This is a genomic window from Pollutimonas thiosulfatoxidans (assembly GCF_004022565.1).
GTDB classification, from domain to species: Bacteria; Pseudomonadota; Gammaproteobacteria; order Burkholderiales; family Burkholderiaceae_B; genus Pusillimonas_D; species Pusillimonas_D thiosulfatoxidans.
Genome location: NZ_CP022987.1, coordinates 3,474,999 through 3,531,536, shown reverse-complemented (window position 1 = coordinate 3,531,536; position 56,538 = coordinate 3,474,999). Strand labels below are relative to the sequence as shown.

The window sequence follows — 56,538 nt, the reverse complement described above, 5'->3', positions numbered from 1 at the left end:
GATAATCAGGAACACACATCCGACCAGGGTATTGAAGCGGCTTGCGCCGACAAGGTCGACCGCAAAACTTTGGATCAGGACATAAGCCAATGCGCCAATGAAAGCGCCGCGTGGATGGCTCAGGCCGCCGATTACGGCCATGATCAGAATGCCGACCGTAGACGTCATGCCTATCGAGCCCGGGGAGATGCCGCCCTGATACCACAGGTTGAGTATGCCGCCCAGCGATGCCAGCAAGCCTGCCACCCCAAAGGCGGCCACCTGGTGCAAAGTGACCTGATACCCCAGCGAGCGCATGCGCCGTTCGTCATCGCGCGCCCCCTGAAGCGCCAGCCCAAATGGTGTGCGAACCAAGCGCACAACAAGCAGGTAAGCCATCACCCCTATCGCCAGACACAGGTAATAGAAGACCCGCGGCTCGCGAAGCGACACACCCAAGATAGTGGGCGCCATCACACCGCGTATGCCATCAAACCCATGCAACACCGTGGTGTTCTGTTGCGCCAGGTAATAGAAGATCATGGCGATGGCCAGCGTGCTCATCAGCAGGTAGATGCCACGACTACGCACGGCGATTGCACCAATGACCAGGCCCGCGACGATACCGGCCAGCATCCCGACCAACACCGAGGCTGGCCAAGGCAGGACGTATGCACCGGCGCTTGCCGAATGGCTGCCAAGCACGGCCACGGTGTACCCCGCCACCCCTGCTACCGCCATCTGCGCAAGTGAAACCATGCCGCCATAGGCGGCCAGAAAGGTCAGGCTAAGTGTGATCAGGCCCAGTACGATGGCCTGCGCGCCAACGCTGACCACCCAGAAATCGGGAACCACCAACGGATAAGCCAGTAAGGCCAAGCCGCCCAGCGCCCAAAATATCCATGTACGGCGTGTGCCATCCTTCATCACTGCATATCCTCAACACACGGTCAACCTGTAAATGGTAGGAGGCCACATCCGCAGTGTCCATGTCGTTAAGCCACCGAACCATAGCAAAAACACACATTTGATCCTGCCACGCAGCGTGCCGTCTCCGTTTGTGTATTCCTGATAGGGAGTAGTGTCTTGACGGTATGGACGGTCGACGACGAGATACTTAGCATGGCCTTGTACCGTGGAAACGGACATCAAAGTCGCGATTACGGCGACCTGGCATAAACAGGAGACAACTCATGAAGACCCAGCTATGGAAAAGTACGGCGGTGTCGGTCGCCTTGGTTGCAGGAATCGCCACCGCGCAGGCCCAGACACTTTCGGGTGATGCACTGCGTATCGGCGTATTAACCGACATCTCGGGCGTCTATGCAGACGTGTCCGGCAAGGGTGCGATCGAAGCGGTAAGGATGGCCGTAGAAGATTATGGCGGCACCATGTTCGGCAAACCTATCGAAGTGCTCTATGCCGATCACCTGAACAAGCCAGACATCGGCGCAGCCAGAGCACGCGAATGGTTCGACCGGGATGGCGTCGACATGATCACCGACTTGGCAAACTCGGGGGTCGCATTGGCTGTGGCGGGCATTGCCAAAGAGAAAAAGCGTCACATCATCGTGAACAACCCATCCAATATGGGCCTGACCAACGATATGTGCTCGCCCTACACCATCCATTACACGTATGACGCCTATTCCCTGGCCCATGGCACCGGGCGCACTGTGGCAGAACAGCCCGGCGGCGACACCTGGTTTTTCCTGACCGTGGACTTTGCTTTTGGCATCGGCCTGGAAAAGCAAGTCAGCGACGTCGTGGAAGCAGCGAATGGCAAGGTGCTGGGCGCCGCCCGCCACCCGCTCGGCACGACCGATTACTCGTCATACATCCTGCAGGCGCAAACATCCGGCGCCAAGATTATCGGCTTGGCCTCGACGGGACACGACACCGTTAACGCCATCCGGGCCGCACGCGAGTTTGGCCTGACCCCTAACCAGAAGCTGGCTGCACTGCTGCTGTGGATCAACGATATACACGCTTTGGGCCTGGACACTGCGCAAGGACTGCTGCTGACCAATGCCTGGTACTGGGACATGAACGAAGGCTCGCGTGACTTTGCCAAACGCTATTACGAGCGCATGCAAAGCATGCCTAACATGGCGCACGCGGGCGATTACTCTTCCACCATGCATTACCTGAAGGCCGTTGAGGCGGCAGGTACCGACGATCCTGATGCTGTGTCAGCCAAGATGCGCGAAACACCGATCAATGACTTTTTCGCCAAGGACGGCCGGATCCGCGAAGACGGCCGCATGGTTCACGACATGTACCTATGGGAAGTGAAGTCGCCAGACGAATCCAAGGCACCGTGGGACTATTTCAAACTGGTCAAGACCATTCCCGCAGCGCAAGCGTTTGCGCCCCTGGCAGACAGTACCTGCTATTTGGTCAAGAAGTAGCGGCGGCGGCTTTGCACAGTCTTGGAACCCATTGCTTCGGCATGACCCCGCTACGTGCGGGGTCGCGACCGGTATTCCGATGGCCGGAAGCCGGTAAGGCGCTTGAAAGTGTTGGAAAACGTGAACGGGTTCACGTAACCGACATCCCGCGCAATCGTCTCGATTTTTTTCTGCGTGGTTACGAGCTGATTCGCCGCCTGAGCGATGCGCATGGTGGTCAGTTGCTTGCCAGGGCTGCGTCCGAAGTTTTTCCAGCACAAACGGCGCAAGTGCTCGGGGCTGATGTTGGCCAGCCGAGCCAGGTCCTCCAGACTCCATGGCCGGCCTATGTCGTCCAGCACCGCGTTCCACATATCGTTCAGCCTGGGCTCCCGCTGCCACGGGTCGATCATGCGAGCCACATAGCGCTCGATAATGTCGACCCACGTAGCGCAGGTGCCCGGGTCTGCATCAGCATCCATCTCGCGGGACAGCCCCAGGATTGCATGCTCGAGCGGTCGCCCATCGAATGGGGTAAGCCCCGGCGCCATGGCGCCCGCCAACGATCGGGGCGATGTCGGCATAAAGCGCACCCAACAAAGTTGCCACCGGGTATCGGGCAGGCAATGAAAAGCGTGCAGCACATGCGCAGGAGCGAAGCTGGCAACGCCCACCGTATGCGTATGCCACTGCCCATCGAGCAGTGTTCGACCGGCACCGCCCAAGCACACTTGCATGAAGGCGCCGCTAAGGTGGGTACGGACAACGGTATAGGGTGCGGCGGCGTCGATCACGGCAACATGCGCGATATGGCGCGCCGCAAGCGCTTCGCAATGGTCGGCGCGCACTGTAATAAGCCGAGTATCGTCACCGAAGATATGTGTTTCGGTCAACAGATCTGAAGTTTCCATAAACCCAATCATCACACACAAACGTTTTATTTAGGAGTAGTTATGGCAAGGCACGATCGCCAGGCATTAATGCAGAACTTTCAGGACATGGTAGCGCGTGGCGAACCCATTATCGGTGGTGGCGCCGGCACAGGTATTTCGGCCAAGTGCGAAGAGGCTGCAGGGATCGACCTTATCGTCGTCTATAACTCGGGCCGCTACCGTATGGCCGGGCGGGCGTCGTCGGCCGGCTTGCTAGCGTATGGCAACGCCAATGAGATCGTGGTCGAAATGGCTGGCGAAATCCTTCCCGTATGCAAGCGGACGCCCGTGCTGGCCGGTGTGAACGGCACTGATCCGTTCATCATCATGCCGGAATTCCTCAAAAAGCTTAAGGCCCTGGGTTTTGCTGGCGTACAAAACTTCCCGACTGTCGGGATTATCGACGGTACATTCCGCCAAAGCCTGGAAGAGACGGGCATTAATTTCTCGACCGAAGTCGATATGATCCGCCAGGCGCACGAACTGGATCTTCTGACCACGCCCTACGTGTTCAGCGCCGACGAGGCCACGGAAATGGCCAAGGCCGGGGCCGACTTCATCGTTCCTCACATGGGTGTAACGGTCGGAGGCAGCATAGGCGCGAACTCGGCAAAATCCCTGGAAGAATCCGTACGCCTGATCGACGAATGGGGCGAGGCAGCGCGCAAGGTCCGCAAAGACATTATTGTGATCGCGCACGGCGGCCCCATCTCTATGCCTGACGACGTGCAGTATGTTCTGAACAACAGCGAGCACTGCAACGGCTTCTACGGCGCAAGCAGCATGGAACGACTTCCTGTCGAGGTTGCCATCGAAAAGCACGTGCGTTTGTATAAAGCGCTACGGCGATAATACGGAGGATATCAATGGCCCGAGTTTATGTAAGCGCCGTCATGCACGCTACGCTCGAACAAGCGTGGGAAATGCTGCGCGACTTCGGAGATCTGGGCAACTACCATCCCTTCTTCGAGAAGTCCTACATCGAAGATGGCTTGGCCCCCGACCAGGTAGGCTGTGTGCGTCACTTCACCGTTCGCGACGGTGGCGGCACCCTGCGCGAGCGACTGCTGGAGCTATCCGACCTGGATCACCGATGCACCTACGAAATACTGCACATCGACGCAGACTGGCGTAACTATGTCGCACAGATGCACTTGCTGCCCATCACCGAAACAGGGCAATGCTTCGGCGAGTGGTGGGCAACCTTCGATGTGCCGGCAGACCAGGAGGCCGAAGCAATCAAACGGGTCGAGGACACCTTCCGCATCTTCTTTCAGTGCGTGAATGAACGCTTTGGAAAAGAGAAATGATCACTGGAGCGCCGTGCGTCTGGGTGGTGGGCACCTTCGATACCAAAGCTGAAGAGCTCCGCTATCTGGCCACACTGATCAAGCAGGCAGGCGTGCCCGTGATCACCGTAGACATCAGCACCCGCGGCGCTTCTGACCAAGCCGATATATCAGCGACCGAGGTTGCCTCGCAACATGAGGCAGGTGCGGATCATGTGCTTGGCGGCAGCGACCGCGGTGCGGCTGTCATCGCCATGAGCGAAGCGCTGCGGGGGCTGGTTAAGGCTCAGCTACAAGCGGGTGCGATTACAGGCATCATAGGCATAGGCGGATCCGGCGGAACGTCGATGATAGCGCCTGCGTTGCATGTGCTGCCTTACGGTATGCCCAAGTTGCTGGTCACGACGCTCGCCTCGGGGACCGTCACGCCGTTTGTCGACATCTACGATGTCATGGTGCTTAACCCGGTCACTGATCTTGCCGGGCTGAATCGCCTGTCCCGCATGATTCTCGCCAACGCCGCACATGCCATCGTAGGCATGGTGTCGCACGCAACAGCCCAGCCGCAGGACGACGCCCGCCCTGCGCTTGGCCTGAGCATGTTTGGCGTTACCACCGATTGCGTGCAGACCGTAACCCGCCAACTGGAAGAGGAATACGACTGCCAGGTGTTCCATGCCAACGGCATGGGCGGGCGGACAATGGAAGCCCTTGCGCAGGCGGGGATGTTGCGGGCTATCGTTGATGTGACGACTACCGAGGTGGGGCAGAACCTGGTTGGCGGCGTTTGCGACGCTGGCCCGGACCGGCTTGCGGCGGCGGCCAAGTTGGGGCTGCCCTGGATAGGCTCGCTCGGAGCGCTGGACATGATTAACTGGGGGCCGCGCGATACTGTGCCCTCCAAGTTCGATCATCGGCTATTCCATGTGCACAACGCGCAAGTCACGCTGATGCGCAGCACCGCCCAGGAACTGGCTCGTGCGGGTGAGCACATTGCCAAGCGGCTGAATCAGTCGTCGGGCATTGTGCGTTTGCTGCTGCCCATGAACGGGCTGTCGGCCATCGACGCCCCCGGCCAACCGTTTTACGACCCCGATGCCGACGAGGCGCTGTTTTCAGCTATCGAGCGCCATTTTGTGCAAACGCCCCAGCATCACCTTGAGAAGCTGCCGCTACACATTAACGAGCCTGACTTTGCCCATGCCATCGCAGCAGCAGTTCGGCAGGTGCTGGCAGACGGCTAAGGCACTGACCGCAATCATCGACAGCAGTCATACTGCATTTGCTCCTGGGCCTCGGCGCGCCCGCCCGGCGTCAGGTCGAACAGCGTCCATAGCGGCTCCACCGTTCCCAAATTTCGGGAATGCTGCCCCGGGTCGGCCGGATGGAACAGAAGTTCGGATGCCCAATGCAGCTTGATCGCTCCGTCCGGCCATCGTTCTGCGCAAGGCCATCTCTGCTTCCAGCAGGCGATTTCGTGCGTCTCGGTACTCCACGGCTTCGTTCGGAAAAGTCACCGCCATAATTTTCTCCTTCACTGAACGGCAGCAAAGCGCTGTCCTCGTTTCGGAGAAATTTGCCAATGGTACTTGCTGACGACAATGACAAAAAAGGCCCAATTTCTGCCATCAGGGCTTGTGCTCACATGACAAGGCTTACGGCCGCAGGGGTCGTCTCCCTTCAGGCTACGTCAGCACGATTGCCAGCTTGGCCCAACCGCCTACCGGAGACACCGCACGCTGGGCCAAATGCTGTGGACCGAGCGCTACGGACAAGGTTGCCGCAAGAAGCTCCTGCAGAGCGATGCGCATTTCCAGTGTTGCCAGGTGGCGCCCCGGGCACACATGCTTGCCGATGCCGTAGACCAAGTTGTGCTCGGCGTTGCGATCTGGCTCCATAGCGTCGGGGTCACCGAAGACGGCTTCATCCCGATTCGCGGATGTCCAGTTCAGCTTGACGCGCGCGCCTTGCGGCAAGTCCACGCCGCCGATCGTCACAGGGCAGGTCGTCACACGCCGATTGGAAATGAAGGGGTCGTCGACTCTAAGGATCTCATCAATGATGGCATCGAATTCAGCGGCAGGAACCCCGTTGCGGAGATGATCCTGCAGGAATGGCCGGGTTGCCAGGCAATGAAGCAGCACGCCAATACATTGTGCGATGGAACCCAGGTCCCCGCCTGTCCAGTTTCGGAGAATCGACACGATTTCCGCGTCCGACAACGGACGGCCATTCACTTCAGTTCGCATTAATCGCGCGGTAACGTCGTTAAGGTCATGTTTACTTTCAACGCCACGGCGCGGCAGCATGACGGACCGGACCAGGTCATCAAACGCCTGCGCCACCTGCCGCATCCTGGACCTGTCGCCAGAGCGGGTCGCAGCATGGTTCTGAGCAACCCAATCCACAAGACGATCTTCGAGCTCAGTCGGCCAACTGAGCCACGCGCTTTGCGCCCGGACCGCAAAGCGAACGCCAAACTCGGACACCGCATCGACCGGCACATTTCTGGGCAAGGACGCAACCAAGTCGGACGCCACCTGTCGGAATGCCTTCACAAAGGGTGCCAACGCCGCCGGGCTTAGAAAATCATCCAGGGCCTCCCGGTATGCCGTGTGCTCGGCCGCGTCGATCCCGTTGGGAACCTGGAGGTGGCTGGAGACCGCGTTGGAAAATCGATCATGGTCTTGCGCGGCCTGCACCACGAGATCATGTCGCAACAGCACCCACTCGCCCTGGATGTTGCGCACCACGCCGTGCCGTGGGCGCAGCTCGTCGGTATAGGCTCGTAGGTCTCTGTCGATGGCAGACAGGTCGTCAGGCATGTGATCGGTCATTGTTCGACTCTAACGCATCTTGTGCATCTTGAGTAAGTCTCGCGCCAACACCTACCCCGACGCGGCATGTCGGGGCATTACCTATGCTGCCATCGATGCCATGGCTTTCATGCGTGGATCGGACCTCATTTTCTCGTTCGCCGAGTCGCGCACTTCCTTGGAGGGGTACTCCAACCAGCTAAAGACGACGACTTCATCATCTTTGGCCTTTACCGCTCCGCGAAAATCCGTAACCTTGCCGTCGGGCACATCATCGCCCCAGCATTCAACAAAGCGGGTGGCACCGAACTCCTTGAACAACTCAGATGCCTCTTGGGCCTGCTGTCTGTAGGTTTCCTTGTTGGCAGCCGGCACAGCCACCACAAATCCTTCCACGTAGTTCATCTCTGTTCTCCTTGATTGGGAGCTACACATCTAAGGCACTTTTGCTGCCTCTTCCAGGGTGGCGATAGCCAGCTCCGGCGCTCAACGATATCGTCGAAACAGGAAATATAAAGCCGAAACTCCGCATGCATTCTTTCCACTTGTTTCAAGCAAACTTGCGCTCCAGGACACAAGGCGTAACATGTTATTCAACGCCACGGCATGGTCATACGGGAGCAACATGCAAAAGCCAGTGTTCTTCAATATCTTCCAGATCCAGATGCCGGTGGGTGCCATCACCTCCATTGCTCACCGAATTAGCGGAATACTGCTGGCGGTCGGCATCCCCTTCAGTATCTACTTGCTTTATGTCTCGCTGGACGGGCCTGATGGATACGAACAGGCCAACGCCATACTGGCCAGCTTGCCATTCCGGCTCGTGGCCGTGCTGTTTGCGTGGGCCTTGGCTCATCATTTATTGGCCGGTATACGTCACTTGCTTAGCGACATCGATATCGGTTCGGGCTTGCCCCATGCTCGTCGCAGTGCCTGGACAGTAAATTGCCTCAGCCCTCTGTTTGCGGTGCTCGCTGCCGTCGCATTCCTATGAGAAAGACGCCTCTTAGCGGCCTGGGAGCCTGGACGATTCAGCGACTCACCGCCGTCTATCTGCTGATCTTCTTTCTTTTTCTGCTCGGCTATTTCGTGTTTTGGCCGCCCGGATCGTATGAGATCTGGCGCGACTGGATTTCCAGTACCCCGCTTGTCATCGCCACCAGCCTGTTCTTTATTGCCTTGCTGGTTCATGCCTGGGTGGGGCTGCGCGATGTTGTCCTCGATTACGTCAAGCCGCTGCCGCTTCGGCTTGGCGTACTTGCAGTGCTTGCGTTTGGCCTGATTGGTTTGGCGGTATGGGCCATCAAGGTGCTGCTCACCGCAGCAGCATGAACACTATGGGGCGGCGGCACTTTACAGGGAATACTTATGCGATTTTCCATATACAGGTTCGATCCGGATGCCAATGAAAAACCCAGGATGCAAGACTACGACGTCGCAATTGGCCCTAATGATCATATGCTGCTCGATGTCATTTTGCGCATCAAGGCCGAGCAGGACGATACGCTGACCCTACGCAAGTCTTGCCGTGAAGGAATCTGCGGCTCGGACGCAATAAATATTGATGGGCGTAACGGACTGGCCTGCCTGACCCCGATCAAGACCCTGAAAGAGAAAGTCGTTTTGCGCCCCCTGCCCACTTTCCCCGTCATCCGCGACCTGGTAGTCGACATGACGCAGTTCTATAAGCAATACTGGTCCATCAAACCCTACCTGATCAATCACAATCCTCCGCCCGAGAAGGAACGCTTGCAGTCGCCCGAAAGCCGGGAGTCGCTTAATGGACTTTACGAATGCATCTTGTGTGCGTGCTGCTCCAGCCAATGCCCATCATTTTGGTGGAACCCGGATAAATTCGTGGGGCCAGCCGGCCTGCTGAACGCCTATCGTTTCATTGTTGATAGCCGCGATGACGCCACGCAAGAGCGCCTTGATGATTTGAACGACGTGTATCGCTTGTTTCGATGCCGTACCATTATGAATTGCACCGAGGTGTGCCCCAAAGGCCTTGAACCGTCCCGCGCTATCGAGAAAATACGCCTTGCTATGGTGCATCAATCGCTATAACGGCATGCAGAAGGAAGAGCCATGACACTGATTCAATCAATACTACCCGCTGCCGGTAAACGCCTGGTTACGATGCAACATGCGTCACCCTTGGTGGAAGCGGCCCGGCTGTTAAGCGAGATGAACACCAATCTGGTCGTCGTGTGCAACCCAGAGGGCCGCATGTTTGGTGTCGTGACGAAAAGCGATGTCGTAAAGCAGATCAGCCATTGCCAAGGATGTAGCTGCACCACGATGGTTTCCGACGTCATGACCAAAGACGTCATTGCCTGCCAGCCGGAGCAAAGCCTGTATGACGTGTGGCTGGTAATGAAGGACAAAGGCCTGAAGCAGATACCCGTTGCCAACCATGCCTCCGAGCCCCTGGGGCTGCTATATGCCAGCGAAGCGTTGGAGGTGCTGATGAAAGAGGCCGAGTACCAGGAACTGCTGCTGCGCGACTATGTCATGGGCATTGGTTACCGCTAACGGGCGCCCCTCTTTGCTGGATCACATACTGCGCAGCGTCCCGCGCCGTTATCGCTTGCCGCCACTACCCGATGCGGCATCCCCAGAGTCCATCGCAAATACTGCGACAGCGCTGGCAATTGCCATTGAACAAGCCCGTATCGCACTCGCGGGCGGCAAGAAGCCCGATCCACTAGTCAAGCGCCATTTTGTCGATGCCCTGGCACGGTTGATCGATGCAGCGATGCGCACCGATTCAGGAGACCCTGCCTTCCAGGCCATGGTGCTCCGGCACCAGGCGGCAACGGTGCGCGAGTATGCGTCACTGTCCGCCCACGCCGATAGCGATCGCCGTCAGCTCCATGCTGCTGTTAACGCCATCGCGCATCCGGCCAAGCTACAACAGCTCGCGCCTGGGCCACAACGCGACGCTCTGGCTCAAGTGCACAATCTTGCTACCACCGCAGCCTGGTCAGCGCTGTCAGAAGCCGTACAAGGCCATGCCCTTATGCCAGAAACGGAGCACGATTCGCAACTCCAGCAAGGCTTGCAACGACTGCTGGGCAGTCCTGCACTGGAACGCTTGCAGCGCCTGCAAGCTCTGTCCTGCGACCAGCTCGTGCTTCAGTACCAATCGCTCTGGGACAGCAATGGCCCCCGCCCCGGAAGCGCCGCCGCAGCCGCTCAGGGTTCCGCTTCGCAAAAACGCGGCGCTACCGGCGAAGCGCTGGCGACACAGGCGATTGAAGCACTGGCCCGGCGGCTTAACGAGGCCGAGAGTGATCATGCGTCGTACCGCGTCGTAACTTCGCTGCTTGTGCCGCCATCCATACCTGCGAGCGCCGAGCGGGCCAAGAGTGAGTGGGATGTTGTTCTGCTTAGACAGCCAGCGGCCGCTGATGCACAGGATGGCTGGGATGCTTGCCTGCTTGTGGAAGCCAAGGCATCGGTGGATGCTGCAAGCACCGATCTTCCACGGCTGCTGCGCGGTGTGCGCCTGCTGGCACATGCACAGCAAGATGAATCGTACGCGTTCGAGTCACGGCAAGGAACCGTACATCTGTGCGGTGGCGCGTTAAAGATACTAAGCACGGACGAGGCGGAGCTGGCGAGAACAGTTCTGTATTGTTGTGCTGCCGATGCCGAGGCCAGTACCCGGCTGCTGGGCGCTGCCAGCCGGATGCAGCTTCTGTCGGCCGCGGCTAGCCTGGATTACGCGAGCGCCTTGAAGTCTGGACGCGCGGCAAATGCAGCAGGCTTGGCGACTGTTTGGGATGAGTTACTGGAATCGCCCCAATGGCGCCCTGTGCTTAACCAGTACCCGATGCTGCGCCAGGCCAGAGAACTGATGGTGAATCCCGCCGACCTGTTGGCCACCATCGAGCGCAGCTTCGATCCAACCGACGCCTAAAATCAACCTACCCAGCACGGCTCGAAATAACGCCGTATCGAGACGACGAGACTGCGGGAGACGATCCATGATGTTTTTGGATTGTCAGGCGAAGGCTTATTTGCAATGGTCAGTTCAAAGCTGCCCGCCGGACCATCCACCTTGATGGTGTGCAGGTTGCCAGGCGCATTGGGGTCGACGATAACGCGCACTTTCGTGTTGCGCATGCCTACGCCAGCAAGCGCCAATGTGGCCGCAACATTCAAGTTCTTGGGATAGCGTGTGGCGGCTTCGTCTGCCATGCCGGCAAAAAGCTCCAGCGGCTCTGTCACATGGGTAGGCTCTATGCCCAGGGCGGCAAGTTCCGGTACCCAAGCGGACGGCGGTTTGCGCGATTCGTAGGTAACCTGGGCGCCATCGAACATGGCGGCGCTGCGTACATAGTCCAGTCCGCCTATGGCTCCTGACGGTATCAATAGCCGCGTGTTGCCGTCTTGCGCTGCCTGACACAAGGCCTTGTACAAGTTTTCATCCGCCAAAGCGCCCACCGACGAGACTAAAAATGGAATACCTTGCCGGAGACAAGTGGCGGCATATTGGCTTACTGCAGCTTGTCCGGCCGCTTCCGCAATCAGGTCCGGCTTCCACGCCAGCAAGTCGTCAATGTCGGCGAACACGGTTCCGATGCCGGGGCCGGCAGTAAATGCAGCGCTTGGCCTTTTTAGTACGGCAATCGAAAACTGATCGCCCTGTGCAATGACCTCGACCATTTGCCGGCAGATGTTGCCGACGCCGATGATGGCTAGTTTGCGCAAGTTGTTCCTCCTTTCTTGGTAACGGTACTGCCTATAACTTCCGTAAGCCAGGCCGCGGGCGCCACACCTTCTGGCACCTGCAACAAACCGTCCAACAACAACAAGGCCAGACCATGCACCAGCGCCCAGCACCCGCGCGCCTTCGCAGCGCGCTCGTTCGACGTAGCAGTGCCAGGAATCTGGCGCAGTAAAACGTCGAAAGCGCCAGTCCGGGCGGCGTCCAACTCCGCATACTGGCCCTGGGGCCGCGTGGCGCCAAACATCAGCCGAAAGATCGCCGGGCAGTCCAACGCGAACTGCACATAGGCGATGCCTTCAGCCAGTAGGGGGGAGCTTGCTGTTGACGATGACTGTTCCGCAGCTTCTAGCCGTGTCTTTAGCTGCTGGAAACCGTCAGCCGCAATCGCTGCAAGAAGCGACTCCTTGTTTGGATAATGGCGATACGGTGCCATGGCGGACACGCCGAGGCGCTCCGCGAGCTTGCGCAGCGTAAGACCTTCGGGGCCGCTGTCCTGGATGAGGGCAATTCCCTCTTTCAGCAATGCGACCCGTAAGTCTCCATGATGATATTTTGACGATAATGTTGACACTGTAAACACCGACCTTTAGAATTTGAGCCTCATGTTTACATTGTAAATGTTTCGAAGGAGACAGACCATGCCTATCCAACAGCTTCTGCGCACCCAATGGGCTGACTATCCTCGCGTACATGCCAGTGGCGCAAATTTCGTGGTGCACCTGCTGACCGCGCCGGTTTTCATGGCAGGTACGGTAGCGTTCTTCTGGGGCTTTTGTGCGCTTTCGGCCACGTTGTCGCTGGCGGGCATCGCGGCCATGATGGCAGCCGTCGCCGCACAGGGCTGGGGCCACAAGAAGGAAACCAACCCGCCTGCGCCCTTCACCAGCCGGTCGAACGCATTGGCGCGAATTTTTTTCGAACAATGGGTGACGTTTCCGCGGTATGTGGCGTATCGGGCCTGGTGGGGCCGGCGCACCTAATCGCCAGAGCCTAGACGAGCAGCAGCGCGTCCAGATCCAGAATGGCGATCTTGCGGGGCCCCATCTGCCGGATGATGCCAGCCTGCTCAAAGTCGCCGAACTTGCGGCTGATGGTTTCTGGCGTCGTTCCTAGAAACGACGCCAGGTCCTTGCGTGCCATGGGCAGGCTGAACGTACAGGTATCCCCTTGGTCTGCGAGGTCTGCCAGGTACAGGGCGATACGGGTCGTGACAGGCTCGGTAGCGATGACCGCTGTTTGCTTCTCGCTGACGCCCAGGCGCCTGGATAACTCTGCCAGCACATGCAGACTGATGTCGGGGTAGCTAAGCAAGAGATCACGGATATCGGCCCGCTGTATGGTGCAGATCATTGAAGGCTGCATGGTTTCGGCATAGGAGTCGTGATCGGTGGCCGAGAACAGCGCCAGTTCGCCAATGAAATTGCCGGGTAGCAAGATGCGGACAAGCTGTTCTTTCCCGCCTTCCGACAGCCGATACACCTTCACCTTTCCTTGATGGACGATGAACAGCTGCTCGGAAGGATCCCCGCTGCGATGAATGACTTCACCACTGCCGTAGCTGCGCATGGTTGCTTTGCCGGCTATGACAGCAAGCGCTTCGTGAGGCAGATGGTTGAAGATAGGTACGCGCGATACACATAGCGCATGTGTGCGCTCGTCGTGCGTCGCGGCGTTGTTGGGGCCTGGAGTGCAGATCATGCGGCTTGCTCCTTAAGAACTGGCAAGGGCTTCCTTGACCGGGCGCGATAGCGTATCAGTCTAACCGCATTCAGCGTCACGATCAGCACGCTCAGCTCGTGGACTAGCATGCCTGAAGCCAGGAACACCTTGCCCAGCAGCACCCCCGCCAACAGCACGACCACGGTTCCAACGGCCAAAGTGGTGTTCTGCTTCATGTTGCGAACGGTGGCCTTGGCAAGGTCGTAGGCATGCGCAAATTGGTCCAGCCTGTCCGACATCAGCACGATATCGGCGGCCTCCATCGAGATGTCCGCCCCGCCCACGCCCATGGCCAGACCCACGTCGGCCGAGGCCAGCGCCGGCGCGTCGTTGATGCCATCGCCCACCATGGCCACACGATAGCCTTGCTGCTTCAATTCATTTACCCAGCGCACCTTGTCTTCAGGCAGAAGCTCGGCATGGACAGCATCCAGGCCTAACTCGTCGCCCACCAACTGAGCGGTATGGCGGTTATCCCCAGTTAGCATCAACATCCTTTCGATTCCATGATCGCGAAGCTGTCTGATTGCGTCCTTGGCTTCCGGCTTGATTTGGTCAGCTACGGAGATCACGCCAGCCAGGCGCATGTCGACAGCGACCAGGATGGCGGTGTTGCCGGCCTTCTCTCGCCCAGTTGCATACGACTCGGATGCCTCGTCGATTGCCACCCCATGGTCGGCCATCAGTTTGCGAGTGCCAATAAGCAGCTTGTGGCCTTCCACGGTGGCCACCATGCCACCCCCCTTGACGATACGGGCATCTTGCGGCTGATGACTCAAGGGAAGCGCGCGCTTCTTTGCCGCTGCAACAATGGTTTGCCCCAGGTGGTGTTCCGACACCGTTTCGGCCTCAGCCACTAAACGCAAGAGTTCGTTCTCGGCAAGCCCCCAGGCCTTCACTTCGGTGACCTCGGGTTTGCCCTTGGTTAAGGTGCCGGTCTTGTCGAAGATCACCAAGTTGATCTTGGATAACTTCTCCATGATCTCGCCTCCCTTGACCAGGACGCCGTTACGCGCGCCGTTACCAATACCGGCCACCATGGATACCGGCGCCGAAATAACCAGCGCACCGGGGCAAGCAATGACAAGAAAAGTCAAAGCCAGTTCGACATTGCTGGAGAAGACGTAGACCAGGATCGCAAGAATCACGATGGTGGGCGTGTAGATGTTGGCGAACCGATCCAGAAATTTCTGTGTCGTGGTTTTTGATTCCTGCGCTTCTTCCACCATTTCGATAATTTGCGAGAAGGTCGTGTCGTCGCCCACCCTTTCGGCCAGGATCTCGATGTGGCCGTTATCCAGTATGGTGCCGCTGAACACGCGGTCGCCGACCGACTTGCTTGCCGGCACTGATTCTCCGGTAATCGCAGCCTCTACGATAAGCGCCTGGCCTGAAACGATAGGGCCGTCCACGGCAATCTTCTCTCCGGCACGAACAAGAATCCGATCATTTTTCTGCAGATCATCAACCGGAACTTTGATATGGCCTTCCGGCCGAATAACGGTGGCTTCGGTGGGCGTCATGTCGATCAGTTCGCGCAAAGACGATCGTGTCTTCTCCAGCGTCCGTGTCTCAAGATAGGCGCCGAATATGAAGAGAAAGGTGACGACCGCCGATTCAACATACTCGCCGATGATCAGGGCGCCTATGACGGCTATCGTTACGAGCAGCTCGATACTGAAGGCTTTCATGCGCAGGGCCTTGAAGGCCTTGATGGCAATGAAGTAGCCGGCCACGACCGTGGACGCGATCAATACGTAGTCCTTAGCTGTGCTCAGGTCAACCGCATGCAGTATCAGTGCGGTGAGCAACATCAGCCCTGTCACGCCGGCGATGTAAGCATTTTTGATTTGATTCATGTCCGACTCCTAAGTGCGCTTAGAGCTTAAGAAACTTTCTTTGAAAGTACCGGATAGCCCAAGCGGGCAATGGTGTCTTCGAGAGCGTCGGCGCTGGTTTTGCTCCCATCAAAGTCCACCCGAACCCGTCCGGAGTTGAACAATACTTTGGCGTCGTTCACACCATCCATTTTTTCCAAGGTGCTCTCGATTTTCTTGATGCAAGATGGACAGGTGAAGGGCTCCATGTTGAAAACGGCCTTGTTCATTTCTGTACTCCTGTAAAGGTTAGATGACGATTTCATGGTAGGAGATACAGCTGGTACAGGCCTTGACCGCCAACAAGTTTGGGCGGGACTTTGTAGAACCATCAAGTAAGCCGAATACCTATGATTCCTATCAGCACAAGCGCAAGAAATACCAAGCGCGCGATGCTCAAATGCTCGTGGAACAACACGACACCGACCAGAACCGAGCCGATAATCCCGATAGCGGTCCAGACGGCATAGGCCGCGCTTAGGGGCAGCAGGGTCAGTGCCTTGCTCAGCAAGTAGACAAAGGCAGCCAGCAAAAGAAGTGAAATCAAATTCCAACCCAAATGCTGAAAGCCAATCGTTTTCTTGATGGAGTACGCCCAGGCCACGTCCAGGAGCCCGGACACAATCAAGTAAAGCCAAGCCAACGATACTGTGGACATGACTTCTTCCTAGAATGTGCCAGCGGCGGCACGTAGCTTTGCATGCGCGCGCTGCTCAGCTGCCTCAATTAGCGCAGGCTCCCCGGCCGTCGGCCCAACAGCGACGCATTGACTGCTGGCAAGGCCTATAAACCGCAACGCCTGTTTTAAGTAGGTGCTCGCCAGGTCTGGGCGCCCCCAATCTGTGCCCAATGAAAAGTCACCTGCGCTTGCCACAATTACCATCACGGGCCGATCCCGAAGCAAGGGCGTATAGCCTAGACCCGGCTCAAATCGGAAACTCAAGCCCGGCTGTGTGATTAGGTCAATGTAGTGCTTCAGCGGATACGGCACGGAAAGATTCCACATCGGTGTAGAGAGCACGATTTTCGCGCTGTCATCCAGGCGCATTATTAGCCGTCGGATGCAGTTCCACGCCCGTGCCTCATTGGATCGATGCTCGCGCTTGCCAAGTACGGCGTACTTGGCAGCCAAGGCGTCTGCAGAAAAGTCGGGCAAAGTTTCATTCCACAGCGACAGCCTATCGACCACCAAGTCGGGTTGGCGGTGTTGAAGATCTCGTAAGAACACGTCGGCTGCCCGGCGTGAAAAGGACTCCCCGCCACGAGGGGACGCATCAATATGTAGAACCACGGATTTGTCTTTCAAAGAGGCACTCATCAACATCTCCCATTTAATTGCAATTGCAATGATTGCGTTTGCAATTATATTAATCCGCGGTTAAATTGCAAGCGCGAACAATCACTAGGGAGCTATCGCAAATGTCAAAAAACGCGCCGGACGTTTGGTTCAAATTTATCCAGTCGCATCGATGGATGATTAGGGAGATCGACCGGCGACTACATGCCGAGAATCTTCCGAACTATGCGTGGTACGACGTGCTATGGGGTCTGGAAAGCGGCACGGACCATAGACGCCGCATGCACGAGCTGGCAGACACCCTGGCGATCGAGCGCTATAACCTGACGCGGGTAGTGGCGCGCCTGGAAGCGGAGGGCCTGGTCAGCCGCTCACGATCGGAGGAGGATGGCAGGGCGACCTATGTGTCCATTACCCGGGAGGGCCAATCCTTGCGTAGAAAAATGTGGAAGGTATACCAGGGCGCTGTCGCTGATCTCTTCCTGTCTCAGTTTGAGCAGGACCAGCGGTCTACCGTCGCTGACTCGTTGGACAAAGTAATCCAGGCCGCCCGAGACTCCTATATGGACGGCGGTCATTGAGGAACAAACGTAAATTGGATGCTCCCACAGTGAGAGTCTTGCATAAGCTACCATCTCCAATTTCCGATCTTGAGCACACAGCATGACCACTAAGCCGCGCGTCTATGTCGCCTGCAATTTTCCGCAAGAGGTCCTGGACTTATTCATCAACCGCTTCAATGCGAGCTACAACGACACCGGTCGGGTGCTAACCACCGACGAGCTGATAGCGCATGCACTAGGCATGGACGCCATCGTGCTGACGGCACCAGACCGCCTGGACGCAGCTGCTGTCCAGCGTCTACCTGCGTCGGTGAAAGTGGTGTGCACGTATTCCGTCGGCACCGACCATATCGATCTGGATGCGCTGCAAGCACGCGGCATTACGGTGTTCAGCACGCCTGACGTCCTGGACGAGTCTTGCGCCGATGCTGCCTGGCTGCTTATGCTGGGCGCAGCCAGACGAGTTATCGAAGGCATCGATCTTGTACGCAATGGCACATGGCAGGGCTGGAGCCCCCGCCAATTGATCGGGCGCGAAGTATGGGGCAGCCGGCTGGGCATCCTGGGAATGGGCCGCATAGGACGCGCCATCGCGAAACGGGCGCGCGGCTTCGACATGGCGGTTCATTACCATAATCGCAACCGCCTGGGCCCCGAGCTAGAGGCCGGTGCGCAATATCATTCCAGCTTGAAAAGCCTGGCAGAACACAGCGACTTCCTGTGCATAGCCTGCCCTGCCAGCCCCTCTACGCGCGGCCTGGTCAACAAGGAGATTCTGGAATGCCTGCCTGCTGACGCCGTGGTGTGTAATATTTCGCGTGGCGACATCGTTCGTGATGAAGATCTGATACTGGCGCTGAAGACGGGCACCGTCGCAGCAGCGGGATTGGACGTGTTTGCAGGCGAGCCCGACATCCACCCGGAGTACCGCCAGTTGCCCAACGTGTTCGGCTTACCGCATATTGGCAGCAGCACCATGCGGACACGCCTGGCGATGGGCGAACTGCTGTGCTCGGGCCTGGACTCGTATTTCTCGGGTAGCTAGCCTCATTCGGCGACTTACCGTCAATCCAGCTGCACCTTCTCCACAAGAAAGTCCAGTAGCGCGCGAACGCGCAGCGGCAGGTAGCCGCCCTGTCCCAAAAATACTGCATGGACTTCTTCTGTATCGCCGGGGTTGCGATCCTCCAGAACCGGCAATAGACGCCCGGCGTCGATATCCTCCTTGACCTGGAATGCAGCAAGCCGGGCCAGCCCCAACCCGGCCACGGCCAGCCGTCGCAAGGCCTCGCCGTTGCTGACCTGCGCGTTGCCCGCTATGGCAACGTTGACTACTTTGCCTCCATCCAATAACGGCCACCCCTCCAGCGCTCTTGCGTAATTGAAACCCAAGCGGTTGTGCTCCTCCAGGTCGGCCGGCTTGGTTGGGATGCCGTGGCGTTCCAGGTACCTTGGCGCAGCGACGATAAGTTTGCGAGTTTGGCCGAGCTTCCTTGCAAGCAAATTGGAGCTTTTCAGCGGGCCGGCTCGCACTGCGACGTCGGCGCGTTGTTCCAGGATGTCGATGACTTCATCCGTCAGAACAATGTCCAGAGTGATGTCCGGATATCGCGCCAAAAACTCGGGCACCAGTGGCAGCAGCAAATGTTCGCCGAACGGAACGTTGGCATTGATGCATAGCCGGCCGCGTGGCACCTGACTGGTGGACACCCCGCGCTCGGCCTGGTCCATGTCGGCCAACACCCGCATGCTGCGCTCGTAGAACACACAGCCTTCTGGAGTGAGCTGAACCTGCCGTGTGGAGCGATTGAGCAAGCGCGCGCCCAGCCGGCTTTCCAGCCTGGTGACCAGCTTGCTGACGGCCGATGGCGTCATGCGGAACGACCGCGCAGCAGCAGAGAATCCGCCCAATTCCACCACCCGCACAAACACCTCCATCTCTGCCGCTCTATTGACGTCCAGACGAGTCATTTGAATCCAGTTCACAAGTGTTTTGCCGGTACACAGTCTATCGCACACTGAGCTTTGAATTCACAATTGCTCCTCCAATCATCAAGATATTCACAGGTTCTCCATGCCTATTGCCTTATATGCCCTGACTGCTGGTGCCTTCGGTATCGGCGTCACCGAATTTGTCATCATGGGCCTGCTGCTGGAAGTAGGCGCAGAGTTCGGTGTTTCCATTCCGACGGCAGGCTGGCTGATTTCCGGTTATGCCTTGGGTGTCGTTATCGGTGCCCCATTGCTGACGGCCATCACCGCCCCATGGCCACGGAAGAAAGTGCTGCTCGGCCTGATGATCATTTTCACGGTTGGCAACCTTGCCTGTGCATTTGCACCCACTTACGGACTCTTGATGGCAGCAAGAGTGCTTACTGCCTTCGCCCACGGCAGCTTCTTCGGCGTGGGCGCCGTGGTCGCCACCGGTCTGGTGGCGCCAGACAAGCGCGCTTCAGCGATCGCTTTCATGTTTACCGGCTTGACGGTGGCCAACATCCTCGGTGTGCCATTTGGTACCTGGCTGGGTATGGCTTTCGGCTGGCGCGCCACATTCTGGGCGGTTACCGGCGTCGGTCTGCTTGCCTTGGTGGTGATTGCGCGCTTCGTGCCGCAGGACAAGGGGCGCCCGGACGCTGGCGACTGGCGTGCCGACATGCGTGCGATGGCGCGCCGGCCAGTTCTGCTAGGCTTGCTGACGACCGTGCTGGGCTATGCCGGCGTGTTCATGGTCTTTACCTACATCGCCCCGCTGTTGACGCAAGTCGTGGGCTTTAAAGACACCGCGGTGTCACCGATATTGCTGATCTTCGGCCTGGGGCTGGTCGCCGGCAACTTGCTGGGCGGCCGTTTGGCAGACCGCTATCTGGTGGCCACCGTGCTGGGTAGCCTGACGATGCTGGCCGTCGTTCTAGGGTTGATGACGTTTGCGCTGCATAGCCGGGTGTGGGCCGTGGTCTTTGTCGGCCTGCTGGGCGCGTCGGCGTTCGCCACGGTGTCGCCGTTGCAGATGTGGGTGCTGAACAAGGCGCAGGGCGCGGGGCAAAGCCTGGCGTCGAGCTTCAATATCGCAGCCTTCAACCTGGGCAATGCGCTCGGTGCATGGTTGGGCGGCGTCGCTATTGCGCAAGGGCCCGGCTTGGCTGCCATTACATGGGTGGCGGCGTTGATGCCTCTCGTGGCGGTGTGCGTCGCCATGGCGGCCATCCGGCTGGAACGAAGCAATGGCATGCCATCCATCAGTCTTTCCGCCACTCAATAAGACGGCCCAGGAGCGATCATGATCTTGCATCACGTAACCCGCCACCATGCGCGACCTTGCCGCGCATGGGCTCGCAGACTCACATTGGCCCTGCTCATGACACTGACAGCGGCTGTAAGCGCGGCCCCGTCTTCCGTCTGGATAAGCAGTTGGATGGCGAGCCCACAGCCCGTCTGGCAGGAAGATTTCGCGTTTCCCACCAAGATTCCGGCCGTGCTGCATGAGCAAACCATTCGACAGGTGGTCCAACTGAGCCTGGGCGGCGCACGCATCCGCATCGTGCTTTCGAACGAGTACGGCAACAAGCCTGTGCGTATTGGTGGCGCACATATCGCGCTATCTGCCGGCCAATCCGCCATTGTGGGGGGCACGGGCCGCACGGTGACCTTCAACGGCAAAGACTCTGCCCTTATCCCGCCCGGTGCGCCATTGATCAGCGACCCCATCGATCTACCGGTCGATTCGCTGTCCAGCGTGGCGGTCAGCGTGTTTCTGCCGGACGAAACGCCAGCCAACACGTTTCATTGGGATGGTCGGCAAACGGCCTATCTGGTTCCGGGCGACCAGATTGCGGCCCCGCGCCTCCAGGGCGGCACTACCACGGACGCCCGCATTTTCCTTAGCAGTATTCAAGTGCAAGCCCACAGCGGGGCGAAAGCTATCGTCGTAATCGGCGATTCGATCACTGACGGCAACGGAGCCACCGTCGACGCCAATACGCGCTGGCCGGACTTTCTGGCCAAGCGCCTGGCGCCAAGAAACGTGGCCGTACTTAATGCCGGGATTTCTGGCGCACGGCTGCTGGGCGATCGCATGGGTGTCAACGCTCTGGCACGCCTTGACCGCGATGTATTGAGTCAACCGCAGGCAGAAACGATGATCGTGCTGCTGGGCATCAACGACATCAGTTGGCCTGGAACCGCATTTGATCCTCAAGGCGTCATACCTTCCGCTGATGCGCTGATTGCTGCCTATGGCCAGTTGATTATGCGGGCTCATGCCAAGGGCATCCGCGTGGTCGGCGCAACCCTTACGCCATTCGAAGGAGCGCTATCGGGGACGCCGCTGAGCAATTATTATCAGCCTGAGAAGGAAGCCTTGCGTCAACACATCAATGCATGGATACGCAGCAGCGGTGCATTCGACGCCGTGCTGGACTTCGATAGCTTGCTTGCTGATCCCTTGCATCCAAAACGCCTGAAGCAGGAGTTCGATTCGGGCGATCATCTGCATCCGGGAGATCGCGGCAACCAGGCCATGGCCGAAGCCATAGACCTGGACCTGCTCTTGTAAAACCTTAAGCGGCGGGCTTGGTTGCCTTCACCATGGTCATGGCGGCGGCAATCATGCTGCCCATGTCGCCCATGTTGGCAGGCAGTATCAAGGTGTTGTTCTTCTGGGCGACCTCCTTGAAGGCGTCCACATAGCGCTCTGCCACGCTAAGGTTGACGGCGTCCATGCCGCCCGGTGCCTGAGTGGCTTGGGCGACGCGCTCCAGCGACTCGGCTGTCGCTTGAGCAATCGTCAACAGCGCCTGGGCTTCGCCCTGCGCGTAGTTGATCATGGATTGCTGCTCGCCTTCGGACTTGAGGATGGCAGCTTGCCGGTTGCCCTGGGCAATATTGATGTCTTCCTGCTTCTTGCCTTCGGACTCGGTTACCAGCGCCCGCTTGGTGCGTTCGGCAGTGATCTGCAACTGCATGGCACGCAGGATCTCGTCGGGTGGCGTCAAGTCACTGATTTCGTAACGCAGCACTTTGACGCCCCAGTTGGTGGCGGCTTCGTCCAGCGCCTGCACGACGGCCATATTGATCAGGTCGCGCTTTTCGAAGGTTTCGTCCATTTCAAGCTTGCCGATTACCGAGCGCAGTGATGTCTGGGCCAGATTGCTGATCGCCAGCACAAAGTTGGTCGAACCATAGGAAGCCTGGCGTGGGTCAGTGACCTGGTAGTAAAGCACCCCGTCTACCCGCAATTGGGTATTGTCTTTGGTGATGCACACCTGGCTGGCTACATCCAGTACCATTTCTTTCAGCGAATGTCGGTAAGCCACTTTTTCGAGGAAAGGAACGGTAAAGCCCAGCCCAGGCGACAACGTGCGATCGAACTTGCCCAGGCGTTCTACCACGGCGGCATGCTGCTGCGGCACGATCTGGATGGTGGATTTGATAACGACAAGCACGACGATCGCCGCAATTATCCAAAAAGACAGCGTCATGACATAAGCATCCATAGGGGATCCAATAAGAAAAAGGTGAAGACCGTTGGGGATCCAAGAGCCTAATGTTGAGCATCCGTTCCGGGATACCGGCCTGGCCGCAAAACCAGCGTCAGACCTTGAACTGAGTGTATGTAGTGCTCACCGGGCTGCGCAGCTTGGCCTGCGTCCAGGCGTGCAGTCCAGTTGGCGCCGCGATAAAAAACGTTGATCTGGCGGGACTCGTCCCATGCATCCACCATGACGTGCTGACCAACATCTTGCACGACATTGGCGTTGGACTGCGTGGGCACATAGCCTTTAGAGCGGCGGAAGCCATGCAGCACCACCAGCCCCACCAGCGACACGAACAAGCCACTGGCAATTTGCCAGATCAGAGAAAGACCGGCATACGCCGCTGTGCCGGAAGCCACCATACCCAGAGACACGAGCAGCAGATAAAAAGTGCCTGTGCCCAATTCCAGCAACAAAAAGAGCGCCGCGGCGCCAAACCAAAACCACATATCAGTTCCTTATAAGCGTTCCATTTTGGCACGTTAAGGAGTTTGTAAGGGAATTGTTATCGATTAAGCGTTTGCGCCGTCGTCTATTCGCCAACACGGCGCCCGTAACATACCTGGCTTCCCGGCTAAGAATGGTATAAATCGAAGCACCTTCTACATGCCTGGATCAACACATGACAGAAATCGCTCACCGCGTACAAACCGCCCAAGATCAAGCAAGCACTATCGAGCCCATCACGCAGTCCAACCCAGGCTTCAGCTTGACAGACGGCTACCGTGTGGCAGCCAGTATCCAGACCGCCCGTATCCAGGCCGGCGCGCAGTTCGTAGGCCGCAAGATCGGGTTCACCAACAAGGAACTATGGAAGCAATTTGGTGTGGACGCCCCGATCTGGGGCGCCATGTACGACCATAGTGTGGTCGCAGCAACGAATGGCAAGACTACGTTCAGCCTGGCAGCTTTCAGTGAGCCACGCATCGAACCGGAAATCGCGCTTCACTTTCATAAAGCGCCGCCCGCGAACGCTACGGCGGCAGAACTGGTCGAATGCATAGATTGGGTGGCTCACGGCTTCGAGATAGTGCAATCCCATTTCCCGGGGTGGCGCTTCACCGCAGCGGACGCCGTCGCTGACGGATCGCTGCATGGCGCACTGCTGCTGGGCACGCCGTGTCCCATCCAGGCATTCGGAAACGACGTCGCAGCACAATTGGAACAAGCGACGGTCACTTTGTCATGCGATGGAGGAATACGGCAGGTCGGCACCGGCGCCAATGTCATGGGAAACCCCTTGAACGCAGTGGCATACCTCAGTGCTGAACTGGCTCGTGCAGGCATGGCTCCGATCGCCGCAGGGGAATTGATTACGACCGGCTCCATGACGGCCGCCTATGCCGTCAGTCCCGGAGAACAATGGAGCAGCACGTTTGAACATGGGCCCTTAAGCGGGCTGGCTGTCGTGTTCCAGTAGCAGAACGCGATTAAAACGGCATGCGACGCATGATGACGTTGCCGCCTGGATAATGGCTTCCAGGAGTTAAGCATGACGAGTAACTATAGGTTCATCAAGGCAGCACAACTAATCAGCCATGCCGACGGCTTGATCATTGCCGCCGGGGCAGGAATGGGCGTGGACTCAGGCTTGCCAGACTTCCGCGGCAATGCGGGGTTCTGGCGTCACTATCCCGCCCTGAAAAAAACCGGCATCGGCTTTCAGGACATCGCCTCTCCCGAGCATTTCTGGGACGCGCCACACCTGGCATGGGGCTTCTATGGCCATAGGCTGAATCTGTATCGCCAAACGCCGCCGCACAGGGGCTTTCAGCTCCTACACGAAATCGCGGCCAAGCTGCCACACAACGCCTTCGTCTATACCAGCAATGTGGACGGCCACTTCCAGCGAGCCGGGTTCGACGAGAATCAAGTCCACGAGTGCCATGGTTCCATCAATCACCTGCAGTGTATCGACGCCTGCGAGCAGCAGATCTGGTCGGCGCAGCTGTTTACGCCCATCGTCGACGAAGAAAGTTGCCTGTTGACCAACCGCCCTCCGGCTTGCCCCGTTTGCGGGCGGGTGGCGCGGCCAAATGTGCTGATGTTCAACGACGTAGGCTGGGTCTCGGGCCGTTCGGATCGACAACGCGAACAACTTGATGCATGGCTGCAGAAGGTATCCAGGCCCGTTGTTATCGAACTGGGCGCGGGCACAGCCATCCCGACAGTTCGTATTTTTGCCGAGCGGCAACACCGTCCGCTAATTCGCATCAATACTCGCGACGCCCATCTAACACCCTCCACCCACCATGTCTCACTGCAAATGAGCGCCCGGGAAGCCCTAAACGCGATTCATCTTGCCTTGGTCGAACAGGATTTTTTTTAACGGCTACCATGTAACCTAAATTGACCCAAGAAACAAGAAACAACAAAAACCTATGGCATCGCGCCCCTCCAACCTTGAAACGGTGAAGCTGACGCTGGAGATCCTGAAGCGGATTCCACGGAACAGGTCCATTTCCGCACCCGAACTGCACACACAGCTGCTTGCCGCCGGCATGGACCGCAGCCGGCGGACCATCGAGCGGCAACTGGAGTCTTTGCTCACTCAGTTTGATATCGATTGCGACATCAGCAGCAAGCCTTATGGCTATCGGTGGAAAACCCAGTCAAAAGGGCTGTCGCTACCCGCGCTGACGGCGCAAGAGTCCCTGTTGCTGACCTTGGCCCACCACTATCTGCGAAATCTACTGCCTGCAACGTTAATGACGTCCCTGGACGGGTTCTTCCAGCAGGCACGCTGCAATCTGGCCCCCTATCCGGACAGCAAGCCAGAAACGGAATGGCCGTCCAAGGTGCGTGTGGTCGGAGAAAGCCAGCCGCTGTTGCCGCCCGTGATCGCGCCTGAGGTCTTCGAGGCGGTCAGCACGGCCCTGTATCTGAACCGTTGGCTCACGCTCGACTATAAAAACGCAGCCGGCAAGCAGGCAGAGCGCCACGTCATGCCGCTGGGCTTGGCCCAGCAAGGTTCACGACTGTATTTGGTTTGCCGCTACGACGGATACGATAACGAGCGCAGCCTGGCCATCCACCGCATCTTGCGAGCCGAAGTCTCGGGTCTTGGCTTTACGCGCCCACCGGAATTCAGCCTGCAAAAATATGACGACGATGGACGCTTCAGGTTCGGAGAAGGACAGCACATCAGCTTGTCCTTCTCGATTACCCGGTCTGTTGGCCAGCACCTATTGGAAAGCCTGTTGGCGAAAGACCAGGAAGTCGAAGATCACGGCAACTATTACGCCATCCGGGCAACGGTCATAGACTGCGCCCGACTGGACTGGTGGCTGAATGGTTTCGGTGAACACGTGTGGGACATCAAGAAGGAAGCCCGACGTCATGCCCCCCAAGACCCTTCGCCAGCGTAGCTCGGATGCCGTGCAAGGCCTTGGGTAATTTGCCTTCCATCCGCGCAAACAATTCGTCGTGCAAGTCCAGCTCTTTGCGCCAGGTTTCGGCGTCGCAGCTCATGAGCTGCTGGAACTGCTGGCTGTTCAACTGCGTTCCGGCCAGGTCCAGGTCCTCGAACTGAGGCGAAATGCCGAAGAAACCGTCCTGGCCGTTGGCGTTGCCTTCCAGTCGCCCGATAATCCACTTCAAGATCCGCACGTTATCGGCAAACCCCGGCCAGATGAATTTCCCGTCCGCGTCTTTACGGAACCAGTTCACGCAATAAATGCGCGGCAGCGTGGCGCCGGAACGCTCGAGCCTGGCACCCATACTGAGCCAATGCTGGAAGTAATCGCCCATGTTGTAGCCGCAGAAAGGCAGCATGGCAAAGGGGTCGCGCCGCACTATGCCTTGCTTTCCGGCAGCGGCGGCGGTGGTCTCCGAGCCCATGGTGGCGGCCATGTAGACCCCTTCTGCCCAGCTACGGGCTTCGGTGATCAGCGGCACGGTGTCGGAACGACGCCCCCCGAACAGGAAGGCGTCCATCACGACCCCTTCGGGGTTCTCCCATTCGGGGTCTACGGAGGGGCATTGCGACGCAGGGGCTGTAAAGCGTGCATTGGGATGCGCCGCCTTGCGGCCGGTTTCTCTTGCGATATCGGGAGTCCAGTCCTGGCCCTGCCAATCCGTAAGGTGTGCGGGTGGCGTGGACGTCATGCCTTCCCACCATACGTCGCCATCGTCAGTCAGGGCGACGTTGGTGAAGATGACGTTGGCCCTTAAGGTTGCCATGGCGTTGTAGTTGGTCTTTTCGCTGGTGCCGGGCGCCACGCCGAAATAGCCGGCCTCGGGGTTGATGGCGCGCAGGCGTCCGTCGGCGTCGGGTTTGATCCAGGCAATGTCATCGCCCACGGTTGTAACCTTCCAGCCTTTCAGGCCGGCAGGCGGAATCACCATGGCGAAGTTGGTCTTGCCGCAGGCCGAAGGGAAAGCGGCACCTATATGGTATTTGCGTCCTTCGGGCGACTGCACGCCCAAGATCAGCATGTGTTCGGCCAGCCAGCCTTCGTCGCGCCCCATGGTGGAAGCGATACGCAAGGCAAAGCATTTCTTGCCCAGCAGCGCATTGCCCCCGTAACCCGAACCAAAGCTCCAGATTTCGCGGCTTTCAGGGAAATGCACGATGTACTTGGTGTCGTTGCAAGGCCAGGGCACGTCGGCTTCGCCCGCCTCAAGGGGCTTGCCGACCGAATGCACACAGGGTACGAAGCTGCCGTTTTCGCCCAGTACGTCGTAAACCTTGCTGCCCATGCGTGTCATGATGCGCATGTTGGCGACCACATAGGGGCTGTCAGTGAGCTCGATCCCGATATGCGAAATGGGTGAGCCCAACGGCCCCATGGAAAACGGCACAACATAAAGCGTGCGTCCCCGCATGGCGCCGGCGAACAAGCCTTCCAGGGTCTGGCGCATTTTTTCTGGCGCCATCCAGTTATTGGTGGGCCCGGCGTCATGCTCGAATTCGGAGCAAATAAAGGTGCGATCCTCGACACGCGCCACATCCGACGGGTCGGACCAGGCCAGGTAGGAATTGGGCCGCTTCTGCGGATTCAGCGGGCGCATCGTGCCATTGGTGACCAATTGCGCGCACATGTCGTCATATTCTTGTTGCGAGCCATCGCACCAGACGACGCGATCAGGCTGGACCAGGCTGGCTATCTGGTTTACCCATTTGATCAGCCCTTTATGCTTGACATAGGCAGGCGGACCGTCCACTTGCGAGGCGGAAGCCACACGGCCGGTGGTCGGTTCAGCGTCGTCACTATATCTTTTATCCATCTTTGTCTCCGGTGAGCTTTGAATTCTTGGCGTGCAGGCGGCGTGCCCGGCGGATGGCCCGTAGGCTCTATTTTGGCCACATCATACCTTGCAGCGACTCGAAGATTGCACCACGAAGCTTCAAGACGTATCTATCCCCCGGGCGGCTTAACCTGCCTTCCAGGACTGGTGACTACAAGGTGATCACCGCGCTATGACGCAGTCCATCCAGCGGCAGAACGACCTTTCCGTCTGCACACGTAACTGCGGCGCCATCCAGGGTGGCGCTCGTCACGCCTGTACCGCGCCCACTGGTGTTCTCTACACGAATATCGTAATGGCCGCCGTCTATGGCCAGCGCCGCTTCAAAACCCGGCCAGGCCGTCGGAATGCAGGGGTTGACGTTAATAAAGGCGCCGGCCCGCCGTATGCCCAGGATGCCTTCGATACCGGCCTGGTACATCCACCCGGCCGAGCCGGTGTACCAGGTCCACCCACCACGCCCCACATGCGGCGCCATCGAATAGACATCAGCGGCCACCACGTAGGGCTCCACTTTGTAGCGTTGTACGGCCTCTGGGCTGTCCGCGTGATGCACCGGGTTAAGCAAGGAAAACAGCGCTGCGGCCTTGTTGCCGTCACCCAGCTTCGCGTAGGCCAGGACGGCCCACAGAGCGGCGTGTGTGTATTGACCGCCGTTCTCACGCAGACCGGGCGGATACCCCTTGATGTAGCCGGGATCGCGATCGATACGATTGAAGGGCGGGGTGAACAAGCGGGCGACGCCATCTTCTTCAGAGACCAACAGTTTGTTCAGGCTGAGCATGGCGGTGGCTGCGCGTTCCGGCCGCGCGGCGCCGGACAGCACCGCCCACGATTGGGCGATGGAATCGATCTTGCACTCTTCGCTGGAAAACGAACCCAGCCAAGAGCCGTCATCGAAAGTCGCGCGCCGGTACCAATCGCCGTCCCAGGCATGGGTCTCGATCGCTGCACACAAACTGTCGGCATGCAGGCGCCACCGCGCGGCGCGTCCCGGGTCGCGTAAGCGGGCCAGCGGCTCAAACATCTCAATAGTCCGCCAGAGCAACCAACCGAGCCAGACGCTTTCACCCCGACCAGCCTCGCCCACACGGCTCATGCCATCGTTCCAGTCGCCCGTACCGATTAGCGGCAAGCCGTGCTCGCCGGTTAATGCCATGCAGTGATCCAGACCGCGCGCGCAGTGCTCAAACAAGGTGGCGGTCTCGTCCGCTTGCGTCGGCTGGAAGAAGGCGTCGTGCTCCACCTCGTTTAACGCCGGACCTTCCAGGAAGCTGACGGGTTCATCAAGCACTGCCTCGTCGCCACAGCGCTCAACATAGTGCGCCGCGGCATAAGCCAGCCACACCTTGTCATCCGAAATGCGTGTCCGCACGCCTCGCCCTGACGGCGGCAGCCACCAGTGCTGCACGTCGCCTTCGACAAATTGACGGGACGCGGCGCGCAGCAATTGCTCGCGCGCGACGCCCGGCATGACGAAAGTCAAGGCCATGCTGTCCTGCAATTGGTCCCGGAAGCCATACGCGCCGCTGGCCTGGTAAAACGCCGAGCGAGCCCATAGCCGGCAGGCAATGGTCTGGTACAGCAGCCAGCCGTTCAACATGAGGTCCATGGCTCGGTCCGGCGTCTTGACCTGTATGGTGCCCAACAGGGTGTGCCAATGGGCCTTGACTTGTTCCAGCACTTGGTCCAGATCCATCTGCCGATAACGCTGCAGCAAAGCGCTGGCGTCTGCGGCAGAGATGCATTGGCCCAGAAAGGTAACGATTTCCACGGACTCGCCCGGTGCGAGCTCGACCACGCCGCGCAAGGCCGCACAGGGGTCCAGTGCTGCGCCGCAGCGCCCGGACAGCGCCTCGGTCGAAACCAGAGCAGCCGGCATTGCCAATTGTCCGTTATCACCCAGAAATTCCCGACGATCCGCAGTCCAGGATGTCTGGCAGCCCGCCAGATCCATGAAGGCCATCCGTTGGCCGAACTCCAGGCTCCAGGGGTTGCTGGCAAGCATCGCCCCCGTTGCTTCGTCCATGCGTGTCAACAGATAAGGGGCCGACGTGCTACGGGATGATCCCAACACCCACTCTGCATAGGCAGTCACCGAGAGCTTGCGTCGGCGTCCAGAATTGTTGGTAAGCTTCAGCCGCGATATTTTGATGGGATCGTCCAGCGGCACATACTGCAACAGCTCGCTGGCAACGTCGCCATGCAGGTGTTCAAACCGGCTGTAGCCGAATCCGTGGCGGGCAAGGTAGGGCGCGTTACCGCGAATAGGCAGTGGCGTAGGACTCCAGAAATCGCCACTGGATTCATCGCGAATATAAAACGCCTCGCCGGGCGTATCCAGGACAGGATCATTGGACCACGGCGTCAGTTGGTTTTCCTTGCTGTTCCCCGCCCAGGTGTAGGCGCCACCCTCCGCTGAAACCTGAAAGCCGAAGTGCGGATTGGCAATTACGTTGATCCAGGGTGCCGGAGTGTTCATACTTCCTTGCAGCTTGATGACGTACTCCTTGCCTTCCAGGTCGAAACCGCCCAGTCCATTGAAGAACTCGAGCTCCGGCTGGGCCATCGCCTGAGGCAAGGTCGCCTTCGGCAGCGCCGGCCCGGCCGGCAGGGGCACATTGATTCGCGGCGACGCTTCTGCAATCCGGGCAAGCTGGTCGGGAACCGGCCCATGGCGTGCAAGCAAGACAATATGAGCTACATACTGGATCAACTCCCTGTCCCGCACGGTCATGAGGTCCGCGCGCAAGGTGTACACCGCGCCTTTGGCCAACGCTTTGCCCGAACTGGAACGTGCCTGGCTGCTGCGTACGGCGGTGTCGATGGCGTTCTGCAAGCTCTGGATATAGGAGGAGGCACGTTCGTTGATGATCACCAGGTCGACCCCCAACTGCTTCATGCGCCAATACTCGTGGGCGCGCAGCAATTGCCTGACCAAAGGCATATCTGCCTCATCGTCGATGCGTAGTAGTGCAATGGGCAGGTCGCCCGATATGCCATGAGACCACAGGCCCGCCTGGCTGCCGGCACCCCGAAGGATCGCCGCCGACGGTGCCCTGAAGCGTGAATCCGGGTACAGCAAGGGGGCGGCCAGCTTCTGGAAGGCTGCTGCCTCTTCAGCCCGCATCCCAAGGTGCAGCAACTGAACCTGCGCCTGTGTCCAGGCCAAGGTCTTGGCCCGCTCGAACGCACTGGGATCATGATGCGTGTCCACAAGGCCAAGCAGAGCTTCGCGAGTATTCGCTACCAATGTCCAGAACGAAATCCGCGCCGACTTGCCTGGTGCAATCCGCAGCGTATGCCTAAGTGAAAATACCGGGTCCAGCACCGTTCCGACGGTATTGGTCAGCAGCCGCCCTTCTGTCACGACGGGGGGCATCCTGCCTACAGCGCCGCGATCCAGGAACCGCGCCCGATCCGTCTCGTACTGCAGCGGCGCAGTCTCATCGCCCTCGATCACGGCGAAGTGGGCAGCCCACACGCGGGTCTCTTCCGGTGACCGGGGACGGCGGGTGGCAATCAAGGCCCCGAACTCCGGCAAAAACTCAGTGACCACGAACATCTTGGAAAATGCCGGGTGGGCCCGGTCTGCCGCAGCCGGCGCCAGGACAAGTTCAGCGTAGCTGGTCACTTCGATCTCGCGCGCCTTCCGGCCACTGTTCACCAACGACACGCGTCGCACCTCGCCATCGTCCTCGCCGGACACAAGCACCTGTGTTGTCGTGATCAGCCCGGCATCGCGACGGACGTAATCGACCCTGTCTTCCGAGAAATCAACCTGGACAGGCAGTCGTTCACTGCGGGCCGGCTGCGGGGTGGCGCACCAGGCGTCGCCGCGCTGCAGGTCACGCAGAAACAAATACGAGCCACTATCGTCCCGCGTAGCGTCTCCCAGCCAGCGCGTAACGGCAATGTCACGCCACCGGCTGTAGCCCCCGCCCGCGACCGTCAACATGACCGCATAGCGCCCGTTGGACAGCAAATGCGTGTGGGGAGGGCCAGCGGGCACGGCCTCGAAGCGACGGGTTGTGACGGCGGTAACGTGGGCGGGTATGGCGGAGGCGTTGACCTCTTCGGCACGGGGATGGGCCACCGCCACATCGCGGGGCACACGCTCCTGGAGCAGCAAATCGCAGGCGCGTATCATTGGTTCGCGATGAAAGCGCGCACGTACCTGCCCGTCGAACAGCGCATTGGCAATGGCCACGATAGTCATGCCTTGGTGATGCGCCATGTAGCTGCGCACGATAGCTACCGGCCTGTCCTCGCGCAGCCTTGAAGGGGTGAAATCCAGGGCCTCATGATAGCCATAGCGCCCGGAGGCTCCCAGCTGCGCCAGGCGTCGGAAGTTATCCCGCGCGGCCGCCGGATCCACCATCGCCGCCAGACCTGTTGCGTAGGGCGCCACGACACGATCTTCCGACAAGCCCCGCTTGAGGCCCAACCCCGGAACCCCGAAGTTGTAGTACTGGTAGGTAAACGCAATGTCGCGGGCGTTGTAGGAAGACTCGGAGAATCCCCAAGGAATGCCCAGTCCGGCCGCGTACTGGCGCTGGCGCTGCACGACGAGACGATTGGTCTGCTCCAGCAAGCTGCCTACCGGCGCCCGCATGATCAGGGACGGCATCAAGTACTCGAACATCGAGCCCGACCACGAGATCAATGCAGAGCCCCGGCCCACCGGCGTCGATGTGCGCCCCAGGCGCATCCAGTGCAGCGTGGGCACGTCGCCTTTGGCAATCGCAAAAAGACTGGCCAGACGCGATTCCGAAGCAAGCAGGTCATAGCAACTGGCATCCAGGCGGTTGTCAGTCAGCGAATAGCCTATGGAAAGCAACTTGCGCTCAGGATCGAGCAAGAAGGCAAAGTCCATGGCCATGGCCATCCTGCGCGCCGTGTCTGCCACCGCTTGCAGGCGGTTATTGAGTGCTTGTGCATCCTGCGCCGCAGCGGTGACATCGTCGCAATGCGATTGCGCCGCAACAGCCAGGGCACGCGTCCAGAACGCCAGATCGTAACGGTAGCTGTCGCCCTCGGCAGGCACCAAGGCTTGCGCCGCATTGGCTGTCTTTTCCGCAAGCCGTATAAGCGTCGGAAGCACCAGGGTCAGATCCTGTGGGCCGTTCAGCAATGCGTCCAGCTCGGTCAATTTGGCAGCCAGTTGCTGCAGCCGCTCGTCGCCCGGCACCGCCATGGCGATCAGATCATCACGCGCCAAGGCAAGGTTGTCCAGTAGGCCCGAGCGCACAGTGGGACTGGAGAAATCGTTGATCCATTCCTCGCAAGCATTGGCCACGGTAATCAAGTGCCCTGCCAAATTGCCACTGTCGACCGACGAGACATAAGCGGGCTCAAGCACACGCAAGTCGTCCGTGGCATACCAGTTGAAGAAATGTCCGTTGTACTTGTCCAGCGACTGCATCGTGGCCAGTGTTTCCTCCAACCGCTTGATGCAGTGTTCAGTACCCAGCCAGCCGAAGTCGCGTGCCGAGACAGTCGAAAGCAAATAGAGGCCCATGTTGGTGGGAGAGGTCCGCCGCGCCACGACAGGCTGTGGCGTTTCCTGGAAGTTGTCCGGCGGCAGCATGTGATCGTGGTCAGTGACGAAGGTTTCGAAGTAGCGCCACGTTCGCCGGGCGGTGAGCCTTAAAGAGACGTCTGTCTCGGCAGACACCTGCAGGGCCGGAGCCAACGCCCGCGGGCGGCTGACCCACCACGCGCCGGCCGGCGCGGCCAACCAGAGCAATGCAAACGGCAGCACCAAGGGCCAAGTGGCGGGTTGGACCAGCAACACACTGGCCGCCATGATCAGCACCAGGCAGACGCTTTGCCACATCATGCGATAAAAGCCTGCGATATCCAGGCGCGCGCCACCTGCTGACTGCGCGGCCGTCGTCCACTCCAAAAGATGGCGACGGGAGACAACAAGCCGAAACAACGTTCGCGCGATGGCGTCGGTCATCTTCCATGCGCTATCGGCCAGGAAGATCAAGGAAGCCAATACCTGGCCGCCCGCCAGTTGAAGATCCTGGCCGAAAAGCCGCAGGCGGTTGCGCAGCGAAACCGCCCCGCGCCGCGCCATGACAAAACTGATAGGAGACAGTGAAGCGGGAATGACGACGCATGCCAGGACGAACAGCGTTGCCAGCAGCGCTGCGGGCATGGGCAGCATCCAGCCGGCGCACAGCGCCAGGAAAGTCGTAGGCCCCAGCAGCGATCGCCGCAGGTTATCCAGCATCTTGCTGCGCCCGATCGGTGGGACGGCACGGTTGCCTGCGGGGCGCCCAAACAGCCAGGGCAGCAGTTGCCAGTCGCCCCGCGTCCAGCGATGCATGCGCTTGGCCGCTACGTCATAGCGAGCAGGAAATTCTTCGATGACTTCGATGTCCGAAGCCAGCCCGGCCCGCGCAAAGACGCCTTCGAACAGGTCGTGACTTAGCATGGCATTGTCCGGAACGCGGCCGGCCAAGGCTGCTTCAAAGGCGTCGATGTCGTATATGCCCTTGCCCGTATACGAGCCCTCGCCGAACAAGTCCTGATAAATGTCGGAAGCGGCCGAAGCATACGGATCCAGGCCTCCCGGACTGGAAAACAAGCGCTGGTACACAGAGCCTTCGCGATGCAAGGGAAGCGAAGGCGTGACCCTGGGCTGCAGAATGGCATGCCCTGCAACTATCCGTTGCCGCGCCTCATCGAACTGAGGCCGATTAAGCGGATGTGCCATCTTTCCTATGAGTCTTTGAGCCGCATTCCTGGGCAGGCGGGTATCGGCATCCAAGGTAAGCACATAACGCGTCCCGTCCGGCAGTTGCTGGACCAACCCCGGGATCGGCACATAGCTGGTGTCTCTTGCACCGCGCAGCAGTCGGTTCAACTCATGCAGCTTGCCGCGCTTGCGCTCCCAGCCCATCCACTTGCCTTCCGTCTCGTTAAAGAGCCGGCGGCGATTCAGCAACAAGAAACGGCTGCCACCTGGCGCAGGACCATACTTCTGATTGAGCCTTGCGATGGCTGCGGCTCCTGCCGCGAGCAAGGCGGCATCAGCGGGAGTGGTTTCCGTGTCGGCATCCAGGCCGTCGGTCAGCAGCGCGTAGACCAGGTCGCCGCCCGATCCGGATAAGAAATGCACGTCGAGTTGCTCGACATGGCCCAGCAGCTCTTCTTCGCTGGTCAGCAAGGTCGGCACGGCAACCACGGTCCTGTGTTTTTCCGTGACCTTGCGCGTCAAGTCCAGGCCTGGCAGTATGGACGCCCCAAAATTCCATGTGACGACACGGTTGAGTAGTGCGGTGACCAAGTCAGTTAGTGGAAACAGGATCAAAAACAGGAACAACCCCAGCCAGCCTGCGGCGATGCCCGGGCTCCACAGCGCCCACCATGCCAGCCAAGTCAGTGCAGCAGTTACGACCAGGATGGCGCCGACGTAGCCCGAAATGCCGCTGTTTACAACGGCCCTGTTAAGGCGCAGTCTCCATGGCTGCCTATAGCCCAGTGCGGCCTCGAGTGCGGGCCGACCCTGTGCAACAAGATGGTAGCCAGGATCGCTGACGCGCTCCCTCGCTTCTTCCGGCGCATCACTGGCCGCGGCGCGGGCAGCGTCCAGGGCTGCCTGCGCCACCAGCACTTCGGTTAAGCGCGTACCGCGCGCCAGATGCTCCACTTCCTTGCGATACAGGTCTCGCGTTGCGAAATCCATGTCGCCAAAGGCGCTGTGCGCCCGCAAGCGCTCGTCGACCAGGCTGACGCTTTCGAACCAATCCGCCCAATCCATATCGGAGATCAGGCGCATGCTGGTGACGACATTGCGTACTGTGACATTGGATGCCCCTTGCCGCTGTTGCGCCTGATGCACCACGTCGTCCAAAGCCCCGCCCTGCTGTCCAAGCCGTTCCCGCAGCCAAGCCAGGCCAGGCGTCTCAAGTGGATCCTGGTCTCGCAGTCGTTTGCTCAACTGCGCGGTAAACATCTCCGACAACGGACCGTGGGGCCGGGTCCTGGCGTCCAGATCCAGCGCGGTGCGCGTCGCGCCCGACTGCAGCAAGCTGTCGGCCAGATTGTCGGCATCGCTGCGCGCCTTGCGACCAACACTGATCTCGTCAGCCAGGCGTCGCAAATTTTCGACGAGCACAATTCGTAGAGTAATGGCGACGGCCCACAATTCGCCGATGGTAAGTACCTGCACCGACTGGTAGGCAGCAATAAACCGGCGCAATGCCTCTGGCTCAAAATTGCTGTCGGTATGGGCAACAAATGCCCATGCCACGCCGAGAACCCGGGGATACCCGGCAAGCGGGCCGGCGGCAAGCTTGGGCAACTGCCGATAAAAGCCAGGAGGCAGGTCGTCGCGAATCTGCCGCACCTGTTCTTCGACGACATGATAGTTATCCAGCAACCACTCTGCAGCGGGCTCCACGCCCCGACCGGCTTCGAGCTCCGCCGCATTTGCACGGTAAGCGTCCAGCAGGATGGCAGCGTTGCGGTCCAGGCGTTTACGCAAGACCTCAACGCGTTGAGGACGGGAGGTGATCCCTTGCGCGGCGGCCAGGCTTCGGGCGTGTTGCCCCAGGCGCTCTACACCGAAAAGCTCTTCTCTGATGGGAGCCTTGTCGTTCCAGGGGAGGACCGCCTGCGGCTGGCTTTATGTGCGAATAATTGGCTCATTGCACAGCATACAGCGTTGCTGGCCGTACGTTTCCTTACATCGCCTGAAGCAGTAACCATCGAGGCAATGCTATGATTATTAAAGAAAATAGCGGCGCCCCATGCGCCAGGACCAATGACCATCCCCGCAAACGCCAACACCAACCCCGAAAAACCCACCCCCCACCTGCTGTGCCATCACCTATACAGGACCGCCGTCCCGCTATTGTTGATGTGCTGCATGGTAGCCCCGGCCGGCGCATCGGCCCTTGGCCTGAGCGCCCCCCAAGAGGTCGCGATTTCCACCGAACTGGTATTTCGCGAGTGGACGGGTGACACGACCGCGCCAGAACCCCGGGTGGAGCGACTGGGCGAGCATCATATGCAGGCGGTGGCAGAGGAAGCTGGCAAACAAGCGCAGACCCGCTACCTGGCAAAGAAGTTCAAGCAAGCCCCAACCGCCATACGCAAATATGTGGACCTGGCCTGGGCCGAGGCGGAAAAGCGCGATGGCATCGAACCGGAGCTGCTGATTGCCATCATGCAGAAAGAAAGCTCGCTACGCCCCAAAGTGCAAAGCCGCTATGGTGCCCAAGGCTTGATGCAAGTGGTTCGCCGTTGGCATCGTGAAAAGCTGGATCGCTCTGAGTCGCTGTTTGATCCGGAAGTGAACATCCGGGTAGGCGCGGACATTCTGGAAGAGTATCTGGAACTGGCGGGCGGCAGCCTGACCAAGGCACTGCACAAATACTCCGGCAACGCGCGCGGCTACCCCAATAAGATTCTTAACGAGTCTCGCAAGCTTGCTCAGGTGGCCGACCAAGCGGCGGTGAACGGCTAAACGTTCACGTAGCGGTGCCGTCTGCAGCTGATCTGCGCAGCGACTTATCCAGCCAACGCAGCATGCCCACCATACCGGCCATCAGCCAACCCAGCGGCGCAAGCATCAGCCGCAACAGCAACATGATGGGCAGCAACACCAGCGTCCATCCCACAAACTGAACCAGGGGTACCGGCAGGCCGAGGTTTTCCGCTGCCTGCCCCAGCAGGGAGTTAATGACGCTGGGATGCCTGATGGCTATATAGATCAGCACCACGGGCGCGCCGTACTTCACCAAGCGCGAGCCGATCACGCTGCCGCGCCACAATCCGGCGCCCAGCACCGCCGTACGCTGCGGAAAGCTTAACGCGCGGCTGCCTGCAGCGCCCGCCCGGCCCATGCGCAACACCTTGAGCGCTCCGACGCCCACGGCGACATCGACCGCCGCCCATCCGACGTCACCAGCTGCCAGGGTCTCATCCTGTCTAAGCTTGATCTCCAGACCTTTTATCCCGCTGGCAAAAAAGCCGGCGATGCCCTCCAGTACCCGCTCTGTCTGGATCCAGCTGACTTCGCCCTTCGGCGTCAAGATGAACTGGCCGAGGAAGTCGTAGCCTTCGGCCTTGAGGAACTGAACAGCATAGGCAGCTCGTTCGTCGGCCGACAGCGCCACATTGCCCGCAGCTTCGCCGGCCTGGTCGCCCTCTTGCTGCCACAGTCGACCCATGGCGTTGAGCGCTGACTGTGATGCATCCCTGATGCGGCGCAGCCACTCGATGGTGGCGACTTCATTGGTCAGGAAGTAGTGTATGGGCAAGGTGACGTCTTCGCCGTAGGCACGAAGCACCTGTTGGAAGTCCTTGCTTGCGCCGAAGTTCAACAAGATAGGCCTGGCCATATCGGGGTAACGCAGCAGCGCTAGTCTGGCCTTTGCCAGCAACACCGGGTCGTCCGAATAAACAAGAAAAAGCGCTTGGAGCTCGGCCGGCTCGCCGCGCAGTTCCGTCGCCATCTGCGGCATGGACTGCTCTACCTGCAAGTTCAGCAACTTCGCTTCCAGAGCTTGCGGCTTGGACAGACTGGTAATAAGCAGCGCGGCCAAGATGGCAAAGACCAGGGCCAACAGAAAGGATCTCATGCGGCAAGCTCGGTAAGTTTGGCCAGTTGCTCGCTGGCTATTGCGACACCCTGCGCCATCGACTGCGCGCGCTGCAGATGGCGCCTGTCTCCGGGCAAGCGTTGTTGGCCGGCGCCGTGCAGGGCGGCGACCAACTGCTCTGCGCGTTCGGCGAAATTGCGTCCCGCCCCCTTGGCCGGATCAATCGCAATCAATAACTGCCCGGTCCAGGGCGTTTGGGCACCGGGATGTCTGGACCAATCGAAATCGAAAGAAAAATTCCCACCCGTCAGGGCACCGGCCAGTAGCTCCACCATCATCGACAGAGCCGAACCCTTGTGGCCACCAAACGGCAGCAAGGCGCCACCGTCCAAAATCGCCTGCGGATCGCAGGTGGCCTGTCCCGCGCTGTCCAGGCCGTAGCCGGGTGGCAGCTCGCGGCCTTCACGGGCAGCGAGCTGCACGTCGCCATGGGCGATGGCGCTGGTAGCCAGGTCGAACACCAGCGGCTGGCCCTCGGCCCGTGGCGCCGCAAAGGCAATGGGGTTGGTGCCGAACACTGGCCGCTGGCCGCCATGCGGCACCACGCAGGTCATGCTGTTGACGAAGCTCAAGGCCACCAGGCCTTCTTCGGCTAACGGTTCCACGTCGGGCCACAAGGCGGCAAAGTGATGAGAATTATGGATGGCCAGCAAGGCGATGCCGTTGCGGCGCGCCTTGTCGACCAGTTGCCCACGCGCTGCCGCTAAAGCCGGTTGTGCAAAGCCGTTACGGGCATCCACGCTGATGAAACCGGGCGCGGCGTCGGTCACTTCAGGCACCGCCGTGCCGTCCACCCAGCCGCTGGCCAGCGTCGACAAATAGCCGGGTATGCGGAAGATGCCGTGACTGTCGGCGCCGTCGCGCTGGGCGCTGGCGCAGTTTTCGGCCAGAATGATGGCGACGGCGGGCGACACGCCATGGCGCTCGAAGATACGGATCAACAGCAAGACAAGCTCGCTGTATGGCACCCGGGTCTGGCCCGGGTTCGTTTGAGCAGCGTTCATGGCTGCACCTTAACCGATAGACATCAAGCTGGCATTACCCCCTGCCGCAGCGGTGTTGACACTGACGGCTCTTTCCAGCAGCAAGCGCTCCAGCGGTATGGATGTATCGCCCTGCGCCAGCCCGATCACACCCACGATGGGTCCACTGCGCTGGGCGACCTGCTTGCTGACCTCGCGCAGTTGGTCGGAATCGCCGTGATGCAGCACGATGTCGAAATCCAGCTCTTCCGCCGTCCAGTCGGACGCGAGCTGTATGCGGGCACGTACCTGCTCCGGCAGGCGATCTCGTAGCGCGCGGGTGTCTTCGGTTTCGTTCCATAGCGCCTGGCACCCAACCGCCAGCAGGGCCGCCAGTTGGCATAACCGGTCGCTTTCGGATGTGGCCAGGCTGAGAGCGCGCTCGCGAGGCAGCAGCCGATAGGTATTGCTTTCGCCGGTAGGCCCTGTCAGTGGCCGGATGAAGCCGCTTTGCGACTGCGCCGCGTAGGTGTCGCATTGCTCGGCGAGGTCGGCAAGGCCCTGCTGCTGGGCCCATGCCTTCAAGGCTTCGTGCGCGCCGGCGTCCCGCTTCATCTGGGCGGTTTGCAGCCGTGTGTCGGGGGCGCCACCGATATTGTCCATGCGCGCGAATGTACCGCTTACCCCATCGGCTGGTCGGCTGGACAACAAGCGGTACATATAGAGCGGACCGCCGGCCTTGGGGCCCGTACCCGAGAGCCCCTCGCCGCCGAAAGGCTGCACCCCCACGACCGCCCCGACTATATTGCGATTGACATAAATATTGCCCACATGCGCGCTATCGGCGATTCGTTCTATGGTTTCATCGATGCGCGTGTGCACGCCCAGGGTCAGGCCATAGCCGGTCGCGTTGATGTCGTCCATCAGGCGATCCAGGTTTTCTCGACGGTATCGCAGCACATGCACGACAGGCCCAAAGACCTCGCGCTCCAGCTCGTCCAGACTTTCGATTTCAATCAGAGTTGGCGTCACGAAAGTGCCATGCGACAAGGCCTCGGCATCAGCCCTGGCCAGGCGATGCACCTTGCGACCTTTATCCTGCATGGCCTGCACATGCTTTTCGATGACAGCTTGCGCCTCCGCATCGATGACCGGTCCGACGTCGACATGCAGGTTGTCGGGGTTGCCCATCTGGTACTCGATCATTGCCCCCTTCAGCATGGTGATGATGCGATCAGCCACATCTTCTTGCAGGCACAACACACGCAGCGCTGAACAACGCTGGCCCGCACTGTCGAAGGCCGAGGTCATGACATCGAGCACCACCTGCTCGGCCAGCGCTGAGGAATCAACGATGATGGCATTTTGCCCGCCCGTCTCGGCTATCAGAGGCACGGGCCGCCCGTGGGCATCCAGTCGGCCTGCCAGGTTGCCGGCCAGAATGCGGGCCACCTCGGTAGACCCGGTAAACATCACGCCCTTGACGCGCTCGTCGGCCACCAGGGCCGCCCCAATGGCACCGTCGCCCGGTAGCAGCTGAATCACGCCTTCCGGCACACCGGCTTGCAACAACAGACGTACGGCCTGCGCGGCAATCAAGGGAGTTTGTTCGGCCGGTTTGGCCAGCACGGTATTGCCCGCAGCCAGCGCGGCGGCGATCTGTCCGGTAAAGATGGCCAGCGGGAAGTTCCAGGGGCTGATGCAAACCACCGGGCCCAGCGGACGATGACTGTCGTTGGAGAAATCTTCGCGCGCCTGCATCGCGTAGTAGCGCAGAAAGTCGACCGCCTCGCGCACCTCGGCAATACCATTGATCAGGGTTTTGCCGCCCTCGCGCGCCATCAGGCCGATCAGTGGCTGGATCTCGGCTTCCATCAGGTCGGCGCAACGCTCCAGGGCCGCCGCACGTTCCGCCACGGGCGTAGCCTGCCAGATAGAGCCGGCGGCCAATGAGGCGTCGACAGCCATCTTGACGTCTTCAGCCGTGGCAAGCTGCACATGGCCGACGATGTCGCGATGGTCGGCGGGATTCAGCACGGGCTCCCAGGCCCTTTTCGGCACCGGCCCGCCCAGCATCGGCTGCGACTGCCAAGTGGCATGCGTGCTGGCCAGCAACGCACTGGCCAAGGAACCCAGACGATGCTCGTTGGATAAGTCTATGCCGCGCGAGTTTCTGCGCACCGCTCCGTAAAGTGCATTTGGCAAGGGAATGCGCGGATGGGGCAGGCCCACGCTGCCTTCCTGCTCGGCCATGGCAGCAATGGTGACGGCAGGGTCTTCCACCAGGGTTTCCAGCGGGATGGAAGTATCGGCGATGCGGTTCACAAAAGAAGTGTTGGCACCGTTTTCAAGCAGGCGGCGCACCAAGTAGGCCAACAAGGTTTCGTGCGTGCCCACGGGCGCGTATATTCGGCAGGGACGATTCAGCTTGCCATCGGCGGTCTTGCCGACGACTTGCTCGTACAAGGGCTCGCCCATGCCGTGCAGGCACTGGAACTCATACTGCCCCGGGTAGTAGTTTTGACCCGCAAGGTAATACACGGCAGCCAGGGTGTGCGCGTTATGCGTGGCGAACTGGGGGTAGATCGCGTCGGGTACAGCCAATAGCTTGCGGGCGCAGGCCAGGAAGGAAACGTCGGTGTAAACCTTGCGGGTAAACACCGGGTAGTCTTCCAGACCGTCGATTTGCGCGCGCTTGATTTCGCTGTCCCAATACGCGCCTTTAACGAGGCGCACCATCAGCCTATGCTGGCTGCGGCGCGCAAGATCGATCAAATAATCAATAACATAGGGGCATCGCTTCTGGTAGGCCTGGATCACAAAACCGATACCATTCCAGCCCTTTAATGAGGGCTCGAAACAAAGACGCTCCAGCAGGTCCAGCGAGATCTCCAGCCTGTCAGCCTCTTCCGCATCGATGTTGATTCCCACGTCGTAGCTTCGTGCCAGTTCCACCAGACCCAGCAGGCGCGGGTACAACTCTGCCATCATGCGCTCGTACTGCGGGCGGCTATAGCGCGGATGCAAGGCGGAAAGCTTGATGGAGATGCCGGGCCCCTCGTAGATGCCGCGGCCATTGGATGCCTTGCCTATGGCATGGATGGCTTGTTGGTAGGACGCGAGATAGACGCGGGCGTCCTCGTCCGTCATGGCGGCTTCACCCAGCATGTCGTACGAATATCGGAAGCCACGCGCTTCGAGCGAGCTGGCGTTGGCCAACGCCTGACCTATGGTTTCGCCAGTGACGAACTGCTCGCCCATCAGGCGCATGGCCATGTCGACGCCCTTGCGAATCAAGGGCTCGCCGCGCTTGCCCACAATGCGGCTTAGGGAACTGGACAGGCCGGTTTCGTTATGGGTAGACACCAGCTTGCCGGTGATCAACAAACCCCAGGAGGCGGCATTAACAAACAGCGAGGGGCTCTGCCCCAAGTGGTCCTGCCAATTGCCGTCGCTGATCTTGTCGCGGATGATGGCATCGCGGGTGCCTTTGTCGGGAATACGCAGCAGCGCCTCGGCCAGGCACATCAAGGCCACGCCTTCTTGTGACGACAAGGAGAATTCCTGCAACAAGCCTTGCACCAGGCCGGCGCGCCCCGTGGCGTTCTTCTTGTTGCGCAGGTTCTCGGCCAACTTGTAAGCCAGCTGACTGGCGGATGCCGCGACATCCGCTGGCAGCCTTGCCTGCTCGAGCAATACCGGGACGGTTTCGGGTTCGGGGCGCCGGTAGGCGGACGTAACGGCAGCCCGCAAAACGGATTGCGGCAAGATGCTTTCGGCAAAGGCCAGGAAGGGCTGATGCGTCGTGGCCGGCAGCGTCTCCAGCACATCGATATCACCACTGGCCAAACGCGCTGCGGCGTTTTGGAGATCCTGGATGGGGACTCCGCTTTCGAGCGATTCGAGATAGGTATAAATGGATTGTTTGATCAGCCAGTGAGGCGTACGATCGATCTTGCGTGCCGCTTCTTTCAGGCGGTTGCGGGTTGCTTCGTCGAGCTTGACGCCCAGGGTGGTTGTTGTCGTGGTAGCCATGAGGTATCGCAAGAAGTATGTGTGAGGGGCTAAGGTGCAACTATGTGCAACCCAATTGAGTCATCATAATGCTGCCCTGCCCGGTTCGCAAGCACTGAACGGCTTCAGCACTTTCCATACCGTCATTACTGGAATAACAATTGCTGTCCACCGGCGGCCTACCGCCTTTCTTCAGGAGAGTTCCATGACGTACTTCCGTCCCACCATCCTGCTGTTTTCAATTATGACCCTGTTTACGGCTGCTGCCTACGCACAGGCCCCGCTACAAACCAAAGATGGCATCCTCGTTGATCAAGCAGGGATGACCGTATATACCTTCGACAAAGACCAGGCCAATAGCGGTAAAAGCGTTTGCAACGACCAGTGCGCAAAAGCCTGGCCACCCGTAGTGGCCGATGCCAATGCCAATCCGGAAGGTGACTACAGCATCGTCGAGCGCGATGACGGCACGAAACAATGGGCTTATAAAGGACAGCCTTTATATACCTTCGCCAAAGACACCAAGGCAGGTGATAAAACCGGCGACAAGGTACGCGAGGTCTGGCACGTCGTGAAGCCTTGATCAGACCCAGACGGCTACGCGCCCTTGCCGGCAAACCGCTCGGCCAGGAAGTCGACAAGGGCGCGTACTTTATGCGAGACATGCTTGCGGGTCGGGTAGACCGCATAGATGCCCAAGGTAATGGACTTGTATTCTGGCATCAGCTCTACCAATTTGCCGCGCGCCAAATCGGCCTCCACCAGAAAGCTGGGCTGCAGGATGACACCCTGGTGGGCCAAAGCTGCAGCCAGGCAGGTTTCGCCGTTGTTGGAGTAAATGCGCGGCCGGGTGCGCACACTTACCGGGCCACTCGGGCCGTCAAAACGCCACTCGTCGCGGGTTGACCAGTAACTATAGCCAATCACCTCATGGTCCGAGAGCTCTTCGGGATGGACGGGCGTGCCGCGTTGCTGCAAGTATTGCGGCGACGCGCACAGCACCATGCGGGTGGTCGCCAGGCGACGGCTGACCAGTGTTGAGGTTTCGAGGGTAGCGATGCGGATCGCGACATCGAAGCCCTCTTCCACGAGATCGATAACCCGGTCTGCCAAAGTGATCTCCAGCGTCACGCGGGGATGCAGGGCGCGAAACTCGCCCCACAAAGGCGCCAGATGCAAAATACCGAAAGTAAAAGGCGCGTTGATGCGTAGCACGCCGCGCGCCGTATCAGTGTGCGCAGTGACCTCGGCCTCGGCGTCGTCAAGTTCTTCCAGCAGCTCTTTGCTGCGTGCGTAAAAAACCTTGCCTTCTTCCGTTAGCGACAGCCGCCGCGTGGTCCGGTGGAGCAGGCGCACACCCAAGCGGGTTTCCAGTTCAACGATATGCCGTGAGGCCGCTGCCTTGGAGACGTTCAACGCTTCCGCTGCCGCCACAAAGCTGCCGGCCTCGACCACCGCGTTAAATGTTTGCATCTCTAGAAATCGATCCATAGTCTCGCTAATCGCAACAATGTTTCTCGGCAGGGGCTGTTTATCTCACCGTCCGAAGACAATAAAGTAGAGCCCATGCATCGAAGGATACGACACCGCGCGTTCCAACGATACCAACACAACCTTTATTAAATTTTTACGGAGCCCAGCCCCATGTCCTCGAACTCGCAAAATTCCTTATCCCTCATCGGCCGCCTTATGCTGGTCGCCTTCTTCCTGCCCGCAGGAATCAGCAAACTGACCGGTTTTGAAGGCACGGTCGGCTATATCTCCTCGGTAGGCTTGCCACTGGCTACGCTGGGCGCGGTTCTGGCCATTGTGGTGGAGATCGGCGGCAGCGCCGCCTTGCTGCTGGGCTACCGTACGCGCGCCGCTGCGCTGGTCCTGGCACTGTTTACCCTGGTGGCCGGCATCTTCTTCCACGCTTATTGGGCGGCTCCTGCCGACCAGGCCTTCGTCGCCGAACTGCTATTCTTCAAGAATATTGCCATCGTTGGCGGCTTGCTTGCCTTTGCCGCACATGGCGCCGGCGCATGGAGCCTGGACGCACGCAACAAGGTGTAGTTCAAGCCTGGCCGCCTAATCACTATGGGATTTACGGGCATGGCCGAACGAAACAGGAAAAGCCGCGGACCGCGGCTTTCCATCTTATTGAGCATTACCCTGGCGGCGTGCGCCGCCGTCCTGACAACTTACGCGTTGCTGGACGCCACGCCTCCCAGGCTGGTCCATACCGAGCCATCCGAGTTTGCACCAGTACTGGTCATTGAAGAGAACGGGCAGCGCTGCCTGAACTTCAGCCAGATCATCGACAACGGGCGTCAAACCTGTCTGGACCTTGATGATCCGGACCGTATGGTGTTCGAGTACACCCGCATGATGACCAGCGCGCTGTTCCTGAATCCGGCACCGAAGAAGGTATTGATTATTGGCTTGGGCGGCGCAACCATTCCCACGGCCTTCCACAAGATATTGCCCGATGCCGCCATTGACAGCGTAGAAATCGACCCAGCCGTCGTTCGCGTGGCCGAACGCTACTTCGGCTACAAGCAAGGCCCAAGACAGCGCCTGTTCGTGGAAGATGGTCGCGCGTTTGTGGAACGGGCACACCGGGCGGGACAACAATACGACATGGTGATGCTGGACGCTTTCGATGTCGACTACATTCCGGCCCACCTGCTTACCGTAGAGTTTTTGCAGCATGTCCGCGCGCTGCTTGCGCCCGATGGCGTGCTGGTCGCCAACACCTTCACGCTTAGCGACATGTACGACAAGGAATCGGCCACCTACGCGGCCGTGTTTGGCGACTTCTTCAATTTGCGCGACGGCAACCGCGTGATTATTGCCAGCCGCGGGCCGCTCCCCGACGACGAGACGCTGGCCCGAAACGCTGCCGCCCTCGCGACGACGCTGGCACCCTTCGGCATAGACGTCGACCGGGAACTGCAGCGCTTTTCGCGCCAGAGCGACTGGAACACGCAGGCCGAGGTATTGACGGACTAGACGCTAGACGGCCGGCCGGTACGACGCCGCCACGCCCCTCTGGAGCGGCATGCGCTCTTCCAGCCATGAAGACAGAGCAAGCAGGCGCCCTTCTTCGAGCGCCGGGGCAACCAACTGGACACCAATGGGAAGTTCGCACTCCGACGGCCACACCGGATAGCTAAGTACCGGATTTTGCGCAAGATTGAACGCAGGCGTAAACGGATTCCAGGACAGCCAATCATTGCCGGGCCATCCGGGCGGCACATTGATCCCGGCCCGAAATGGCAAGACGGGCACAGTAGGCAGCACCAGGACATCGACCTGCGTGAAGACCTCGGCAAGCTTGCTGGCAAAAGCATCGCGGATTGCCAATGCCCCCAGGTAATCTTCCAAGGACAATTCACCCGCGTATTGGAGATACTCGAGCAATCCCGGATCCATGCGGTCGTATTGCGCGCTGTCTATGTTGCTTAAGGACCGTGCACAACCCAACCGGTAAAGCATGGCGCCGGCCTCGGAAGCACCCTGCACGTCCAACCGGATCGGTTGGCAAGCCAAGCCGCCACGGTTCACGCCGTCCAGAAACTCTTGCAAGCCTCGCTGTACGGCTGCGTCCATTGGACCCAGGTCGGCGGACTGCAACACGCCGATCCGAAGCGCGGAAACGTCGGTCGCCGACGGGTTGATACATTGCGCATTGCCCATCGACGACGACCAGTCGCCGGGGTGTGCGCCGGCTACGGTTTCCATTACCTCTGCAATGTCCCGGGCGCTGGCGCCGATAGGGCCGAAATGGGCCAGACCCGAGAAATGGCTGGCGAACGGCACCACGGGTATCCGTCCGAAAGTGGGCTTGAGACCAATCGTGCCCGTGAAAGCGGCCGGTATGCGCACGGAGCCGGCCGCATCACTGCCAATGGAAACGCGAACCACGCCGGCAGCCACTGCGGCCGCACAGCCGCCACTGCTGCCACCCGGAGTTAAATCAGGGTTCCATGGATTGCGCGTAATACCGTAGCCAGGGCTGTCAGTCACACCCTTCCAGTTGAACTCTGGCGCGCGGGTCTTGCCCAGCAACACGGCGCCGGCTGCCCGGAGGCGCGAGACGAAAACGCTATTCTGAACGGCGGGCGCAGGGTCAGTCAGCACCGACCCCCTGCGCGTGGGCCAACCCGTGACCGATGCAAACTCCTTTACTGTGATGGGCATCCCATCGATCAGGCTTAGCGGTTCGCCCGCGTCCCAACGACTGGCAGAAGCTTGTGCCGCCTCAAGAGCCCTGGGCTCGTCCAGCAAGGCAAAGGCATTGGTCTGCTTATTCACTACCTGAGCATGCGCGAGCGCCGAGCGGGTCACTTCAACTGGCGTGCAAGCCTTGCGGGCATAAGCCTCGCGGAGCGTTGAATAGGCGGATCGATGCGGCATGGGAAATACGTTATTGAAGCAACTTCCTGGGATCCAGGATGTGCAATTGTTTATTGTGGGTCGTCAGTACGCCTTCTTTCTTCAGGCGCGCCAGTGTCCGTGTGACGGTCACGCGCGACGCCCCCGTCATGGCGGAGATCGTCTCGTGCGTAAGGGTGATGCCGATGAGGATCCCGCCATCCTTCTCGGTGCCGTAAAGTTCGGCCAATCGACTTAGCAATTCGAAAATGCGCTTCTCGGGCTTGGGAGAGGCCAGGTATTGAAGCCGCCCGCCCAGAACACGCTGTTTCATGGCCGAAATGCGCAGCAGCGCGACGGCCAGTTCCGGGTGCAAGGCAAAAGCTTGCTCCATATTCTTGGCGTCGAAAACAATAACTTCAACGTCCTCGACCGCCATGGCAGCCGAGAAGCTCGGCAAATTGTCGAATGCGGCGGCCTCGCCACATAAGGCCCATCGCCCCATGACTTCAAGTACAAACTCAGATCCATCTTCACGGAAAATGGAGACCTGGACACGGCCACGCAACACGAAGTAGAAAAGCGAGCTGACCTGCGCCTGCAGATAGAGAAACTCGCCTTTTTTGTAGGTACGGCGTTGCCCCAGGTGCGCCGATCGGATCCACGGCCCCGCAACGGCGTCGTCCAGATACCAGGTTTCGGTGATACGGGGCTTCGGTTTGGTGGCCATGGACTCCGCCGCTAGGAATTTATTTCTCAACAGCCGCTATGGCCTTGATTTCTATAAGAAGTGTATCGCGGGCCAGCGACTCTACTCCCAGGATAGTCCAGGCGGGGAAGTCGCTTTTGATGAACTCGTCCTTCACTTCGCGGAATGTCGTCAGTTGCTCGTCGATGCGCACGTGGTAGGACACCAACTCGACCAGGTTCTCGAAGCCCAGGCCCTCGTGCTTCAAAATGGCTTGCAGGCGATTGAAGGCAACACGGATCTGCTCTTCAGCGGTCTCGGGTATGGTCCCATCGGGACGAATGCCGACCTGCCCAGCGATAAAGACCAGGCCGTTGGCCCGTACTGCCGGCGAATACTTGAATAGATCGAAAACCTTGTTGCTGCCAAATGTAGGGTCGTCTTCAGGCAGACGCAGGCGTTGGATATTGCTCATGGAATGATTCCTTTACTTAGGTTGAACTTCAGTTGTCATACTCGCGCATTGGCGGGCAGTTCCAGGCCCAGCAATGTGCGGCCAAATACCTCTGCGGCAGGATTGGTCTGCAGCAAGAAATGCGAAGCCATACTGTGAAAATCGCGGAAGCAGCGCTCAATGGGCCCGTTGGGCAAAAGGCTGCCGCCAAGATTGCGCACCATAGCATTAACAGCCTGCATGGCGAGATCGGAGATCGTGGCCGCGTTGACCCGATACTTTGCTCGTTCCTCGACAGTAAAGACATGGCCCTGTGCCGCCAAGTCATAAAGCTCGTCGACATCATGCATCAACTGATTGAAGGCCATATCGAGATGGCTGGCCGCCTTGCCCAGCTCGGCCAGCGAGAATCGGTCTTCAGTCTGGGGGGCATTCAGTCCTGCGGGACGGCGGCTTTTCAGGACGTCGCGGTAAAGATCCAGCATGCCATACGACACCGCCGATACAGCCGCCGCGACCGACATCGCAAACAGACTGGTATGCGGAATTGCATACATCGGATCTTTATTACGTACGCGGCCCGGGTAGTTGACCCGCTGCAAGTCCTTCCAGCGCACGCTGCGATACGCCGGCACCTTCTCGCCTTTAAGGTAGACGTCTTTGCTGCCAGTGCCCCGCATGCCCATGACGTTCCAGCTGCTGTCATCGATCTCGAAGCTGGCCTTGGGCACCAGCAGCAGGCGCTGCTCGTTGCCGTCCTTCATGGGCGCATCCACCAGCACGCAAGCCCAGTCGGCCACATCTATGCCTGATGCATAAGTCCATTTCCCGGTCAGCGTGAAGTGCTCGCCATCGTAAGCGACGTCCACGCCACGGCCTACGTTGCCGGTCAGCGCAATAACCACCGCGTCGGCGCCATCGGCAAAGACGTCATCCTGGGCTGCGGGCGAGAACATGCCGGCCATCCATGGGTGCAGGCCGGCCAGGCTCAGTATCCATGCAGTCGCACTATCGCCCCGGGCGATCTCGCGGGTAACACGCCACAACACCGACGGTCGCATGCCGTAACCGCCGTTCTCCCGGGACTGGCAGATGCGGAAGAAACCGTTGTCGCGCAGCAGGCTGGCCGCCTCGTCGGAAATGCGCTTGTCCAGATCGTGCTGTGGCCCTTTCTCTCTCAATAGCGGGATAAGACCATTGGCGGCTTGGACAAGTGCTTGCGCGCTGGGCACGGTTGTCGAAGTCACTTGATTCATTATTCTTTCCTTTGTCTGAATGGTGTTCAAGAGGCCGCCAGTGCCAGGTCGCGATAGCGCCCCCCGGCATAGACCAAGGCGGGAGCCGGCTGCTCGGCAGCCTGCATGTCTTCGACCGCGCCGAAGATCACGGTATGGTCGCCAGCGAGACAATGCGAATCGACGCGGCACACAAACGAAGCATTCGCCCCTTCCAATATCGGCGTACCCGATTCGTCGCGCAGCCATACGGCGGGCGTTTCTTCCAGGCGCTGTCCCCCGTAATGCCTCGAGATGTCGCCCTGCCCGGCGCTGAGCACATTGACCGAGAAACGGCCCCGGGCCAGCACGGCGTGCAACATCCGGCTTTCATTGCGAATGCAGCAAAGCAATAGCAAGGGATTCAGACTGACGGCGCTTACCGCATTTGCCGTCATGGCGGAAATGGGTTCGTCGTCGGATTGAACGGCAATGACGGTAATGCCCGTCACGAAACGCCCCATCAACTGCCGAAACCGCGTTTGTATAGAAGCCATGATTCGCTCCTGGATCGTTGAGATGGAGAAATTCTATGTCTCGACCACCGACCCGGTCTGTATACCGATATACCGTTGCGGCCCCAATTTCGATAACCATGAATCCACGCGGCCGCCCTTACCGGCAATTGGCTACACTGCCCGCCCACACAGGTATTAACCCTAGGTGGCGTGGGCCCGAAAAGGTATATGGAGATACAGACTCGAGGACTAGCTGACAAATATAGTTGTCGCGTGCCGATACCTATTCCTATTCGCAAGCACACTACTACCCCGGAGAGAACAATGAAACGACTTACCAAACTGCTGTCGAGCTGCTTGCTCGGCGTCGGTATCGTCAGCGCCGCGTTAGCGACGGAAACCAAAGCGCCAATCAAAGTGGGCAGCATTCTTTCAGTGACTGGCGCCGCGGCGTATCTGGGCACACCGGAACTCAAGACACTGCAGATGTATGTTGAAGAACTCAACAAAAGCGGCGGCGTATTAGGGCGGCAACTGCAACTGGTCCACTACGACGACGGCAGCGATGCATCCAAAGCCAACGCCTTTGCCAAGCGCCTGATCGAAGACGATAAAGTGGACTTCATTGTGGGCGGCACGACCACCGGATCGACGATGTCCATGGTGCCTTTGGTACAAAAAGCCGAAATCCCGTTCATGTCCCTGGCCGGCGCAGTCGTTGTCGTAGAACCAGTAAAGAAATGGGTGTTCAAGGCATCGACGACAGACCGGATAGCCGCAGAGCGGGTCTTTCTGGATATGCAGAAACGCGGCATTAGCAAGATCGCATTGCTTTCCGAGACCAGCGGTTTCGGACAGTCGGGCAAGAAGCAATCCGAGGAAGTTGCCGAGAAGTACGGCATAACGTTCGTCATCAAGGAAACCTACGGCCCCAAGGACACTGACATCAGCCCGCAACTGACGAAGATCAAGAACAACGCCGACGTACAAGCAGTGTTCGTTTTTGGTTTCGGCCAAGGGCCGGCGATCGTGACCAAGAACTATCGTCAATTGGGGCTGGATCTGCCGCTATACCATGCGCATGGTGTCGGTTCTGACGAATTCATCGCCCTGGCCGGCGCGGCAGCAGAAGGCGCCTACGCACTGGCGCCGCCTTTGATGATCGCAGCAACGCTTGCCGACAACGATCCTCAAAAGCCTGTCGTCACTGACTATGTCGCGGCATACCGCGAGCGCTTCAAGGAAGACGTGTCGATGTTTGGCGGTCAAGCCCACGACAACTTCTTTATCGTCATTGAAGCCATCAAGCGTGTCGGCACGACTGACAAGGCCAAGGTGCGCGATGCCATCGAGTCCACCAAGGGTTATATCGGGACCGGCGGCGAAGTCAATATGTCGCCCACCGACCACATGGGCTTGTCCGTCGAGTCGCTGCGCATGCTTGTCGTGAAAGATGGCAAGTGGGTTGAAGCTCAATAATCGTAACCGCGCCACTTCATAGGGCAGCTTTAGCTGTGACGATAATGCCAATCATGGGTTTCTTTCGATGCTAGCAACGTTTCTGCAATTTGCGTTCTCAGGTCTCACGGTTGGCGCCATCTACGCGCTGGTGGCTCTCGGTTTCGCACTGATCTACAACGCCAGCGGCGTGATCAACTTTGCCCAAGGCGAATTTGTCATGCTGGGCGGCATGTTGGCGGTCTATTTCACATACCAGGGCTTCCCGATGCCAGCCGCGGTCGTCCTGGCCGTCCTCCTGCCGGCCGCCATCGGGGTGCTGGTGGAAAAACTCACCATCGAGCCCGTAAAGGGCGCGGAAACGATCACTCTGATCATCATCACGCTGGGCGTGTCCTTGATCATCCGGGGGCTGGTGCAGGTAACCCTGGGCAAGGGCACGCATACGTTGCCTGCATTTTCGGGCGACGCGCCTATCGATATTCTGGGCGCGACGCTGACGCCGCAAAGCTTATGGGTGCTGGGCGGAACGGCGATTGCCGTATTGCTGCTGTGGTATTTTTTCACTCGCACCATGGCCGGCAAAGCCATGCTGGCCACCTCGTACAACCGCGTGGCCGCTGAGCTAGTGGGTATCAACACCAACTGGGTGCTGTTCATGAGTTTCGCGCTGGCATCAGCCTTGGGCGCGATAGGCGGCATCCTCGTGACCCCCATCACATTGACCAGCTTTGACGTCGGCATCATGTTGGGCCTGAAAGGCTTCGTGGCAGCCGTCCTTGGCGGATTGGGAAGCTTTCCGGGCGCCGTCATCGGGGGCTTTTGGTCGGTCTCATCGAGGCGACTGCCGCCGGCTATCTTTCGTCGGCCTACAAGGACGCCATTCCGTTCGTCCTGATTCTTTTTATTCTTTTCTTCATGCCCCGCGGCCTGTTGGGTAGCAAGGTAACGGACAGGGTATAAACGTGCGAAACAAAAATTATATAGGGCTCTATTTAGTAGCCGCAGCATTGATATTGCTGCCACTCGTACTGCCCAACAGCTACTACACAGACTTGATCATACGCATGGCCATCAACGCAACCATCGTCATAGGACTGAACCTGCTGATCGGCTTTGCCGGGCAGATCAGTCTGGGGCATGCCGGCTTCGTCGGGATGGGGGCCTTCGCCTCGGCCATCCTGCCCTACCATTTTGGATGGTCGCCGTTTGCCGCCATGATCGCGGGCGCACTGGCTACGGGGCTATTGGCCGGGCTGGTTGCCCGTCCCATTTTCAAGCTAAAGGGCCACTATCTGGCCATGGCGACGCTGGGCCTGGGCATCATCATCAACATCGTCTTGCGCAACGAATCGCAATATACCGGCGGGCCGGACGGCATGCCGGTGATGCCAATGGAGATCTTCAACTTCGAGATCTCTGGCGATCAACACTGGTATTGGATAGTCGCCATGCTGCTGTGCATCAGCATCTGGGCGTCGCTAAACCTGATCAACTCGCCCTTCGGGCGGGCGCTGCGTGCCTTGCACGGATCAGAGGTCGCTGCCAGTGTGGCCGGTGTCAATGTAGAACGCTACAAGATCGTTATCTTTATCGTGTCGGCGCTCTTCGCCAGCATCATGGGCAGTATCACGGCGCATTACATCGGTTTCATCACGCCCAACGTAGCCGACTTCCCGCACTCTATCGAGCTGCTCACCATGGTGGTCGTTGGCGGGGTGGCGTCGATCTATGGCTCGGTCATCGGTGCAGTATTGCTTACCGCATTGCCGCAGGCACTGGCCAGTTTCGAAGGATGGGAAACCGTTGTCTACGGCGTGATCCTTGTGGGCTGCATGATCTTTGTGCCAAGAGGTTTGGTGCCTACGCTGGCCGCTCGCTTCAGGAAGGAAGGCTGAACATGCCCTTGCTGCAGATATCCAATTTGAGTAAATCGTTCGGCGGTGTGCATGCCGTGCAAGACGTGCAGTTCAGCGTCCCGGCCGGCGTCATATTTTCGGTAATCGGCCCCAACGGTGCCGGCAAGACGACTCTGTTCAATCTCATCACGGGTATCTACACACCCGATACAGGCAGCATACGCCTGGATGGCGCAGAGATCGTGGGCACCCCAACATCGGCATTGGCCGCGCTCGGCATAGCGCGGACATTCCAGAACTTGCAGATATGCATGAACATGTCGGCGCTGGAAAACGTAATGGTGGGCGCCCATCTGCGGCTGGACCGCAATCCCTTGAAGGCGGCACTCAGACTGCCGTCGCTGGTTAGTCGGGACCGCGAACTGGCCGACGAAGCGGCCGAGCTGATGGCTTTCGTGGGCCTGAAGGATCAGGTCAAGGCCCAGTCCGACAGCCTGGCCTACGGGATGTTGAAACGCCTTGAAATCGCAAGAGCCCTTGCCCTGAAGCCCAAGTTGATCTTTCTTGACGAGCCTGCGGCCGGCTTGAACCCGCGCGAAACCGACGATGTAGCAGACCTGATCCGTCATATATCGGAGTCCGGCATTACCGTCGTGCTGGTCGAGCACGACATGAAGATGGTCATGAAGTTATCGGATCGCATCCTGGTGATGGACTATGGCAAGACGCTCATAGAAGGTACGCCGGAGGAAGTCCGCGCCAACCCGGAAGTCATCGCCGCATACCTCGGAGCCGACGCATGAGCGCAACACTCGACACAACGCCGGCAGGCGGCATCAGCGCCCAGCCTGCACAAGACATTTTGCTGAAAGTCAGCGGCATGGAGAGCGCATACGGCCGCATCAAGGCCCTGAAGGGCATCAGCCTGGAAATCGCACGCGGCGAAACCGTGGCACTGATAGGCGCTAACGGCGCCGGCAAGACCACCTTCTTGCGCACGCTGTCCGGCGTCCAGCCCATGAGCGCAGGCAAGATAGAGTTCGACGGCAAAGACATCAGCCGGCTTCGGGCAGATCAACGCGTCGCGCGCGGCATATGTCAGAGCCCGGAAGGCCGGATGGTATTTGGCCCGCTTTCGATTGAAGACAACTTACGGCTGGGTGCCTACACACGCAAGGACCAGGAGATCGCCGCTGACATTGATGATATCTACGGGATGTTTCCCATCCTCCATACCAAGCGGCACCTTCCAGCTGGTTCGCTATCGGGCGGCCAGCAGCAAATGCTGGCTATCGGCCGCGCCTTGATGGGCAGGCCCAAGTTGCTGTTGCTGGATGAGCCCTCCATGGGCCTGGCGCCTTTGCTGGTCGAGGAAATCTTCAACGTCATCCGCATGCTCAAATCCAAAGGCATGACCATACTGCTGGTAGAACAGAACGCATTCGGCGCTTTGGGAATTTCCGATCGCGCCTACGTGCTCGAGATCGGCCAGATCACTCTGACCGGCACGGGCCAGGATCTGAAAGAGAATGAAAGCGTGCGCGCGGCTTATCTGGGCATGTAGGGGCCGACGTTTTTTTACGAAGCGCTACATGCTGGGTTAGGTATTGACGTAGACTGATGGGCGAGCAATCCGCTCTATTGCTTACCCTGAACCCATGAACATCAATGATAGCGAACAGGATTATCGCGATCTTGAAATGGCGGTTGCGCTGCTCGAAGCCCCTTCCATTACCGCGAAACTGTCCAACCTGATTGGCTCGCCCATAGAAAGCCTGGTTGCCAAGCTGCCAGGCGCGGTATCGCGCAAGCTGCATGGCGCCGTCGAAGTTGCTCTGCACAAGTCCGCCAATGCCGCCTTGTGGAGCCTGCAGAACAAGCCCAGCCAGCATGCGTCCACCAAGCTGCATAAGCTTTACGCCGCGGGCTCGGGCGCAGTCGGCGGTGTCTTCGGCTTCTCAGCGCTGTTTATCGAATTACCCATATCGACGACCATCATGATGCGCGCA

52 protein-coding genes (2 of these 52 running past the window's edge) are annotated in these 56,538 nt (G+C 59.3%); 27 read left to right on the top strand and 25 right to left on the bottom strand.

The window, feature by feature from the left end; translation table 11 throughout:
* On the bottom strand, positions 1 to 906 hold the 5' portion of the coding sequence (locus CKA81_RS16930) for a branched-chain amino acid ABC transporter permease (RefSeq protein ID WP_128356369.1). 96 nt of this gene lie to the left of the window's left edge; 906 of the gene's 1,002 nt are visible here — the first part of the coding sequence; its start codon is at positions 904 to 906; its stop codon lies off the left edge, out of view.
* Positions 907 to 1,172: 266 nt separating this feature from the next.
* Between CKA81_RS16930 and CKA81_RS16925 the strand changes: the two genes are divergently transcribed.
* Positions 1,173 to 2,390 (top strand): ABC transporter substrate-binding protein, encoded by a 1,218-nt coding sequence (locus CKA81_RS16925; protein WP_128356367.1) that lies wholly within the window; start codon positions 1,173 to 1,175, stop codon positions 2,388 to 2,390.
* A gap of 50 nt (positions 2,391 to 2,440) precedes the next feature.
* On the opposite strand, the gene CKA81_RS16920 is transcribed toward CKA81_RS16925, so the two are convergent.
* Positions 2,441 to 3,280 carry a helix-turn-helix transcriptional regulator gene (locus CKA81_RS16920; RefSeq protein ID WP_128356364.1) on the bottom strand — a complete coding sequence of 280 codons (840 nt, stop codon included), beginning with the start codon at positions 3,278 to 3,280 and terminating at the stop codon, positions 2,441 to 2,443.
* Between the two features lie 42 nt (positions 3,281 to 3,322).
* Between CKA81_RS16920 and CKA81_RS16915 the strand changes: the two genes are divergently transcribed.
* The 3 genes from CKA81_RS16915 to CKA81_RS16905 are packed head-to-tail and all read left to right on the top strand — an operon-like array spanning position 3,323 to position 5,834.
* On the top strand, positions 3,323 to 4,153 hold the full coding sequence (locus CKA81_RS16915) for a phosphoenolpyruvate hydrolase family protein (protein ID WP_128356362.1): 831 nt from the start codon (positions 3,323 to 3,325) through the stop codon (positions 4,151 to 4,153).
* 14 nt (positions 4,154 to 4,167) lie between these two features.
* Positions 4,168 to 4,611 (top strand): SRPBCC family protein, encoded by a 444-nt coding sequence (locus tag CKA81_RS16910; RefSeq protein WP_128356359.1) that lies wholly within the window; start codon positions 4,168 to 4,170, stop codon positions 4,609 to 4,611.
* Positions 4,608 to 5,834: a Tm-1-like ATP-binding domain-containing protein gene (locus tag CKA81_RS16905; RefSeq protein WP_128356357.1), complete on the top strand. Its 1,227-nt coding sequence runs from the start codon at positions 4,608 to 4,610 to the stop codon at positions 5,832 to 5,834. The genes CKA81_RS16910 and CKA81_RS16905 overlap by 4 nt, the downstream gene beginning before the upstream one ends.
* Positions 5,835 to 6,275: 441 nt before the next feature.
* On the opposite strand, the gene CKA81_RS16900 is transcribed toward CKA81_RS16905, so the two are convergent.
* Entirely contained in the window at positions 6,276 to 7,427 is a 1,152-nt protein-coding gene (locus CKA81_RS16900) for a cytochrome P450 (protein WP_128356354.1), read from the bottom strand.
* An 81-nt stretch (positions 7,428 to 7,508) separates the two neighbouring features.
* A complete protein-coding gene (locus tag CKA81_RS16895; protein ID WP_128356352.1) occupies positions 7,509 to 7,811 on the bottom strand; it encodes a DUF1428 domain-containing protein in 303 nt (100 codons plus the stop codon).
* 220 nt (positions 7,812 to 8,031) lie between these two features.
* On the opposite strand from CKA81_RS16895, the gene sdhC reads away from it, so the two are divergent.
* From sdhC to CKA81_RS16870, 5 genes are read left to right on the top strand one after another with little or no spacing between them, the layout of a single operon-like run.
* Positions 8,032 to 8,400 carry a succinate dehydrogenase, cytochrome b556 subunit gene (gene sdhC / locus CKA81_RS16890; RefSeq protein ID WP_164878438.1) on the top strand — a complete coding sequence of 123 codons (369 nt, stop codon included), beginning with the start codon at positions 8,032 to 8,034 and terminating at the stop codon, positions 8,398 to 8,400.
* Complete coding sequence (gene sdhD, locus CKA81_RS16885) at positions 8,397 to 8,738, top strand: succinate dehydrogenase, hydrophobic membrane anchor protein (protein WP_128356349.1); 342 nt, start codon at positions 8,397 to 8,399, stop codon at positions 8,736 to 8,738. Before sdhC ends, sdhD begins: the two co-directional genes overlap by 4 nt.
* A gap of 36 nt (positions 8,739 to 8,774) precedes the next feature.
* A complete protein-coding gene (locus tag CKA81_RS16880) occupies positions 8,775 to 9,473 on the top strand; it encodes a succinate dehydrogenase iron-sulfur subunit (protein ID WP_128356348.1) in 699 nt (232 codons plus the stop codon).
* Positions 9,474 to 9,494: 21 nt separating this feature from the next.
* On the top strand, positions 9,495 to 9,941 hold the full coding sequence (locus CKA81_RS16875; RefSeq protein WP_128356347.1) for a CBS domain-containing protein: 447 nt from the start codon (positions 9,495 to 9,497) through the stop codon (positions 9,939 to 9,941).
* On the top strand, positions 9,916 to 11,331 hold the full coding sequence (locus CKA81_RS16870; RefSeq protein WP_128356346.1) for a 3-deoxy-D-arabino-heptulosonate 7-phosphate synthase: 1,416 nt from the start codon (positions 9,916 to 9,918) through the stop codon (positions 11,329 to 11,331). The genes CKA81_RS16875 and CKA81_RS16870 overlap by 26 nt, the downstream gene beginning before the upstream one ends.
* Positions 11,332 to 11,333: 2 nt before the next feature.
* On the opposite strand, the gene CKA81_RS16865 is transcribed toward CKA81_RS16870, so the two are convergent.
* Both CKA81_RS16865 and CKA81_RS16860 read right to left on the bottom strand, forming a co-directional pair.
* Positions 11,334 to 12,125, bottom strand: a complete 792-nt coding sequence (locus CKA81_RS16865) for an aspartate dehydrogenase (RefSeq protein WP_128356345.1) — start codon at positions 12,123 to 12,125, stop codon at positions 11,334 to 11,336.
* The gene (locus tag CKA81_RS16860) at positions 12,113 to 12,667 is read right to left on the bottom strand and encodes a TetR/AcrR family transcriptional regulator (RefSeq protein WP_164878437.1); all 555 of its coding nucleotides are present in this window, start codon (positions 12,665 to 12,667) and stop codon (positions 12,113 to 12,115) included. Before CKA81_RS16860 ends, CKA81_RS16865 begins: the two co-directional genes overlap by 13 nt.
* 115 nt (positions 12,668 to 12,782) lie before the next feature.
* On the opposite strand from CKA81_RS16860, the gene CKA81_RS16855 reads away from it, so the two are divergent.
* On the top strand, positions 12,783 to 13,124 hold the full coding sequence (locus tag CKA81_RS16855) for a terminase (protein WP_128356343.1): 342 nt from the start codon (positions 12,783 to 12,785) through the stop codon (positions 13,122 to 13,124).
* A gap of 10 nt (positions 13,125 to 13,134) precedes the next feature.
* Here the strand turns inward: CKA81_RS16855 and CKA81_RS16850 are convergent, their stop codons facing one another.
* The 5 genes from CKA81_RS16850 to CKA81_RS16830 all read right to left on the bottom strand — a co-directional run bounded on the left by CKA81_RS16850 (position 13,135) and on the right by CKA81_RS16830 (position 17,058).
* A complete protein-coding gene (locus CKA81_RS16850; protein ID WP_128356342.1) occupies positions 13,135 to 13,842 on the bottom strand; it encodes a Crp/Fnr family transcriptional regulator in 708 nt (235 codons plus the stop codon).
* Positions 13,839 to 15,722 (bottom strand): heavy metal translocating P-type ATPase, encoded by a 1,884-nt coding sequence (locus CKA81_RS16845; protein WP_128356341.1) that lies wholly within the window; start codon positions 15,720 to 15,722, stop codon positions 13,839 to 13,841. Before CKA81_RS16845 ends, CKA81_RS16850 begins: the two co-directional genes overlap by 4 nt.
* A gap of 26 nt (positions 15,723 to 15,748) precedes the next feature.
* The gene (locus CKA81_RS16840) at positions 15,749 to 15,970 is read right to left on the bottom strand and encodes a heavy-metal-associated domain-containing protein (RefSeq protein ID WP_128356340.1); all 222 of its coding nucleotides are present in this window, start codon (positions 15,968 to 15,970) and stop codon (positions 15,749 to 15,751) included.
* 101 nt (positions 15,971 to 16,071) lie between these two features.
* The gene (locus CKA81_RS16835; RefSeq protein WP_128356339.1) at positions 16,072 to 16,398 is read right to left on the bottom strand and encodes a DMT family transporter; all 327 of its coding nucleotides are present in this window, start codon (positions 16,396 to 16,398) and stop codon (positions 16,072 to 16,074) included.
* Positions 16,399 to 16,407: 9 nt separating this feature from the next.
* On the bottom strand, positions 16,408 to 17,058 hold the full coding sequence (locus CKA81_RS16830) for an FMN-dependent NADH-azoreductase (protein WP_164878436.1): 651 nt from the start codon (positions 17,056 to 17,058) through the stop codon (positions 16,408 to 16,410).
* A 101-nt stretch (positions 17,059 to 17,159) separates the two neighbouring features.
* On the opposite strand from CKA81_RS16830, the gene CKA81_RS16825 reads away from it, so the two are divergent.
* Together CKA81_RS16825 and CKA81_RS16820 are read left to right on the top strand one after the other, a co-directional pair.
* Positions 17,160 to 17,618, top strand: coding sequence for a MarR family winged helix-turn-helix transcriptional regulator (locus CKA81_RS16825; protein WP_128356337.1), 459 nt, complete (start codon positions 17,160 to 17,162; stop codon positions 17,616 to 17,618).
* An 82-nt stretch (positions 17,619 to 17,700) separates the two neighbouring features.
* Entirely contained in the window at positions 17,701 to 18,645 is a 945-nt protein-coding gene (locus CKA81_RS16820) for a 2-hydroxyacid dehydrogenase (protein ID WP_128356336.1), read from the top strand.
* Positions 18,646 to 18,665: 20 nt separating this feature from the next.
* Here CKA81_RS16820 and CKA81_RS16815 read toward each other — a convergent pair whose 3' ends face one another.
* Complete coding sequence (locus CKA81_RS16815; RefSeq protein WP_128356335.1) at positions 18,666 to 19,571, bottom strand: LysR family transcriptional regulator; 906 nt, start codon at positions 19,569 to 19,571, stop codon at positions 18,666 to 18,668.
* Between the two features lie 103 nt (positions 19,572 to 19,674).
* Between CKA81_RS16815 and CKA81_RS16810 the strand changes: the two genes are divergently transcribed.
* Both CKA81_RS16810 and CKA81_RS16805 read left to right on the top strand, forming a co-directional pair.
* Positions 19,675 to 20,859, top strand: a complete 1,185-nt coding sequence (locus CKA81_RS16810; RefSeq protein ID WP_128356334.1) for an MFS transporter — start codon at positions 19,675 to 19,677, stop codon at positions 20,857 to 20,859.
* Positions 20,860 to 20,877: 18 nt separating this feature from the next.
* Positions 20,878 to 22,152 carry an SGNH/GDSL hydrolase family protein gene (locus CKA81_RS16805; RefSeq protein WP_128356333.1) on the top strand — a complete coding sequence of 425 codons (1,275 nt, stop codon included), beginning with the start codon at positions 20,878 to 20,880 and terminating at the stop codon, positions 22,150 to 22,152.
* Positions 22,153 to 22,156: 4 nt separating this feature from the next.
* On the opposite strand, the gene CKA81_RS16800 is transcribed toward CKA81_RS16805, so the two are convergent.
* Both CKA81_RS16800 and CKA81_RS16795 read right to left on the bottom strand, forming a co-directional pair.
* Positions 22,157 to 23,077, bottom strand: coding sequence for an SPFH domain-containing protein (locus tag CKA81_RS16800; RefSeq protein WP_228255753.1), 921 nt, complete (start codon positions 23,075 to 23,077; stop codon positions 22,157 to 22,159).
* A 62-nt stretch (positions 23,078 to 23,139) separates the two neighbouring features.
* Entirely contained in the window at positions 23,140 to 23,580 is a 441-nt protein-coding gene (locus CKA81_RS16795) for an NfeD family protein (RefSeq protein WP_128356331.1), read from the bottom strand.
* 173 nt (positions 23,581 to 23,753) lie between these two features.
* Between CKA81_RS16795 and CKA81_RS16790 the strand changes: the two genes are divergently transcribed.
* The 3 genes from CKA81_RS16790 (at position 23,754) to CKA81_RS16780 (ending at position 26,499) form a co-directional block, all read left to right on the top strand.
* Positions 23,754 to 24,551 (top strand): 2-keto-4-pentenoate hydratase, encoded by a 798-nt coding sequence (locus CKA81_RS16790; protein ID WP_128356330.1) that lies wholly within the window; start codon positions 23,754 to 23,756, stop codon positions 24,549 to 24,551.
* A 72-nt stretch (positions 24,552 to 24,623) separates the two neighbouring features.
* Entirely contained in the window at positions 24,624 to 25,460 is an 837-nt protein-coding gene (locus tag CKA81_RS16785) for an SIR2 family NAD-dependent protein deacylase (protein WP_128356329.1), read from the top strand.
* 52 nt (positions 25,461 to 25,512) lie between these two features.
* Complete coding sequence (locus tag CKA81_RS16780; RefSeq protein WP_128356328.1) at positions 25,513 to 26,499, top strand: helix-turn-helix transcriptional regulator; 987 nt, start codon at positions 25,513 to 25,515, stop codon at positions 26,497 to 26,499.
* Here CKA81_RS16780 and CKA81_RS16775 read toward each other — a convergent pair.
* Positions 26,450 to 28,360 (bottom strand): phosphoenolpyruvate carboxykinase (GTP), encoded by a 1,911-nt coding sequence (locus CKA81_RS16775; protein WP_128356327.1) that lies wholly within the window; start codon positions 28,358 to 28,360, stop codon positions 26,450 to 26,452. The two genes, CKA81_RS16780 and CKA81_RS16775, sit on opposite strands and share 50 nt — an antisense overlap.
* Positions 28,361 to 28,532: 172 nt before the next feature.
* Positions 28,533 to 36,980 carry a GH36-type glycosyl hydrolase domain-containing protein gene (locus tag CKA81_RS16770; RefSeq protein WP_128356326.1) on the bottom strand — a complete coding sequence of 2,816 codons (8,448 nt, stop codon included), beginning with the start codon at positions 36,978 to 36,980 and terminating at the stop codon, positions 28,533 to 28,535.
* A 180-nt stretch (positions 36,981 to 37,160) separates the two neighbouring features.
* Here CKA81_RS16770 and CKA81_RS16765 point away from each other — a divergent pair, with 180 nt between their 5' ends.
* Complete coding sequence (locus CKA81_RS16765; RefSeq protein ID WP_228255752.1) at positions 37,161 to 37,865, top strand: transglycosylase SLT domain-containing protein; 705 nt, start codon at positions 37,161 to 37,163, stop codon at positions 37,863 to 37,865.
* Positions 37,866 to 37,869: 4 nt separating this feature from the next.
* Here the strand turns inward: CKA81_RS16765 and CKA81_RS16760 are convergent, their stop codons facing one another.
* The 3 genes from CKA81_RS16760 to putA are packed head-to-tail and all read right to left on the bottom strand — an operon-like array spanning position 37,870 to position 44,000.
* Positions 37,870 to 38,982, bottom strand: coding sequence for a hypothetical protein (locus tag CKA81_RS16760; protein WP_128356325.1), 1,113 nt, complete (start codon positions 38,980 to 38,982; stop codon positions 37,870 to 37,872).
* A complete protein-coding gene (locus CKA81_RS16755; RefSeq protein WP_128356324.1) occupies positions 38,979 to 40,007 on the bottom strand; it encodes an Ldh family oxidoreductase in 1,029 nt (342 codons plus the stop codon). Before CKA81_RS16755 ends, CKA81_RS16760 begins: the two co-directional genes overlap by 4 nt.
* A 9-nt stretch (positions 40,008 to 40,016) precedes the next feature.
* Complete coding sequence (gene putA, locus CKA81_RS16750) at positions 40,017 to 44,000, bottom strand: trifunctional transcriptional regulator/proline dehydrogenase/L-glutamate gamma-semialdehyde dehydrogenase (RefSeq protein ID WP_128356323.1); 3,984 nt, start codon at positions 43,998 to 44,000, stop codon at positions 40,017 to 40,019.
* Positions 44,001 to 44,184: 184 nt separating this feature from the next.
* Here putA and CKA81_RS16745 point away from each other — a divergent pair, with 184 nt between their 5' ends.
* The gene (locus CKA81_RS16745) at positions 44,185 to 44,562 is read left to right on the top strand and encodes a COG4315 family predicted lipoprotein (protein ID WP_128356322.1); all 378 of its coding nucleotides are present in this window, start codon (positions 44,185 to 44,187) and stop codon (positions 44,560 to 44,562) included.
* 14 nt (positions 44,563 to 44,576) lie between these two features.
* Here the strand turns inward: CKA81_RS16745 and CKA81_RS16740 are convergent, their stop codons facing one another.
* The gene (locus CKA81_RS16740) at positions 44,577 to 45,470 is read right to left on the bottom strand and encodes a LysR family transcriptional regulator (RefSeq protein WP_128356321.1); all 894 of its coding nucleotides are present in this window, start codon (positions 45,468 to 45,470) and stop codon (positions 44,577 to 44,579) included.
* A 153-nt stretch (positions 45,471 to 45,623) separates the two neighbouring features.
* Between CKA81_RS16740 and CKA81_RS16735 the strand changes: the two genes are divergently transcribed.
* Complete coding sequence (locus CKA81_RS16735) at positions 45,624 to 46,034, top strand: DoxX family protein (protein ID WP_128356320.1); 411 nt, start codon at positions 45,624 to 45,626, stop codon at positions 46,032 to 46,034.
* Positions 46,035 to 46,073: 39 nt separating this feature from the next.
* Positions 46,074 to 46,973 (top strand): spermidine synthase, encoded by a 900-nt coding sequence (locus CKA81_RS16730; RefSeq protein WP_128356319.1) that lies wholly within the window; start codon positions 46,074 to 46,076, stop codon positions 46,971 to 46,973.
* Positions 46,974 to 46,976: 3 nt separating this feature from the next.
* Here the strand turns inward: CKA81_RS16730 and CKA81_RS16725 are convergent, their stop codons facing one another.
* From CKA81_RS16725 to CKA81_RS16705, 5 genes are read right to left on the bottom strand one after another with little or no spacing between them, the layout of a single operon-like run.
* The gene (locus CKA81_RS16725) at positions 46,977 to 48,380 is read right to left on the bottom strand and encodes an amidase family protein (protein ID WP_128356318.1); all 1,404 of its coding nucleotides are present in this window, start codon (positions 48,378 to 48,380) and stop codon (positions 46,977 to 46,979) included.
* 10 nt (positions 48,381 to 48,390) lie between these two features.
* Positions 48,391 to 49,068 (bottom strand): Crp/Fnr family transcriptional regulator, encoded by a 678-nt coding sequence (locus tag CKA81_RS16720; protein ID WP_128356317.1) that lies wholly within the window; start codon positions 49,066 to 49,068, stop codon positions 48,391 to 48,393.
* Positions 49,069 to 49,087: 19 nt separating this feature from the next.
* Positions 49,088 to 49,501, bottom strand: a complete 414-nt coding sequence (locus CKA81_RS16715; RefSeq protein WP_128356316.1) for a RidA family protein — start codon at positions 49,499 to 49,501, stop codon at positions 49,088 to 49,090.
* A 35-nt stretch (positions 49,502 to 49,536) separates the two neighbouring features.
* Positions 49,537 to 50,736: an acyl-CoA dehydrogenase family protein gene (locus tag CKA81_RS16710; RefSeq protein ID WP_128356315.1), complete on the bottom strand. Its 1,200-nt coding sequence runs from the start codon at positions 50,734 to 50,736 to the stop codon at positions 49,537 to 49,539.
* Positions 50,737 to 50,762: 26 nt separating this feature from the next.
* Positions 50,763 to 51,251, bottom strand: coding sequence for a flavin reductase family protein (locus CKA81_RS16705; RefSeq protein WP_128356314.1), 489 nt, complete (start codon positions 51,249 to 51,251; stop codon positions 50,763 to 50,765).
* A 285-nt stretch (positions 51,252 to 51,536) separates the two neighbouring features.
* Between CKA81_RS16705 and CKA81_RS16700 the strand changes: the two genes are divergently transcribed.
* From CKA81_RS16700 to CKA81_RS16675, 6 genes are all read left to right on the top strand, one after another.
* Positions 51,537 to 52,691 carry an ABC transporter substrate-binding protein gene (locus CKA81_RS16700; protein ID WP_128356313.1) on the top strand — a complete coding sequence of 385 codons (1,155 nt, stop codon included), beginning with the start codon at positions 51,537 to 51,539 and terminating at the stop codon, positions 52,689 to 52,691.
* A 67-nt stretch (positions 52,692 to 52,758) separates the two neighbouring features.
* Complete coding sequence (locus tag CKA81_RS16695; RefSeq protein ID WP_228255751.1) at positions 52,759 to 53,568, top strand: branched-chain amino acid ABC transporter permease; 810 nt, start codon at positions 52,759 to 52,761, stop codon at positions 53,566 to 53,568.
* Between the two features lie 118 nt (positions 53,569 to 53,686).
* On the top strand, positions 53,687 to 54,568 hold the full coding sequence (locus CKA81_RS16690; protein ID WP_228255750.1) for a branched-chain amino acid ABC transporter permease: 882 nt from the start codon (positions 53,687 to 53,689) through the stop codon (positions 54,566 to 54,568).
* A 2-nt stretch (positions 54,569 to 54,570) separates the two neighbouring features.
* Entirely contained in the window at positions 54,571 to 55,332 is a 762-nt protein-coding gene (locus CKA81_RS16685; RefSeq protein ID WP_128356312.1) for an ABC transporter ATP-binding protein, read from the top strand.
* Between the two features lie 59 nt (positions 55,333 to 55,391).
* Positions 55,392 to 56,093: an ABC transporter ATP-binding protein gene (locus CKA81_RS16680; RefSeq protein WP_199287610.1), complete on the top strand. Its 702-nt coding sequence runs from the start codon at positions 55,392 to 55,394 to the stop codon at positions 56,091 to 56,093.
* A 94-nt stretch (positions 56,094 to 56,187) separates the two neighbouring features.
* Positions 56,188 to 56,538: the beginning of an EcsC family protein gene (locus CKA81_RS16675; protein WP_128356310.1), read on the top strand. It continues 486 nt past the right edge of the window; the window shows 351 of its 837 coding nt (coding positions 1–351); its start codon is at positions 56,188 to 56,190; its stop codon lies beyond the right edge, outside the window.

What these genes read in the sequence shown, in the direction of transcription:
- CKA81_RS16925 (WP_128356367.1), top strand. Translation starts at nt 1,173, where the DNA reads ATGAAGACCCAGCTATGGAAAAGTACGGCGGTGTCGGTCGCCTTGGTT.
- CKA81_RS16920 (WP_128356364.1), bottom strand. Translation starts at nt 3,280, where the DNA reads ATGGAAACTTCAGATCTGTTGACCGAAACACATATCTTCGGTGACGAT.
- CKA81_RS16915 (WP_128356362.1), top strand. Translation starts at nt 3,323, where the DNA reads ATGGCAAGGCACGATCGCCAGGCATTAATGCAGAACTTTCAGGACATG.
- CKA81_RS16910 (WP_128356359.1), top strand. Translation starts at nt 4,168, where the DNA reads ATGGCCCGAGTTTATGTAAGCGCCGTCATGCACGCTACGCTCGAACAA.
- CKA81_RS16905 (WP_128356357.1), top strand. Translation starts at nt 4,608, where the DNA reads ATGATCACTGGAGCGCCGTGCGTCTGGGTGGTGGGCACCTTCGATACC.
- CKA81_RS16900 (WP_128356354.1), bottom strand. Translation starts at nt 7,427, where the DNA reads ATGACCGATCACATGCCTGACGACCTGTCTGCCATCGACAGAGACCTA.
- CKA81_RS16895 (WP_128356352.1), bottom strand. Translation starts at nt 7,811, where the DNA reads ATGAACTACGTGGAAGGATTTGTGGTGGCTGTGCCGGCTGCCAACAAG.
- sdhC (WP_164878438.1), top strand. Translation starts at nt 8,032, where the DNA reads ATGCAAAAGCCAGTGTTCTTCAATATCTTCCAGATCCAGATGCCGGTG.
- sdhD (WP_128356349.1), top strand. Translation starts at nt 8,397, where the DNA reads ATGAGAAAGACGCCTCTTAGCGGCCTGGGAGCCTGGACGATTCAGCGA.
- CKA81_RS16880 (WP_128356348.1), top strand. Translation starts at nt 8,775, where the DNA reads ATGCGATTTTCCATATACAGGTTCGATCCGGATGCCAATGAAAAACCC.
- CKA81_RS16875 (WP_128356347.1), top strand. Translation starts at nt 9,495, where the DNA reads ATGACACTGATTCAATCAATACTACCCGCTGCCGGTAAACGCCTGGTT.
- CKA81_RS16870 (WP_128356346.1), top strand. Translation starts at nt 9,916, where the DNA reads ATGTCATGGGCATTGGTTACCGCTAACGGGCGCCCCTCTTTGCTGGAT.
- CKA81_RS16855 (WP_128356343.1), top strand. Translation starts at nt 12,783, where the DNA reads ATGCCTATCCAACAGCTTCTGCGCACCCAATGGGCTGACTATCCTCGC.
- CKA81_RS16850 (WP_128356342.1), bottom strand. Translation starts at nt 13,842, where the DNA reads ATGATCTGCACTCCAGGCCCCAACAACGCCGCGACGCACGACGAGCGC.
- CKA81_RS16845 (WP_128356341.1), bottom strand. Translation starts at nt 15,722, where the DNA reads ATGAATCAAATCAAAAATGCTTACATCGCCGGCGTGACAGGGCTGATG.
- CKA81_RS16840 (WP_128356340.1), bottom strand. Translation starts at nt 15,970, where the DNA reads ATGAACAAGGCCGTTTTCAACATGGAGCCCTTCACCTGTCCATCTTGC.
- CKA81_RS16835 (WP_128356339.1), bottom strand. Translation starts at nt 16,398, where the DNA reads ATGTCCACAGTATCGTTGGCTTGGCTTTACTTGATTGTGTCCGGGCTC.
- CKA81_RS16830 (WP_164878436.1), bottom strand. Translation starts at nt 17,058, where the DNA reads ATGAGTGCCTCTTTGAAAGACAAATCCGTGGTTCTACATATTGATGCG.
- CKA81_RS16825 (WP_128356337.1), top strand. Translation starts at nt 17,160, where the DNA reads ATGTCAAAAAACGCGCCGGACGTTTGGTTCAAATTTATCCAGTCGCAT.
- CKA81_RS16820 (WP_128356336.1), top strand. Translation starts at nt 17,701, where the DNA reads ATGACCACTAAGCCGCGCGTCTATGTCGCCTGCAATTTTCCGCAAGAG.
- CKA81_RS16815 (WP_128356335.1), bottom strand. Translation starts at nt 19,571, where the DNA reads ATGACTCGTCTGGACGTCAATAGAGCGGCAGAGATGGAGGTGTTTGTG.
- CKA81_RS16810 (WP_128356334.1), top strand. Translation starts at nt 19,675, where the DNA reads ATGCCTATTGCCTTATATGCCCTGACTGCTGGTGCCTTCGGTATCGGC.
- CKA81_RS16805 (WP_128356333.1), top strand. Translation starts at nt 20,878, where the DNA reads ATGATCTTGCATCACGTAACCCGCCACCATGCGCGACCTTGCCGCGCA.
- CKA81_RS16800 (WP_228255753.1), bottom strand. Translation starts at nt 23,077, where the DNA reads ATGACGCTGTCTTTTTGGATAATTGCGGCGATCGTCGTGCTTGTCGTT.
- CKA81_RS16795 (WP_128356331.1), bottom strand. Translation starts at nt 23,580, where the DNA reads ATGTGGTTTTGGTTTGGCGCCGCGGCGCTCTTTTTGTTGCTGGAATTG.
- CKA81_RS16790 (WP_128356330.1), top strand. Translation starts at nt 23,754, where the DNA reads ATGACAGAAATCGCTCACCGCGTACAAACCGCCCAAGATCAAGCAAGC.
- CKA81_RS16785 (WP_128356329.1), top strand. Translation starts at nt 24,624, where the DNA reads ATGACGAGTAACTATAGGTTCATCAAGGCAGCACAACTAATCAGCCAT.
- CKA81_RS16780 (WP_128356328.1), top strand. Translation starts at nt 25,513, where the DNA reads ATGGCATCGCGCCCCTCCAACCTTGAAACGGTGAAGCTGACGCTGGAG.
- CKA81_RS16775 (WP_128356327.1), bottom strand. Translation starts at nt 28,360, where the DNA reads ATGGATAAAAGATATAGTGACGACGCTGAACCGACCACCGGCCGTGTG.
- CKA81_RS16765 (WP_228255752.1), top strand. Translation starts at nt 37,161, where the DNA reads ATGACCATCCCCGCAAACGCCAACACCAACCCCGAAAAACCCACCCCC.
- CKA81_RS16760 (WP_128356325.1), bottom strand. Translation starts at nt 38,982, where the DNA reads ATGAGATCCTTTCTGTTGGCCCTGGTCTTTGCCATCTTGGCCGCGCTG.
- CKA81_RS16755 (WP_128356324.1), bottom strand. Translation starts at nt 40,007, where the DNA reads ATGAACGCTGCTCAAACGAACCCGGGCCAGACCCGGGTGCCATACAGC.
- putA (WP_128356323.1), bottom strand. Translation starts at nt 44,000, where the DNA reads ATGGCTACCACGACAACAACCACCCTGGGCGTCAAGCTCGACGAAGCA.
- CKA81_RS16745 (WP_128356322.1), top strand. Translation starts at nt 44,185, where the DNA reads ATGACGTACTTCCGTCCCACCATCCTGCTGTTTTCAATTATGACCCTG.
- CKA81_RS16740 (WP_128356321.1), bottom strand. Translation starts at nt 45,470, where the DNA reads ATGGATCGATTTCTAGAGATGCAAACATTTAACGCGGTGGTCGAGGCC.
- CKA81_RS16735 (WP_128356320.1), top strand. Translation starts at nt 45,624, where the DNA reads ATGTCCTCGAACTCGCAAAATTCCTTATCCCTCATCGGCCGCCTTATG.
- CKA81_RS16730 (WP_128356319.1), top strand. Translation starts at nt 46,074, where the DNA reads ATGGCCGAACGAAACAGGAAAAGCCGCGGACCGCGGCTTTCCATCTTA.
- CKA81_RS16725 (WP_128356318.1), bottom strand. Translation starts at nt 48,380, where the DNA reads ATGCCGCATCGATCCGCCTATTCAACGCTCCGCGAGGCTTATGCCCGC.
- CKA81_RS16720 (WP_128356317.1), bottom strand. Translation starts at nt 49,068, where the DNA reads ATGGCCACCAAACCGAAGCCCCGTATCACCGAAACCTGGTATCTGGAC.
- CKA81_RS16715 (WP_128356316.1), bottom strand. Translation starts at nt 49,501, where the DNA reads ATGAGCAATATCCAACGCCTGCGTCTGCCTGAAGACGACCCTACATTT.
- CKA81_RS16710 (WP_128356315.1), bottom strand. Translation starts at nt 50,736, where the DNA reads ATGAATCAAGTGACTTCGACAACCGTGCCCAGCGCGCAAGCACTTGTC.
- CKA81_RS16705 (WP_128356314.1), bottom strand. Translation starts at nt 51,251, where the DNA reads ATGGCTTCTATACAAACGCGGTTTCGGCAGTTGATGGGGCGTTTCGTG.
- CKA81_RS16700 (WP_128356313.1), top strand. Translation starts at nt 51,537, where the DNA reads ATGAAACGACTTACCAAACTGCTGTCGAGCTGCTTGCTCGGCGTCGGT.
- CKA81_RS16695 (WP_228255751.1), top strand. Translation starts at nt 52,759, where the DNA reads ATGCTAGCAACGTTTCTGCAATTTGCGTTCTCAGGTCTCACGGTTGGC.
- CKA81_RS16685 (WP_128356312.1), top strand. Translation starts at nt 54,571, where the DNA reads ATGCCCTTGCTGCAGATATCCAATTTGAGTAAATCGTTCGGCGGTGTG.